Source organism: Chelatococcus sp. YT9 (genome assembly GCF_018398315.1).
GTDB lineage: Bacteria > Pseudomonadota > Alphaproteobacteria > Rhizobiales > Beijerinckiaceae > Chelatococcus.
The window spans coordinates 513,408-569,793 of sequence record NZ_JAHBRW010000002.1; the positions used below are offsets into that span (position 1 = coordinate 513,408).

The window sequence follows — 56,386 nt, forward strand, 5'->3', positions numbered from 1 at the left end:
TATGGCGCCGCCGCGCTGTGGCTTGCCGCCCTGTGGATCAGGGAAAGCGGCAGGGCGCAGCCCGACCCGCCCCACGGAGATACCTATGCGCTCCGCGTCCGCTAGAGTCCTGCCATGGGCGGGCTGTGCCGGAGCCTTTCTTGGCGGATTTGCGCTTGGCGTGATTGGCCGATGGTTGGTGGGGCGATGGCGATCACGACCGGCAAGCCGGCGAGCTCTCACAACAGTCGAGACCGCCCGAGCGCTTGTGCTTTCTAGAGAACGCCTCCTGCCGGCGGCGATCGTGCCGGTTCCCAGCGCCACTTCTCTCAGGCGCGCCCTACTGGTTGCAGCCATGGCGATTGTTGTCGCCGCCGCTCTCATGGCCGGCGCCTGGGCCTATCGCGATAGCGAAAGGCGGCACGCAATCGACGTGGCGACTGGCGGTGTCGGTGGGCGCGCCATTCCCATCATGCGCGCCAACGGCTGCGCAGCGTGCCACACCATTGCCGGCGTACCAGGTGCGAGAGGTCTGGTCGGGCCACGGCTCGACGCGACGCTCTCGTCCCGGATCTATCTCGCCGGGGTGCTGCCGAACAACACGGAGAACATGGTGCGCTGGCTGCGTTCCGCCCGCGCCATTGCTCCCCATACGGCCATGCCGTCCACAGGGATTTCCGAACAGGAGGCGCGGGACGTGGCAGCCTATCTCTACGCCTTGCGATAGGGGCATGCCAGGCGCCAAAAAAAACGGCCTGGGGGTAGGGACCTGCAAGTTAGACATCGCCGCGCCGCGCCCATAAGCCGCGGCCAGGATCATAGCCGTAGACCGCAGCCGCGAAGAAAAGGACGAGACAGCCGACTACCACCACGGATGCTGTGAAATCGAGGCGAAGGTAAAGGGCGAAGCGGATGAGTTCGACCGCGTGGCTGAAGGGGTTTACCGCAGCAATCGTCGAAAGCACGGGACTTGCCTCGGCCAGCCGCCATAGCGGATACAACGCGGTGGACGCGAAGAACATCGGAAAAATAACGAAGTTCATGACGCCCGCGAAATTCTCCATCTGCGTCGAAACCGAAGAGATGAGAAGGCCGAAGGCGCCGAGCATCAGGCCCGCCAAAAGCAACGCCGGCAGGACCGCGACATAGCCCAGGAGCGGCGGACGCACGTCCCAGTAGCGGCACGCGAGCAGGAAGACATAAACCAGCGGCAAACCCACCAGCACACTCGCGAACAGGCGCGCGCCCAGCAGGAACCAGCGGGGCAGCGGCGCGGTCAGCAAGAGCCGCATGCTCCCCATTTCGCGGTCATAGACCATGGCAAGCGAGCTCTGCATGGCGTGGAAGAGCAACATCATCCCCGCCAACCCCGGCACAATGTAGACCTCGTAGAGGATGTAGGTCTGATAAGGCGGGGTGATCGACAGGCCGAGCACCGAGCGGAAACCGGCGGCAAAAATCGCGATCCAGACGAGTGGGCGCACCAGCGCTGACAGGAAGCGGCCGCGCTGCCTAAGGGTACGCATCAGTTCGCGACGCAGAATGGCGCCCATGGCGCGCAGCGCGTGACTTCCCCTCATGGTCTCTCCGTCAGCGCGGCGAAAGCTGCCGGCAAATCGGACGCGCCAAGTTTGAGCGACATATCCGCCGCCGGGCCCGCCCAGCGCACGCGCCCCGCATCAAGCACGATGAGCTGATCATGATCCTCCACTTCTTCCAGAAGATGCGTCGCCCAGAGCACAGCGAGGCCGTGCTCGCTGCAAAGATGACGCACGTGGGACAAGAGCGATCTCCGGCCGGGGATGTCGAGCCCAGTCGTCGGCTCATCCAACAAGAGGAGGCGTGGCTCATGCATGAGCGCGCGCGCGATCTCCACCCGCCGACGCTGACCGCCGGACAATGTGCGCACAAGATCCCGCGCGCGCTCCCGCAGGCCGATACGATCCAGTTCCCTACAGGCGCGGTCTTCGGCAGCTCGTGATGGCAAGCCGTGCAGACCGCCATGGTAGCGCAGGTTTTCAAGAGCCGTGAGGTCGAGATCAAGCGTCGGCTGCTGGAACACCACGCCCATTTCCGCCAGTCCCGCGGCGGGAGTGAGCCGCATGTCGTATCCAAACACTCGGATGCTGCCCTGACGGGCGTGATAGAGGCCCGTGACGAGCGAGAAGAGTGTCGTCTTGCCGGCCCCGTTCCGGCCGAGCAGAATGGTAAAGCCGCCTTCCCCGATGGCGAGCGACACTTGGTGCAGTGCCTCGCGTTTGCCGAAGCTGTGGGAAAGACCTTCGATCAGCAGGGCGGTCATGGGCCAACGACCACACCCCAGGGCCCCCGCCCGACGGGCAGCGACTTGACGACCTCCTGACGATCCAGATCGATGACGGAGATGTCGCCGGAATTGCCGTTGGCGCTGAACAGCCGCTTTTCATCGGCGGACAGTGCGATATGCCAAGGGCGCTGGCCGACGAGATAGAGCTTTGTCACCGCGAGCGACTGGGTGTCGACCTCGGCGACGCGGTTGGCGGGCCCCATGGCAACGTAGAGCTTGCGACCATCTCGGGTCATGGCGAAGCCGACCGCCTGCACGCCCTCGCGGCGGATGCCGGGAACGGCGAACGCGATCTTGCCCGCCTCTTCACTTGTGCTGGTATCGATGACGGTGATGGTTCCACGGATTTCCGAGGACACCCAAAGCCGCGAGCCGTCCGGGGAAAAGACGGCTGCGCGCGGCCGCGTGTCGACGAGCACATTGCCTGTCAATTCGAGGGAGGCCGCATCGATGATATGGGCCATGCTGGTGGTTTCGGACGTGCAGGCGACCAGCCGACCGTCCGCGCTGACGGCCATGCCCTCCGGCTCGACGCCGACATCGACGGTACCGATGACCCGGGCGGCTGAGATATCGACCACCGAGACTAGATTGTCGTCCTCATTGGCCACGAAAAGGCGCTTGCCGTCAGGATGGACCACAAAGAATTCGGGGTCGGGGCCGGAGGGCAACTGTCGCGTGACACGGCGGCTCGCCAGGTCGACCACATCGATGCGGTCGTCGTCCCCCACGGCGACAAACAGTGATGTCCTGTCGACCGACAGCGCAAGACCCCGGGGCCGACGGCCAACCTCGATCGTTGCGACGAGCTCCAAGCTGCCGGCGTCCACCACGGTGATGGTATTGTCCTGCTCGTTCGAAATATAGATCGTCTCGGCACGTGCACCCCGCACTGTGGTGAACACCAGTGCCAGAACGAGCATTCTCAAAAGTGGCATTCGCTTTCCTCCTGATCGACGCCCAGCGTGTCGAGAGGTGTGCGCTGGTGCAGGAAGCCGGCCTGCGGCGACGACGAGACGAGAAGCCGCGTGCCCGCAACGAGGATCGGCTGTCGAAGCTGTCCATCCCATGGGCGATAGCTCAGGCCTTGGCCCTTGAAGCCGGCGAGAAGGAAATCGCCGCTTCTGATGAAGGCCGCGATGGTGGCCGGATCTGTGGATTTCGTTCGTGTAGCGCCTTCGCCGATACTGCGCACGGCGGCCCAGGCCGCATAATCGAAAGCCGTCATCCGTCGGCCGGCCTGCTTATCAAACCGGCTCTGCAGTTGCGTCGCGCCCCATTGCTCGCTCACCGCGCTCCAGCCCGTCGCAACCAAGCCTTGCGTGCCCGCAACGGGGCGCGGGCGCGCCGTGCGGCCCTCCAGATAGGCGCCGAATTCATCGCTTTCATCGGCAACGACGAGGACGTCATAGTCGCCGACCTGCGTAGCGGCCGGAATTTCGGTCTGCAGGGTCACATGGCCAGTGTCGGCGCGCCCATGGGCCGGCCGAAAGGTCCAGGCCCGATCTGCAACAATCTCGGCGCCGAAGCGCGTCGCCGCGCGTCGGAAGGCGACGGCAAGGCTCTGGTCCGGCGGATGCTGGCCGACAAGCAGGAACCAATGCGACCATCGCTTCCAGATGAGATACTGGGCAAGCGCATCGGCCAGCATCGTCCTGCTCGGGATGGTATGCAGCACGTTCCTGCGGCAGTTCTTGGCGCGCAGCTCATCGTCCGGCGCCCGGCTGTTGAACAGCACCATCTTGGCCGCGTCGGGCGCATCAGCCGCCTTGAGCAGCAGCGTGGCCTCGAGATCGGCCACAACGAAACCCACACCTCGCTTTTTGAAATCGCGCATGACGGCGGCGGGATCATCCCCGGGCTTCAGCACATGCGTCGCGAGTTCGAAATGCTGACGGAGGAATTTTCCGGTCGTATTGTCGTCTGCGACGCCGAGGCGTGCGCCCTGAAGGCCTTCGTCCCAGGCGGTCTGGTCAAGGGGTCCGAGCGGCGACACCGGCGGCCGCTCAACGCCGAGATAGCCGATCACGATACGATCCCCCTGCGCAAGAGAAGGTCCCGCAAATAGCAGCGCAGTGAAGAGTACGATAACCCTCATGCTCGGCTCCCTAGTCAGCCAGGATCCGCCCTGAACGCGATGACGTCTCGCCACCTGCGGTCGCGGCTGTGCAGCGGCCTCCCTTGACGTCGTGCAGAATGCGCGCCGGCGCGCCGTCAAGCAGGATGACGCGGTCGGCAAGTTCCGCCGCCAAGCTGAGCTCATGGGTAACGAGCAGAACCGTCACGCCGCGCGCCGCGATCTCGGTTCGCAGGACGGTTCGCATCACTTCCGCCGTGGCGATATCGAGGGATGCGAAAGGCTCGTCCAGCAAAAGCAATGCCGGATGGATCGCAAGCGCTCTGGCAAGCCCTACCCGCCGCGCCATCCCGAGCGACAATCTTTCGGGGTAGGCCGCCTCGTGGCCGGCAAGCCCGACGGCCGCGATCCAGCGCGACGCTTCTACTTCTCGGCCGGGGATGGCGAGCTCGACATTGCGGCGCACCGACGCCCAAGGCAGCAGTCGCGGTGTCTGGAACATGAAGCCGATTGGCCGGGGCCTGTTCGCGATATCCCCCCGGAAGTCAGGGTCGAGGCCCGCGACAATCGACAGAAGCGTCGATTTCCCGATCCCTGACGGACCGGTTATGGCGCAGACCTGCCCTGGAGACACGTCCAGCCTAAGGTCCGCGATCAGCGGCCGCGACGGCGATCCCGGGGCGGCCGGATAGGACTTCTCATCGATTCTGATCGTCATCACCGGCGCCATGACGTGCAGCGCTTCTCGATACGAGCAAGGATGCCATATTCCAGGATCAGGACAGTGCCGGTGAAAGCAATCGTGTAGACGAGGATATGCGCCACGTCGAAATTCTGGAAAAAGACTTGGAGCTGAAAGCCCACCCCGTCAGAACGCCCGAGCAATTCCGCGACCAGGACGATCTTCCACGTCAATGCGAGGCCGTTCCTCACCGCGACGAGAGCGTAGGGGGCAAGTTGCGGCAGAACGAGATGGCGCGCTCGGACCTTCCAGTCGAAGCTGTACAGCGCGGCCATTTCGCTCAGGTCACGGTCGAGGCGGTTCGCGCCCTCGCGAATGGTCACAGCAATGGTGGGGATCTTGTTGAGGGCAACTGCGACGACAAGAGCAACTTCAGTCAATCCCAGCCAGACGTAGACCAGAATGACTGTGATCAGCGCCGGGATATTCAGCGAAACGAGAACCCAGGGTTTCAGCCAGAGGTCGACGCCCGACCAGCGCCCCGCGACATAGCCGATGGCGGAGCCGACGATCAGGGCAATCGCCAGGCTGAAGCCGACCCGCGCTAAGGTGATGCCGAGATGATGGAAGAGCACACCGTGTAGAGCCTCCTCCCAAAGGAGCTGCGAGACCTCCAGTGGCGCGGGGAACAAACGGCTCCCCGCTAGCGACGCGACAAGCTGCCAAGCCAACACCATGGCGGCGAGCGAAGCGAGCCCGCGCCAACGCGCGCCGACATCGAGGCGGGACGAAAGCAGGGCCAATGTCATGGTGGCGCCGTTGTCCAGAATATCGCTGGATCCAGCGAGCGTGCTTGGCCGACCAGATGTTGACCACCTAGCTCCGCCAGGATCGAGAACAGCTTTGCGGCATCGCCGCGCTCCCGCGCCGTCCAGGAGCCGGGGATGCCGGCTCGGTAGCCGTCCCGCAGACGGGTCTGGATATCGGGATTATCCGTTCCAAGCCGTGGCCCCAGCGCCCGCCATGCATCGTCGGACTGCGCCAATACCGCCTTCGCTGCGCCGAGGCAGGCAGCGAAACGGCCGACCAGGTCGGCATTAGCTTGTGCCCACTCCGCCCGGAAAGCGTAGCCGAGCAACGGCACATCCGGCGAAATGCCGAGCCGCGCCAGCATTTCGGAAACGGTCAGCAGCGGCCGCGCACCCTCCGCCTCGAGACGCGCCGCGAAATTCCAGAAGGTCAGCGCCGCGTCGAGCCGACCGGCCTGGAGTTCATTGGATATGAGCGGTGCTGCGCCGAAGACGGGTTCGGCGAGAAGCCTCATGTCCTGATCGAGCTCCCGTTTCGCGAGCGCCCGCAACAGCAGCCAGTTTTTGTCCAGAGCACCACCGGCTACCCCGAGACGCTTGCCCGCAAGATCAGTGAGTGAACGGATGGGCGATCCGGCCGGAACATCAAGAGTGCCGAGTGCACGCGAATACGGGATTATTGACAGGGCATCGCCCTCGGCCCGTCGGCGCGCCACCCAAACGAGATCGGCCACGATGACGTCGACCGCGCCCGCCAGAAGCGCCACTTTCGCCGCCTCGCCACTCGCGAAGGGTACGACATCCATCGCAAAGCCAAACTCGCGGTCGAGCCTCTGACGACGCGTGATATCCACTTCCCAGCCGGCGGTTCCGAAGCCGAGTACCCCGAACCTCACCCGGCGGAAGGAATCCGCGGCGGGGGTGGGCCAAGCTTTTGACGGAAGCAGGGCTAGGACGGCAACGCCCATGAGCACCGTCCTACGAGGAACGATGTTCCCTGCGCTGTCGAGGGGATAAAGACCTTCCGGACGCATGGTGCTCCCACCCGTTGCGTGAGCAACCCCGCTGGAAAGCAAGTTGTTCCGGCAAATGCGTGCGGCGATTTATTTCATTTGTCCTCATCTGCCGTCGCAGCAATGATCAAGCGCAAGCTTTGCAAGAACTTTTCAGTGGCACGTGCTGTAATTCGGTACGAAGACGCGTGGGATCCTCATTCACGAAGTCACCCCTCGAGGAACAAAGCTGCGCCTGTTTGATTGAACCGGCATATTCGTCCGCACGGAGGAAGACGTGGTTGCAGGAAAGCTCCGTGTCGCCATTGTCGGTGTCGGCAATTGCGCATCATCGCTGGTGCAGGGATTGGCCTATTATCGCGATGCCGACGGCAACGAACCCGTACCCGGCCTCATGCACGCCTCCCTTGGCGGCTATCATGTCAGGGACATCGAAATATCCGCGGCCTTCGACGTCGCCGCTACCAAGGTGGGCCTCGATGTCTCCGAGGCAATTTTCGCCTCGCCCAATAACACCCGGCGATTTTCGGAAGTTCCCCCCTGGGGCGTCGAGGTGCAGCGCGGCATGACCCTCGACGGGATCGGCCGCTATGTCGCCGATGTGGTGCCGGAATCGCCTCGCGCGCCCGTCGATGTCGCGCAGGCTCTGGTCGACAGCGGCACCGACGTCCTCGTGTCCTATCTGCCTGTTGGCTCTCAGCGTGCCAACGAATGGTATATGGAGCAGGCTCTCGAGGCCGGCTGCGGCGTGGTCAACTGCCTGCCGGTCTTCATCGCCTCGCGGCGCGAATGGGCCGAACGTTTTGCCTCCCGCGGCCTGCCGATCATCGGAGATGACATCAAGAGCCAGGTCGGCGCCACCATCGTTCACCGGGTTCTTGCCAATCTTTTCCGCGAGCGCGGCGTGCGCCTCGACCATACCTACCAGCTCAATTTCGGCGGCAATACCGATTTTCAGAACATGCTAGAGCGCGAGCGCCTCACGTCGAAGAAGATCTCGAAAACGCAAGCCGTTACCAGTCAGCTCGATGTGCCCCTGCCCGCAAACGATGTTCATGTGGGCCCGAGCGACTATGTGCCATGGCTTGAAGACCGGAAATGGGCCTATATCCGGTTGGAGGGCACAACCTTCGGCGGCGTCCCGCTGAATGCAGAGGTAAAGCTCGAGGTCTGGGATTCGCCCAATTCAGCCGGGATCGTCATCGACGCCGTGCGTTGCGCCAAGCTCGCGATGGACCGCGGACAGTCCGGCCCCCTGATCGGCCCCTGCAGCTACTTCATGAAGTCACCGCCACAACAGTTCACCGACGACGAAGCCCGTGAGTTGACGCGCCGCTTCATCGGCGGGAGTGACGGCGCGGCGGCGGGTACGGTCGCGTGATAGCCTTCCTGCTGCTACGGCACGCCGCCCATGACAATGTCGGCGCCTTTCTCGCCGGTCGCCGGCCCGGCGTGGAACTCGGGCCAGATGGTCTAGCTCAGGCCCGTCGGCTTGGCGAACGCCTGCGCGGCGAGCGGATCGAGGCGCTTTTCACAAGCCCGCGCGAGCGTGCCCGCCAAACCGCTGCTGCCATCGCGCAGAGCTGCGCCCTTCAGCCCGCCGAGATCATGGACGGCCTCGACGAGATTGATTTTGGCGGCTGGTCGGGCCGCATCTTCGGCGAACTCAATCATGAGCCAAGCTGGCGCAGGTGGAATGAAGCACGCAGTCTGGCAAGCACCCCCGCCGGCGAACGGATGGTGGATGTGCAGGCCCGCGTGCTCGCGGCCATGGAACTCATGGCGAAGGGACGCGAGAACGCCACGCTGGCGCTCGTCAGCCATGCGGATGTGATCAAAGCTGCGGTGATGTATCACCTTGGGCTGCGTATCGACGACTGGTGGCGCATCGACATCGCGCCCGCCTCCATCACACGTCTCGTCATCGACGCCCAAGGCGCGCGGCTCACGGGACTGAACGAACGCGTCGACTGACTCCAATCAGGGAGGTCTTGGCATGAAACTGACCAGAGCGGAGATCGAGGAGCGCGTCAGTGCGCTGGGACCGTGGTTTCATAATCTCGATCTCGCAGGCGTTGCGACGGCGCCCGACCATTTCCTGGGTGACTACCCCCGCACCAAATGGAAATACTTCGCAGATAGTATTCCGGCGGATCTCACGGGAAAATCCGTTCTGGATATAGGCTGCAACGGCGGCTTCTATTCGCTGGAAATGAAGCGCCGCGGCGCCTCCCGCGTACTCGGCATCGATTATGACGTGGGTTATCTGAATCAGGCGCGCTTTGCCGCCGAGGTGGCTGAGCTCGACATCAGCTTTGAGAGGTTGTCAGTCTATGACGTCGCGGCGCTCGGCGAGCGGTTCGATGTCGTGCTCTTCATGGGCGTGCTTTATCACCTGCGGCACCCCCTCCTGGCACTCGATCTCATCCGGGAGCATGTGATGGGCGAGCTAATGGTGTTTCAGTCCATGCAGCGCGGCAGCCAGGCGGTGGCGGCGGTTGGAGAGAACCACAACTTCTGGAATACCGCACTCTTCGAGGATGCTGGCTTCCCCAAGATGCATTTCATCGAGCAGCGTTACGCAGACGACCCCACCAACTGGTGGCTGCCGAACAGGGCCTGTGTCGAGGCCATGCTGCGATCCTCCGGCTTCGAGATCATCGGCCATCCGGAGGAAGAGGTTTATCTCTGTCGCCCCGCAGGTGCCCCCGCAGGGGAAGGCGCCGTCTATCCCGCCCGAGGTGCCCATGATTGAAGCGGCGATGATTTGGAATGAACCCAACAACAAGTCGCATTGGGATCCCGAGCTTGATCCCGATTGGGCGTTGTTCGCCGACATGGCGATACGGGCAGGCCAGGCTATTGCGGCCGAAAATTCGCATATCCCGCGCGTGCTCGGCGGCATCTCCCCGATTGACCCCGCCTTCATCGCCAATATGAAGGCGCGAGGCGTGCTGTCCCACATGGAAGCAGTCGCCGTCCATGGCTTTCCGCTCGATTGGAACCTCTGGCAGATTCACGAATGGCCGGCCAAGATCGAGGAAATCCGCGGTGTGACTGAGCTGCCGGTCTGGGTGAGCGAGGTAGGGGTCTCGACATTCGGCGCTGACGAGGTTCAGGTCTGGGGCCTCAATCGCACGGCAGAGCTGTTGTTAGGCAAAGCCCCGCGCATCCATTGGTATAGCCTTTACGACCTACCGATGGAATGGGGCGCGACTACCCGGCACAAGGAGGCGGAAGGTTCCTCCTATTATCGCCATTTCCATATGGGGCTCATCCGCGCCGACGGCACGCTCAAGCCGGCCCTGCACGACTTTCCGCGTTACGTCCCCTCGATGGGCGTAGTGCAATGGTTTCACTTCGAAGATCCGCGGCTCGATGACGCGGTCGCGTGGATGAAACGCCTCGGCATCACCTATCTTCGTACGGGGTTGTCATGGGCGGATAGCTTTCGGCCGGATGCCGATCGCTGGTTCGACCGCATGATGACTGCGCTCGATGATTTCGACGTCACGGTCACCTTTTGCTTCACTCCGGAGCATCGAGGTCTTGCCCCTCATCACACCAGTCCGCCGGCGGTGCCGGAGGAATTCGCAGAATTCTGCGCCCGGATGATCCGCCGCTATGGCAGCGGCATCGACCGACGGATGCTCGAAGATCCAGCGGCCGGCGTGTTCTGATCAGCCCACTCCGGCGTCAGGGGGCCGGAAGCCTATTTCCATCAGCGGCCTGCGATTTGCGTGAAGCGGCGTGCAGGGGCAACGTCGCGGCTGCATCGGCCACAGCCCTGAAATGCTCGATCGTATGGATGAGGCCCGTGGCAAGTGGCACAACCGGCTGCCACTTCAGCACTCGCTTCGCGACGGTGATGTCCGGCCGGCGGCGCCGGGGGTCGTCGACCGGCAGCGGCCGGAACGAGATGGTCGATCGCGTGCCCGTCATCCGCGCCACGCGCTCGGCCAGTTCTCGCACTTTGATTTCCTTTGGATTTCCGAGATTGATGGCTCCCCGGTACTCATCCTCATGCATCATCAGCGCGATGAGGCCGCGCACGAGATCGTCGACGTAGCAGAATGAGCGCGTCTGCTCCCCGTCGCCATAGATGGTGATGTCGTCGCCCGACAAGGCCTGGGTAATGACATTCGAGACCACCCGCCCATCATCCGCCCGCATCCGCGGCCCGTAAGTGTTGAAGATCCGCGCGACGCGCGCATCCACCCGCTTGGCGCGCAGAAAATCGAAGGTGAGAGCCTCGGCCGCCCGCTTGCCTTCATCATAGCAGGCCCTTGGCCCGACGGGATTGACGTGGCCCCAGTAGCTTTCGCGCTGAGGATGGACTTCCGGATCGCCGTAGACCTCGCTTGTCGAGGCCTGTACAAAGCGCGCGCCCGTCATCTCAGCGAGATGCAGCAACTGATTTGTCCCCACCACGCTTGTCATGAGCGTATGCTCAGGATTGGCCTGGTAGTGGGGCGGCGATGCAGCGCAGGCGAGATTGAAGACGTAGCGTGGCTTGTTCGAGCCGCGCGTGAGCTTTGCCGGAGGCGCGTCGATCACGTCGGCGTCGATCAGATCAAAGCGCTGCTCGTGCTGCAGATGCGAGAGGTTTTCGAAACGGCCGGTCTGAAAATTATCAATGCCGACCACCCTCAGCTTCCTGGCGAGCAGGGCATCGACCAGATGGGACCCTACAAAACCGGCGGCGCCGGCAACAACGGCAATCGTTTCTTCATTGTGCTTCATGACCTGACCTTTCATAGGACGCTTCCTTGACGTGCCTGGTGGCCGTCGCCCGCTCGTCGTCCCGGGCCGCGTCCCCACGTCGTTCCGCCACATCGTTGAAATAGGCTTCGAGCTCGCTGGCTCGCGTTGCCGCGGTATGAGACGCGAGAACGCGCGCCTGCCCCGCCTGGCCCATGCGCTGGCGCGCGGGCTCGTCCATAGCGAGGAGGCGCAGCATATCTTCGGGCGCCTCGGCCAAGGCGATCTCGGGCCCCAGCTCGAATAGCTCATCAAGCCCCGCCCAGGGATCCGAGATGATCGGCGCCGCGCAAGCCCCCGCTTCGAACAGCCGGACGCTAGGGCTATAGCCCGCGCGTCGCATGTCGGCCCGTGTCACGTTCAGCGTGAAGCGACAGCTATTGTAGAATGCAGGATGATCTGCCGGAGGGACGTGATCGCGCCGTTCCACGTTCGCGGGCCAGTCGATCTCGGGTGGATATTGCGGTCCAGCGACAATGAAACGCCGCTCGGGCGCACGCCGGGCGGGCTCGATGAGAAGCCGCTCGAGGGTTGGCTGACGGTCCGCTGAATAGGTGCCGAGATAGCCAAGATCATAGACCTGACTTGCTTGGGTAGGACGGTAGGACGTTTCGTCGACACAGCAATAAAGGGCCCTCGCATCGGGTGACCCGTAGTGGTCCATCAGGAGATCGAGTGTCGGGCCGCCGGTAAACGACAGATAAAGGTCGTAGCCGGAGATCTGATCCGCGGCGAGATAGGCGCAGTCCCCGCGCTCCAGCGCGGCGAGCGTGACGGGGGTGTCGATATCGTAGAAGGCGGTTGTGCCGCGCGCCGTCTGTCGTACGAGATCGCCAACGACGATCCCGTCCGGAACATAGGACCCGACGATGACCGCATCCGCGTCACGGATCGCTTCACGGTGGCGCATAAGGCTGCTCATCGAGGTATAGAACGTCAGCTCGCAAAAATCAGGCGTCTGCAGGTCGCGGTGGTCCGCATACCAGGACTGCTCCCGCTCGAGGAACATCACCTGATGTCCCCGCGCCGCGAAGGCGCGCAGCAGGGCCCGATAAGTCGTGGCATGGCCGTTCCCCCAGGAAGACGATAGGCTAAGCCCGAGCACTACGACACGCATGCGAGCCTCCTCTCGCGCTTGGCCGCAAAGGTTTCGCGCAAAAGCGCGTCGACCTGCGCGCCCCGATGGGCATAGCTGTGCTCCGCGCGAACCCGCGCGAGCGCAGCCTTGCCGATCGCCTCCGCACGCTCCGTGGAGAGGTCGTCGAGGAGAGCGGCAACATCGAGCCCGTCCCGTGCGACGAGAACCTCACGGCCCGGCTCGAGGAAGAGCTCGATACCTTCCCAGGCATCGGTGATCAGGCAGGCCCCCGCGCCCGCCGCCTCGAAGACGCGGGTGGCAGGCGAATAGCCTGTCTCGGCCATGGAACTGCGCGCGATGTTCAGCACCGCCCGCGGTGTCGCGTTGAAAGCATTGTGGTCGCGTGTATAGACATGACCCATGCGCCGCACGTTCGGCGGCATCGCACGGTCATCCCAGCCATTGCCGCCGATAAGGAAGGTCCGCTCGCGCAGCCGTGCGGCCGGCACGAGAAAAAACTGCGTGACCCTCTCCTCGCGGTCCGGCAGCCTGTTGCCGAGAAAGGCGAGATCGCAGGAAAAACGGGGATCCCGCGCCACCGGGTAATGCGTGTCCGGATCGAGCGCATTGTAGACCGGGACGCAACGCGCCGCGCCAAAAGTCTCATAGGCGCGGACCACGGGCGGACCGCCGCCATAGGTCAATACCAGATCAAGGCCCGGCAGGGCCCGCCGGATGATCTCCGGGGACATGGCCGGGGGCTCGGAGGTAAGTCGGCCGGCACCAAGCAGCTGCCCGTGACCCGCCGCGGACGCAAGGCTTGCCAGCGTCGCCGGCGCGTCGACGTCCCAGAAGATGCGGATGGCATCGGGATGCGCCGCCGCCATCACCCCCTCCAGCAAAGCGTCGTCGTTGATACCGACGCCACTCGCCTTGACCACCACGTCGGCACGCCGCGCATCGGCGATCACCCGGCGCAAGTCCGCTTCATGGGGTTGGTAGACCACGACGTCGGCCCATTCAGGCGGCTCGATGTCCCGGTGCTGCTGGCGGTCGAAAGCGTCCGGCTCGTAGAAGGTGATCTCATAGCCGCGGCCGGCGAGGTCGCGGAGGAGACCGCGATAGTAGGTGGCGGCCCCATTCCAGTAGGATGACAGCAGACTCGAGCCGTAGAACGCCATTTTCATGCGGCAGCCTCCACTTTGGATGACGGGATTCGCGCCGCGATGTCGATGAGCTCACGGGCGCGGTGGGCGCAGCTATGGCGGGCGCGGATGGTCGAGAGGCCCTGGGCCGCGAGTTCCGCGCGCAGCGCAGGCTCCTCGGCGAGGCAGCGCAGATGCCGTGCCATCTCCTCGCCGTCGCGAGCGACGAGATAATCCCGGCCTGGGGTAAAGAGGTGCTCGCTGTCCTCCCATGGCGCGCTCACGAGCGGAATCCCGCAGGCGAGCGCTTCGAAGACGCGGATCGTAGGGATCCCGGGAAGGAGGGAAGAATAGTACCGGCGTGGGACATGCACGGTCGCTAAATGGTGAGCGAAGACGGCGGGCACAGACGCATTCGCCAGCCAGCCCCGGTAGGTCACGCCGAACGCCGCAAGCTTGGTCCGCGCAGCCTCGGGATAGCGTACCCCGAAAATGTCGAGCGGCAGACCTGCCTTGGCAGCGGGGCGGAGGAGAAAGTCCTCAATCTCGGCGCTACGCTCGCCATCGCCCCAATTGCCGATCCAGACCAGCCCCGCCCGCTCCTGCGGTGCGTCAGGCGGGCGAAAATGCCGTGTGTCTGCAGCTTCATGCCAGACGAACACGCGCTCCTCCCATCCCCAGCGACGATAGACGTCGGCTAGGGATTGGCCAAAAGCGAGCACGCCGTCATAGCCCGATAAATCGAAGGTGCGGATTGCATTTGCATCGCTGACGGCGCGATGGTGGGTGTCGTGGAACAAGAGGCGCACATGCGGCTGCTGCTTACGCGCGTCGCCGAGGGCCGCCACGAGAGCGGGATCATTCCATTCATGAACCACGACGAGGTCAGCGCCTTCGATCGCGGCGGCGGCATCGAAATCGGCCTGCATGGGGGTGGAGGCGAGCTCGGGATAAGCCGCGCGGTAGGGTGCAAGCCCGGCATCGCCGTGGTCTCGCAACAGGTTGGCAAGGCTCCAGGCGTTCGCCGGCTCAAAGATCACAACGTCATGGCCGAGCGCGATCAGTTCGCGCAGAACGCCGCGCAGAAAATGCGCGTTGCCATGGTTCCAGCAGGAGAGCAGGGAATGCGCGAAATAAAGGATCCTCATGCGGCAGCCCCTTTCCGGTCGGCCATCACGCCGGAATAAATCTGCTTCATGCGCGCCGCCATGGTCTCCACCGTGTACTGAGCCGCGCGCCGACGGGCCGCGCTGCCGAGGTCATTGCGTAAATCCGGACGGTCGGCGAGGCGATTGACGAGGCTTGCGAAGCCTCCCGCGTCCCGTGGCGGCGCGAATAGGGCAGCACCGTCCCAAAGCTCGCGGAAGGTGGGAATGTCCGACAGCACGAGCGGCGCACCAGCCTGCGCCGCCTCCAGCACCGACAGCCCGAACGGCTCATAGAGCGCGGTTGAGATGAAGATTGGCCGGGAGGCGAGCTGCGCGCGCACCGCCTCGGCATCAAGCGCACCAAGCGGTTCGACTGTCTGCACACCGATGCACGTGCCGTTCGGCCCGACGAGCGGGCCGGCCGCCTTCACGCGCAGTTTCATCAGGCGAGCGGCATCGACCAGGGTCCGCATGTTCTTGCCCTCGTCCCATAAACGTCCAGCGGTAAAGACGAAGGTCGGGCCTGCCGCCAGAGGCATCTCGGTCGCCGCGATCGGATCCGCTGCCACGTGTTGGGAGCCATCGCTGAGCGGGGGCGTGCGCCCGTTATGCACGACGTGGGGCATACGCCCATACAGCGCTCGGACCTGGCTCGCAAAAGCTGCACTCGGACACACCAGAACGTCGGCCTCGCGCAGCCCCTTGGCGGTCAGGGCGGTACGCCAGCGAAAATCGGCCGGCATCGGTCCCCCTTTGACGGCTTCCCACCAGCTTGCGAGGCAGGAATGCAGGGCGACCACAACCGGCACCTCGAAAGGCGCCAGGGCGAGGGTCGGCGTATTGAGATGAACGATTTCAGCCGTGTGGCGCGACGCAAGGTCGGCGATGGTCTCAGCTGCACGGGTCGCCGCATCTTCGTCATCAGCAAGCCAATCGAGCGAGGCGGTCGTCTCGAGAAGCTCAAGGCCGGGTACCACCATGGCACGGCGGCGCTGCGCGGCGCTCGGCGCAGGGCCGAGCAGCGCGAGCGTGGTCCGAACGTCATGTCGCGTCAACGCTTCTGCGAGCTCAATCGCATAGGTGAACACGCCGCCGACAGCATCCGCAGTCATGAACAGCTTGAGCTCCCGCCGCGGCTCGACGATGGGCCGAAGTGCCTCGCCCATCTCACACCCTCGCGACTTGCTGCGGCGCTGCGACTGGCGCGTGCTCCGCGTCAAGCCACGCGGCGAGGCGCTCAAGACCGACGCGCCATGGCCGCGGCGTCGGCAGCGCGAGCTGCTCCGTCAAACGCCGGGTGTCGGCGACGAAATAATGTTGGTCGCCAGCGCGCCAGTCTTGGAAGTTCAGCGTGACGGGTCGCCCGAGCATGGATTCCATGCGGCTTGTGAGCTGAAGCAGGCTCACCGCATTGGCCGGGCCGCCACCGAGATTGAACGCACGTCCTGATATCGGCGAGCCGGGCCGCGACAACGACTGCCAGCTCCGCACATAGGCTTCCACGGCGTCGTCGATGTAGAGTACGTCACGTACCTGGTGGCCATCGCCATAAATGGTAATCGGCGTATCTCGCAGGGCTCGGATCATGAAATGGGCGACCCAACCTTGATCCTCGGTGCCGAGCTGCCGCGGACCATAGATGCAACTCATTCTGAGAACGGCCGTGGGAAGGCCGAAGTTGCGGCTGTAGTCGAGGACGTATTGATCCGCAGCGCCCTTGGAGCAGCCGTAGGGCGTGTGGAAGTCGAGCGGCCGGTTCTCATCGATGCCGTTCGCCCTCAAACCGGTGTCGACCGGTCGATAGGCCCCGCCCTCGTCCGCAAGGCTGACGTCGGCCAGGTCGCCATAAACTTTGTTGGTGCTCGCGAAGACAAGCGGTACGGGCTCCCGTCGCGCGCGCAGGGCCTCCAGTACATTAAGAGTGCCCGCGAGGTTGATCGCGAAGTCCTCGCGGGGATCGACGAGGCTCGAGGTAACCGCGACCTGAGCGGCGAGATGGAACACCGCCCGCGCCTGTGCGAGGGCCGCGGCAACGGCGCGCTCGTCGCGAATGTCCTCTCTCATGAGGCTGACGGCGGGTCCATGGCGTGCCGCAAGCCACGCGACGTTGCGCTCAACCCCAGGCCTCGCCAGCGAGTCGAAGATCAGCACGTGATGGCCGTCTCTAGCGAGGCGATCCGCGAGATTGCTGCCGATGAAGCCGGCGCCGCCGGTGATGACGACTGGCCGGGTCGCGACGCTCATGTTCATGCGACCAGCCCTCTGGCTTCAAGCTCGCGCCTTGCATCCTCGGCGTGATCGACAGCCTGCTGCTGGGCGACCCATTCCGCGAGCTCGGCGAGACCATCGCTGAAATCGCGGCTGGCGCGGAAGCCGAGTTTGGCTTCCGCCTCCGTGATGTCCGCAAAGCAGTGTCGGATATCGCCAGCCCGTGCCTTGCCGGTAATCTCCGGCTCGATCTCGGGCCGCCCCATGGCGGCTGCCAGCACACGCGCCACCTCGGCGATCGTGCGATGATCGCCGCTGCCGATGTTATAGGCTTGGCCGGCAGCCTCCGGATGTTCGAGCGCCAGAACGAACGCCCGAGCCACGTCGGCCACATGGACGAAATCACGCCGTTGCTCGCCATCTTCAAAGACGAGTGGCGCTCGTCCATTGAGAAGGCGCGACGCAAAGATCGCCAAGACGCCCGTATAGGGATTGGAGAGGGCCTGCCCCGGCCCGTAGACGTTGAAGAGCCGCAAGGCAACCCCCTCCATGCCGTAGGCGGCGCAGAGGGTTAGCGTCAGGCGCTCCTGGACATATTTCGAGAGGGCGTAGACTGAGGCGAGCGATGGCCGCTTGCTTTCCGGCGTGGGTAAGGGCGTGAACGCCACGCCATCCGCATCCGTCGGATCCCACTGCCCCGGCGCGCCCTGAACACGCACCGCATCCTCGACGAGGGTTCCGTCCGCGCGGCGGTAGAGACCCTCTCCATAGATGCTCATGGAAGACGCGACGACCACTCGCTTCACGGGCTGCTCAATGAGCTGCTGGAAGAGCACGGCAGTGCCGTAATCGTTCACGGAGACATAGCGGTCGATCGCATACATGCTCTGTCCGACGCCAACCTCAGCGGCCAGATGGACGACCCCGTCGACCCCGCTGAGCGCCTGCGCAACCTTGTCCGCGTCACGAATATCACCCTCGTGAAACGAGACAGCGTCGGGCAGACGCACCGCAGTCTTCGTCTTGTGCACCTGATCGATGAGATTATCGAGGACGCGTACGGCATAGCCCTTGGCAAGCAATGCGGCTGCGAGGTGGCAGCCGATGAAGCCGGCGCCCCCAGTTATCAAAATTGTTTTCATGATGAACTCGGCTTTCAGGATTGCCGACGATGAATCAACTTATTGAACCTACTTTTTCCTTCTTTTTCATAGAGAAGTGCGAGTTCGCTTTCGTCGAATTTCTTGAAGAATTCGTCCCATGAAATCTCTTCAAGGGAATCATCAGGATCACCGAAATCGAACCGGAGAATGCCAGGGTCCTTGCCCTTTCCTGTGGCTGCGACACGCGCCGGCCGGCCGCCACGCTCCTCGACCCACTGACGGATGGTTTTGTGGTCTGTTGTGGTGCTGCTTTCGGACATCGGGTTACTCCCGTGTGGCTCATCAGTCTGAGGCTGAACGGGTAGCTACAAAGATGGTTCCGAATTTATACCTGAAAAACGGAAGTACTTAGATATCCCTTGTATTTCGATAGCTTGTTCTGAAGTATTCGGCGCTCTGCCTCGCTTACGGTTGCTTGAGCATCTAAGTAGAAGCTTCCAGCCTGAAAAGCCGCATAGCAAGGGAGATAAAACCGAAGCAGGGGCTCATGAATGCTGACGCCGCGCGCACCCACGAGCCTTATCAGCTCGGCGAGAGAGTGACCGTCAAGATCAAGTTCGAGACAAGCTCCCGCGACATCCCACGCGATATTCTGGCAGCCAACCAGGTCATGGCTGCTGCAATGATCAAAAGCGTCCGTCTTCAGGATGCGACCATTCGACGTGCGCAGCCACTCCCAAGCATGAAGCCGGTTGTCCGTCTCGACCCGCTCGAAGCTGGGCGGACACTGCGCCTTACGATCGGCAAGCACGCGGCCCGCAGATGTTCGTCCAAAAAGAATCTCACAATTCCGCTCCGCCATGGCCGCCAGCGTCTCGAGACTGGCTCCATCGCCGCAGACAGCGGGCAACTGGCGAGCCCTGAAGGCGAGGTAATCCGCTAGCCGTACAATCAATGCGGGGTGATCCGCCCGGAGATCTATCCCGCGCGCATCATCCACCCATTCTTCAATGAGAAAGCCGTGGCGAAGCCCGAGCACGGCCGGCGCGAATCCCGCGCTTGCCAAGGGCTTGGCACGGCGGAGCACCGCTTCTCCCGTGGCGCCAAGACCAACGAAGCGCAGCAGAAAGGTTCCCCGCTCACAACGCAGGAGAAACTTGCGCCGCTCGCGTATTCCTCCGCCAGGTGGGCGAGGGTCATAGACCCGTAGATCTCGCCAACGACCGCCTCCAATGTCCTGTAGCGGGCCAAGTGGCGGACCGGTGAGGTCCTCGACCCAGCTCGCAAGGGGCATGGCCATAGGCGTCGATGTTGTCTCGGCGCGTGACCTACCGTCCAGGGTCACGAGGTCGTCCAACGTCACCACATGACGCGGGGCTCTGCGCCAGCGCGAACGGCCCTCTTCGCTCGCCTCTGATCCTGGAAGGCCGCCATGGGAGGGAAAGAAGTGAACGCGGTCTGGCTCTGCCCCAAGCGCCTCCAGGGCGGCGGCGCAGCCCGCCATCGAACTCCCCGAAAGGCCGGGGCCTTCATCAACGACCGCGAAGATGCCGTTAGTTCGCCGCGCCAAAGCCGCGCGGAGATCCGGCGCGAGACGGAAGCTCCGCTGGAAAGGATCACCGAACGGGCGCAGGGTGACAAACAAGCCTGCCCCCGCGCGCGCCGCAACCATCGCCCCGAGGCCGGCACCAATGCTGCGCAGGCCGATCACGCTAGTCACGGCACCGGCGAGCGCTTGGGCCGCAAGCCCATAGCTTTCAGGATAAACAGCATAATAGGCGTAGCCCTCGCCCGTCCTGGTGGTGATCGTCCCGGACGATGAGGCCGCGCGCAGAGCCTGCAGAACCTCGCCCACCGCTCTCGCGTGCGGCAGGTCACGGTTCAGCCACGAGCGGAGCACGGACCCTGCCAGCGCCCTCAAGGCTTGCGCACGGGCCCGCGCCTGCGGCACCAGGGCATCGGAGCCCGTTGCCTTGAAGCGGGCATCCTCCAACCCTTGCACAAGTTCAGCAGCGCGGATGAAGAGCGCGACAAGTTGCCCATGACGCATGATCCAGGACGAGCAAGGGTCGGCGTCAAAACGTGCGCGTTCATCGAGTTCATCGAGGATATCGCGTGAATTCTCACACCGGGAGCGATCGCCATAAACGAGCATGTCGTCCCAAGGCCTTGGGGAACATCTTTGTTCCCGCGCACGTTGGCAAAGATCAAGGATCAGGAGGAGGTCAGTTCGTGGACGCGAGGACTGCATCGCGCGCCGGGTCATCGCCCGGCGCGATCCCGAGCATGCGCGCAGCCGTCATCGAAGGCCCTGGCCGCGTCTCGATCCATGCCGTGCCGCGCCCGGAGCCAAAAGCCGGCCAGGTGCGTATTCAGATCGAGGGATGCGGAGTTTGCGCCTCCAATCTGGTGCCCTGGTCCGGCCCGGACTGGATGCGCTTTCCCACCGCGCCGGGCGACCTCGGCCATGAAGGCTGGGGACGCATCGATGCCGTTGGCCCGGATGTCGATGAAGCGATGGTCGGCCTCAGGGTCGCCGCCCTCTCCTATCATGCCTATGCGGAATATGATCTTGCCGATGCCGGGGCTGTCGTGCCGCTCCCGCCGGAACTCGATGATGTCAGCATACCCGGCGAGCCACTCGGCTGCGCCATGAACATCTTCAACCGCGCCGGGATCGAGCCCGGACAGACCGTCGCCATCATCGGCATCGGCTTCCTCGGGGCCATTCTCACCCGCCTCGCCACAGACGCCGGCGCACGTGTGATCGCCATCTCGCGCCGCAGCTTCGCCCGGGATCTCGCGCGCCGGATGGGCGCTACCGAAGCCCTTGCCCTCGCCGATCACCAGGAGGTCGTCGAGGCCGTCGCGCATATGACCGGGGGCGCCCTGTGCGAACGCGTCATCGAGGCAGTCGGCAAACAGGGGCCGCTCGATCTCGCAGGAGAACTGACAGGGGAGCGGGGCCGGCTCGTCGTCGCAGGCTATCACCAGGACGGGCCGCGCCAGGTGAACATGTGGCTGTGGAATTGGCGTGGCATAGACGTGATCAACGCGCATGAACGCGATCCCAAGGTTTATATCGAGGGTATGCGGATGGGCGTGGCGGCAGTCCACGCAGGCCGGCTTGATCCAGCGCTACTATGCACCCATGAATTCCCTCTTGATGCCTTGGGCGCGGCGCTCGATGCAACCGCCGAGCGCCCAGACGGCTTCGTCAAAGCCGTGGTGCGGCCATGACGGCATTCCCTGTCGACGGTCAGCGGCAGAGGCCGCGTCGGCGTCCGCGCGTGGGCTTCGTCGGTGTCGGCTGGATCGGCCGCAACCGCATGGAGGCTATGCTGGCGACAGACGCAATCGAAGTCGCCGGCTTCGTCGAGCCCGCATCCGCCATGGCTGAGGCGGCTTGCGCGCTCGCGCCGCAGGCCGAGCATGTCGATTCATTGGCGGCCTTGCTACGGCACGATCTTGATGGCGTGGTCATCGCGACGCCGAGCGCCTTGCATGCCGAGCAATGTCTCGAAGCCCTGGAAGCCGACGTCGCTGTCTTCTGCCAGAAGCCGCTCGGGCGCCACGCGCGCGAGACCGAAGCCGTTGTCGCGGCAGCCCGGGCGCGCAACCGCCTTCTGGGCGTCGATTTTTCCTACCGCTACACCGAGGGCCTGCGCCGCATCCGCGAATTGGCGAGGTCGGGCGCCCTGGGCCAGGTTTATGCGGCGGACCTTGTCTTTCACAATGCTTATGGGCCCGACAAGCCGTGGTTTTACGACCCCGCTCAATCAGGCGGAGGCGCGGTGATGGATCTCGGCATCCATCTCGTCGATCTCGCCCTTTGGATGTTCGACTTTCCCCAGGTAATCAACGTCTCCTCGCATCTGTTCGCAGGAGGCAGCAGACTTCCCTCGGATGCGGGCATAGTCGAGGATTATGCGGTCGCCACACTTGAACTCGACAATGGGATCCTTGTCCGGCTGGCCTGCTCTTGGCGGCTCCATGCCGGTCAGGACGCGGTGATCGCGGCGGAATTCTACGGCACGCAGGGCGGCGCCGCTTTCCGCAACGTCGATGGCTCCTTCTATGATTTCAGCGCCGAACGCTTCTTGGGTACCAATCGCGAATGCCTGGTCCGCCCTCCAGATGCCTGGGGTGGCCGCGCCGCGGCGGCCTGGGCCCGGGCCCTTGCTGAAGGCGGCGGATATGATTCCGCGGCCGACCATCTCGTCGACGCCGCCCGCATCATCGATCGTCTATATGGGCGCGGCTGACCCGCCGGATTCGCAGCTGTTCGCCGCCGTCCATCGCGCTCGGCCGGCGAGGCGGGCGCATGGGCTGCGGGCCCCATTTGCCGGGAACTCACCGACGCTTGCGCTGTTCCGTTTGGAAGCGCGGGAGTGAACTCGGCGTTCGCCACCAGCCGGCATTGCCACTCAGAAATATGGACGAGCCCCGCCAGGCTCCCGCGCTCCAATCGCTCCACACAGGGGGACCAGATGGCGAGGATCGGAATCCTCACATTCCATCGCTGCATTAATTATGGCTCCTACTGGCAGGCCCGTTGCCTCGTGGAAGGCTTACGGGGGCTGGGATATGACGCGGTCTTGCTCGATCACGATTCTCCACGGATTGCGCGAGCGGAGTATCGCTGCGCATTGTCGCCGCTGCTGCCGGCGCGGCATCACGGAGACTATCCGCGCTATGCTGACAAGACGCGCCAATTCCTCAAGGCGATCGATGCCTTGCCACTCTCCAGGCGGTTTGATCTCGATCATCCCGACGATATGGAAGGCCATGATCTCGTCCTCGTCGGAAGCGACGAGGTATGGAACCTGCACCATCCCTGGTACGGCCAAGAGCGGCTTTTCTTCGGTGACGGATTGCGTGCGGACCGCGTCGCGTCCTATGCGGCGAGCTTCGGCAACTACGATGCTGCGGAAGGCTTGCCGGCTCCATGGCCTGAGCGTTTCCGGCATTTCTCGGCGCTCGCGGTGCGTGATGAAAACTCGCGCGCGATTGTCCGCGCCGCGACAGGTCTAGAACCCGCGTTGACCCTCGACCCCTGCCTGCTTTTTCCGAAAGTCGCGGCCAGGGCGCGGGCTGGCGACGGACGGCCTTATCTAGCCGTGTACGGCCATAGCTTCGCGCCCTGGTTCGCTGCCGCCGTGCGGGCGGCGGCAGACCGCCATAACTGGCGCGTCATGAGCATCGGCTACCGCAACGACTGGGCTGACGAACAACGCCTCAGCGCCGGACCAGAGGAGTTCGCGGCGCTCATGGCCAATGCCCGCGGCATCGCGACGAACTTCTTCCACGGCTGCGTCTTCGCTCTCCTCAACGAAAAGCCGTTCGCCTGCGCGCCGTCGTCTTATCGGTTCAACAAGCTCCGCGACCTCATCGCCCTGCTCAATGCCGAAGCCCATCTGGTGAACGAAGCCACGAGCATCGCCGAGGTCGACCGCCAATTAACCGAGCCACTTGATCCCGCCATCGCGACGCGCATCGCGTTGTTGCGAAACTCGTCCGCAAACTACCTCGCTGGCGTTTTGAACTGAAAGGACCGCTCAATGCCGGTCGCGGATGCAATCAGCCCCGAAACCATCGTCGGCAGTGGCCTCTGCATCGGCTGTGGCGCCTGCGCCGCCCTAAGCGATGACCTCGCCATGGGCTGGGATGCTTTCGGCCAATTAAAGCCCCACTCGTCGCGGCCCGGCATCCGCCCTGACGCCTTCGCGGCGATCTGCCCCTTCTCGCCCCTGGCGGCCAACGAGGATGAAATTGCGCGAGAGCGATTTCCGCATCCCGCTCAGCGGGACGAACTGATCGGCTGCCACGAGGCCGTCTATGTCGGCCACGTCGCGGAAGGAAATTTCCGGCACAACGGCAGCTCGGGTGGACTGGTGACCTGGGTCGCCAGTGAACTGATGCGCGCGGACCTGGTGGATGCCGTCGCGCATGTCGTTGAAACCGGCGGCCACAACGGCGGGCGGTTTTTCGATTACAGCCTGACGCGGGACCCCGACGCGCTACCTGCCGGCGCCAAATCCCGCTACTATCCTGTTGAACTCTCCAGAATTTTGCAAAGGATACGCGACGAGCCGGGCCGCTATGCCGTTGTCGGCGTACCGTGCTTCATCAAAGCTGTTCATCTGCTCAGACGACACGACCCGATGCTGCGCGAGCGGATCGTCTTCACCCTCGGACTGTTCTGCGGCCATATGAAAAGTGCTCGGCTCGCCGAGAGCTTCGCCTGGCAAATGGACGTGCCCTTTGGCGAGGTCGAGCGTCTCGACTTCCGCGTTAAGAACGAAAGCCGCCCCGCAAATTGGTACCGCGCGCACTTCTTGCAGCGCTCTGGTGCTGTTCGCGAGGAAGACTGGTGGAACCTTGTCGATGGCGATTGGGGCGCTGGGTTTTTCCAGAATTCGGCTTGCAATTTCTGCGATGATGTTGTGGCGGAGACCGCTGATATAGCTTTCGGCGACGCCTGGGTCGAGCCCTTCTCGTCTGATGGCCGCGGGACCAATGTCGTCATCATACGCTCCCCCACGCTGCTTGCGCTGGTGCGGCGAGGCCTCAGCGAAAAACGCCTCTCTCTCGAACCCGTGGACGCAGCCTTCGTCAAAGAGACACAGGCGGCCGGTTTTCGGCAGCGGCGGGAGGGGCTCGCGTACCGGCTCTCTTGGCACCGCACCGGATTAAAGCCAAAAAAGCGAGTGTTGCCTGGGATGGTGGGCCTCGCGATCCGCCGGCGCCTGATCTATCGCGCCCGTTATTCCATCAGCCGCTGGAGCCATCGGCTCTTTCATCTGGCGCGGCGTCTCCATACGCGTTGGCTCTACACCGGATGGGCGCGCTGCGCCGGCACGATCTATCAAGGATTGGCCTATTCCACAGGCCCTCTCGGCCGGCTTTTCGACTGGATCGAGCAGCGCTACCGTTAAGCGCCCAGCGCTCGGGCCAGGATCAAAAGCTGGTTTCGGACGTCCACGCGGCCGTTATGCGGCGGCGGCGCGCTACGTCTTGCTCCATTGAGGAGGGGCTCATGCACCGGCAAGTCCGAGAAGCCGAAGTCACGTCAAAATAAACTCATCCGTTTGGAACATGACCGTTTCGCCAATGTTGACTCGATATTCCCGCACCTGCGTACTCGGGCGCCTTGCGGCGGCAGCCTGCTCCTGACGCGAGACTTGCCCGCTCCCAAGGCAGAGCCTGCCTTCCAAGCAAACGCCCGGGATTGCAGCAGTCAAAACGCCCTCACGAAGCTGGATTCAAGCGTCCCATGACAAGTAAGCTCAAACGCCAACGGCGAGCCCACATTAAAGCAACCGGTTCTGTTGTAATCACTTTCGTGGCACTCCTCGGGTTGCCCGCATTCGCTCAAACAAAACCCCAGGAGCCTCCGCAACCGGGCGGCGCTGGCGGCCCCCTTTCCAAGCTCGAATTCGTGACTGCTCAAAAGCAGGGGGAATGGCGCGCGACGGAGCTCGACGGCCTTGAGGTATATGATGTCAATGGTGAAGAAATCGGTGAGATCGAGGACGTATTGGTCAACAGTAGCGGGCAGATGACAACGGTCGTGCTCAAGTTTGGCGGTTTTCTGAACATGGGCACCAGCCTCGTGGGGGTGCCGTTCTCCGCCATTCAATGGAATACGCAAGCTACCTCTGGCGATCAACCGTCCCCTCCCTCAACGACTGGCAGCCCTCCGGGAAGTCCTCAGGGCAGCCAGGCGCGTAGGAACGCGGATGCAATGGTCTCGACGGGGGGCATTCCCCGGCGACCCACCTTGCCGTTTGCGAAGGGCGACCTCACCCATTCCCCGCCGCCCGCGTTCAACTACGCCGGACGCGCTCTTCCGACACCAAGCACGAGTTCCCAGCCGAATTCCAACACCAGCGGAAATCGCCTCGAGCCACAACAAAAGGCACAGTGACAGCCGGTCGGCACTGCCTCGCCGTCGTGTGGGCGGCGGCTTAGCCTTACCCCGGTCACAAAGGATCTTCGAGATTCGATCAAGTGCCGCGGGTGCAAGTTGCCGCCGGGCGCGGAAGTGCGGGCTTGAATATCTAATGGACCTGCGTCAAGCGCAGCCAAATCCAGGTTCGTTCAGCGGCCCGGCTGCCATTCCGGGAAGGATGGGCAGTCGGGGTCGAGCCACGGCACATCATGTGACGTCCATATGTGGTGTTCGGGGCGCACACCCGGATCCTGATCGAGCGTCGCGACACGCAAGATCACGTGTTGCTGTACCGGCCGCTCAGCAAAGAGGTGAGTTCCACATTTGTTACAGAACCGTCGGAGCTTGCCCGGCGACGATTCGTACGCCCGCAAACTTTCTCCGCCGCTCCTGATCCTCAAATGCTCGCGCAATACACCGGCCGTCGTCGTGAACGGGCTTGCATGAGCCTTCCGGCAGGTTATGCAATGACAATGCCCAATCGGCATGTCGATCTGATCAATTTCGTAAGTGACATCCCCGCACAGGCAGCTGCCGCTTAGAGCCATGTGGTCGCCTCCCTCGATATGCTCGGCCATTATAGCCGAGATGCGACGGCGGCGGCGAGGGGTATGGCTGCCTTACGATTGGCCTGATCCGGGCTCGGCCATTCGCCGGTGCTGGGCAGCGAGGGCCGCAGACGGGGTCACATTTGCCACCGCTGCCTGAACCTTGTTTTTCCAGCCACTCACAACGTCGCCCTCACCATCCATCATGGCCTGGAAGCCAATCTCTGCGACATCGGCCGGGTCATCCTTTGCACCTTGACCGACCGAAGTGTCCATCATTCCTGCCCGTTCAAAAAACTCGGTGTCAGTCGGGCCGGGCATCAGACACGTCACGCTGACATTGGCATCTTGCAGCTCGTTTCGAAGCGCGAAGGAAAATGAATTGAGAAATGCCTTCGTGCCATTGTAGACGGCCTGAAAGGATCCTGGCATGAAGCCGGCTATTGATCCAGTAATCAAGATTCGGCCAGCGCCGCGCGCGCGCATCTCCCGGCCAATTTTTTGCGTCAGGTAAAGCGTCCCAGTGATATTGGTATCCACCACCCGGCGCCAATCGGCGATGTCCTGATCCAGGAATGCATGGCCAAGCCCGAGGCCGGCGTTCGCCATGAGCAGCTCCACCGGGCGTTCGGTCCGGCGAACCGCCTCAACAAGCTCGTCGACACCTGCCATCGTCGCAAGATCAGCCTGAACCGATGTAACTGCACCGCCGTAGGTCCGGAGCTGTCGTTCGGCCTCATCGATCCGAGCTTCGTCGGCGGCAATGACAAGGTCATAACCGCGTTCAGCGGCAATACGGGCTAACTCGCGGCCTATCCCGGTCGAGGCACCGGTCACAACGGCGAGCGGGCGTGGAGTGGAAGCCATCGTATATTCTCCGATGCTCTAAGGACGCAGAACGACTTTGATGCAGCCGTCCTGTTTGTCGCGGAAGGTGCTATAAAGATCCGGCCCCTCTTCTAGAGAAGCGCGATGCGTTATGACGAAAGAGGGATCAATATCCCCCGTCTCGATGTGCTTGAGCAGCTTGCCCATATAGGATTGCACGGGGGTCTGGGCCATCCGGAATTTCAAGCCGCGATTGATCGCTGAGCCCATCGGTACTTTGTCGAGGAAGCCCCCGTAAACGCCTACGATAGAGACAGTTCCGAAATTGCGACAGCAATGGATTGCCTGACGCAGCACATGGGGCCTGTCCGTGCCCATGAAGAGCGCGACCTTGACTCGATCAAGCATGGAATCGGCACTTGCCGTCGTCGCCGCTTCGGTACCCACGGCATCGATGCAAGCGTCAGCCCCCCGCCCCTTGGTGAGTTCCATGATGCGATCGTAGATATCCTCCGCCATGAAATCCAAGGTCTCGGCACCGCTTTGCTGAGCGAGGGCCAAGCGCTCCGGGACAGTATCGATCGCAATCACGCGCTCTGCCCCTAAAAGAAAAGCCGAACGGATCGCCATCTGCCCAACCGGGCCACATCCCCAGATCGCGATGGTATCACCCGGCTGAATCTCGCAGAACTCAGCCGCCATATATCCCGTCGGGAAAATATCGGAGAGAAAGAGCACCTGCTCGTCGGACAGACTCGAGGGCACCTTTAGCGGTCCTGCGTCGGCAAAAGGCACGCGCAGGTACTCCGCCTGCCCGCCGGCATATCCCCCCAGAAGGTGTGAATATCCGAAAAGACCGGCGGGGGAGTTTCCCCATAATTTGGTCGCGGCCTCCCGGTTCGGGTTGCTTCGTTCGCAGGCAGAATGAAACCCGCGCTTGCAGAAAAAGCATTCTCCACAGGCGATTGTGAAAGGCACCACGACGCGATCGCCAACTTTCAGCGCCTTGTTGTCTCGGCCGACCTCAACAACCTCCCCCATTGTTTCATGACCGATCACATCGCCACTTTCCATTCCCGGGATAATGCCCCCATAAATGTGCAGGTCCGACCCACAAATGGCACAGGCCGTCACTTTGATGATGGCATCGCGTCCATCCTCGATCTGAGGGTCGGGGACGCTTTCGCAGCGAATGTCGCCTTTTCCGTGCCAGGTGAGCGCTTTCATGGGGGTCTCCGACGGCCTGTTTGACCATCAACGCCTGCTCACCCCACATGTTCCACCGCGGGCTTGAGCGTATAACCGCCGCCTTGCACGCCAAGCGGAACGCCTGAATTGAGTATAATTGGCACATTTATACTTCTGAAGGCCTGAGGTTTACTACTAAATATGGGCATTCTGCACGATGAAATCCGGATAATGCTTAGTTGATGTGCGGCACCTATTACGAATGACAAGCGGAGAACGCGCTCACCGTAGAAGCCGACGCCCACCCGTGCATAGAACTTGCACCCGATACCGCGCTGTCGTGATGACGAGGGAGTCTGGCAGTACCAGGTGGGAGCGGGCTTGGCTTGACCCGGCGCAAAAATGCACACCGCAAACCTGCCCATGGTTGGACGGGGGCTTCTCGGACCACATCGCTGGATTCGGCCGAAGCTTTGTCCAGGAACATCCGGCCGATCCGGAAGTCAGAGATAGCCGGGATAGGGATGATCCCTCAATAATCGGGCAAGGTGCAGAGTATTTCTCGCAACCATCTTGGTCGCATTGGCGACAACGTCAGGCGTCCTGTCGAGGTCTTTGAAGTTGACGTCCTCCATCGCCCTACCGACCCAATAGGTAGGCCCGCCAGCGGCAATGCTGAAGCCCACGTCGGCCAAGGCTTGAAAAAGTTCAGCGGAGACATGGTGAGCGCCGTCTTCATTGCCAACACAGACGACTGCGGCGACCTTCCCATACGCTGGCGTGCGACCCACTTTATCTGTTTCGCCCAGAAACGCGTCCATGCGCTCCAAAATTCGCTTCGCAACGCTGCTGGGCTGGCCGAGCCATACCGGTGAGCCCATCAGGAGAACATCACAGGCGATAATCTTTTCACGGATCTTCGGCCATTCATCTCCGTCGCCCTCATCGGAACTCACCCCCGGCTTGATGTCGAGCGCAGCAACCCGGACCAACTCCGCGTCGACGTCAGCCCTCATTTCAGCAGCGACTTCATTCAACAATTTCTCAGTTGACGACGCGCCCGTTGGCTTCAACGTGCAGTTCAATGCCAAAAGCTTGAGCTTTGGCTCCATGTCTTCACCTCATGGACAAAGATGTTGCTGAAACTAGCCGGAATTAATGTCTTAAGCAGGTGGCAGGCGGCCAAAAGCTGCAACACAAGGACAGCAAGCTACCGCGCAAGTTCATGGGGCGACAGCTTGAGAGCGGACTATTCGTCTGAACACAAAATTTGCCGGGAAATTGACGTGTGGGAGCCGCCCGGCCGGGCGGCTCCCTAGACGTTCATCCTCATGCAACCTGCCGCGGAACTGCTCCGCCATACGGCGTTGCTAGCGCCTCGTTCGATAATCCGAGTGGTCCATTCTCGCACGACACGCCCAGCCGACGATTGCGCCGAACATACCTGCCACTACCAAGCTGCTGAGAGGGCTGGCGGCGACCTGACGTCCCAGCGCCTGCACGCCATCATCATAGTACGCTTGCCCAGCCTCAACGGCTTGATTTGTCATGTCCTTTGCCGCACCGTAGGCTTGGTTCGTCGCTCCCGCGGCCTGCTGCTTCACCCCTTCAACCTTATCGCGCCCCGCGTCCCACATTTCGTTTGCAGCCTCCTTGGCCTTACCTGCCAAATCCTGTCCCGATCCCTTCGCTTGATCGTTGTCCATTGACGCCTCCAGTAAATGTCTCTGGAAAGAACGCCTCAGCCACCATTTCGTTCAAGGCAGAAGGCAGAAGCCCCTCCTCCAGGACCAATGCCGTGAGGGGGGACGGGCCGATCTGCAGATCTTTCGGCGCCTTCCGACGTGATCGAAGGTGACACGCCGGCGGTCAATCGGCAGGTCGGCGTTCCGATGGGCAGGCGGCGGGCTCCTGGATCTATAGCCGCGCCACTAAGTTCTCCTCGACAAGGCTACCGACAATCACCATTGTCTAGGGCCAACGATTCACGGTCCGTTTCCCTTATCCCCGGCGGCGTTGCGTCCCACGATCGGAGCTTTGCGCCCACGGAAGCGGTTGGAATGAAAGGCTTTCTCATAAATGGAGACATCCAGCCGCCCAGTCCCGGAGACGCCCGCTCGCGACCACGCTCTCGTGGTCGTGGGCGGTGGCTTCGCCGGTCTCGCGCTCGTCAAAGCCGTCAAGGCCCCAAATCTGAGCATCACGATCCTCGATCAGCGTAATCACCATCTTTTTCAGCCACTCCTTTATCAGGTGGCCACGACGATCCTCCCGACGTCCGATGTCGCCTGGCCGATCAGACACTTGGTAAGAAGGCGCTGCGACGTCACCACAGTGCTCGGAGAAGTGGTGAGCATCGACAAGGTCAAACGATGCGTTACACTCCGAGGCGAGCTTGACATACCATACGACACGCTCGTGCTCGCCACCGGCGCCCGACACTCCTACTTCGGCCACGACGATTGGGAGCGCGCAGCACCCGGCCTGAAATCGCTGGAGGATGCCACCACAATTCGCCGGAGGGTCCTTACAGCGTTTGAAGAAGCGGAGTTGTCGCAGGATCCGGATGAGCGCGAGGCACTCCTGACCTTCGTTGTGGTTGGCGGCGGCCCAACTGGCGTGGAGCTCGCTGGTATCATTGCCGAGCTAGCGCAGGAAATATTGCCCGGTGAATTCCGCAATATTGACACCCGTCAGACACGCGTCCTCCTCGTCGAGGCGGGGCCCCGCGTATTGCCCGCATTTCCGCCCAGGCTGTCAGCCTATGCTGAAGAAGCCCTGACGCGTCTCGGTGTTACGGTTGTGACGGGTGAATCCGTCTCCGCAATATCGAGCCATGAGGTATCTATCGGAGAACGCCGGGTCGGGGCTCGCACCACGATTTGGGCTGCCGGCGTGAAGGCATCTCCCGCGGCTGTGTGGCTCCACGCCGAGGCTGATCGCAACGGGCGCGTCAAAGTTGAGCCGGACTTGAGCATACCCGGGCATCCCGAGATCTTCGCGATCGGAGATACGGCCTGCGTCACCCTTCACGACGGCAAGCAAGTGCCGGGGCTCGCACCGGCCGCAAAGCAACAAGGTCAATTCGTCGCGCGTGTAATCATGGCGAGACTATCGGGCCGAACGCCCGAACGTCAATTTTCCTATCGCCATCTGGGGAACCTTGCAACAGTTGGAAAGAGGTCCGCAGTGGTGGATTTCGGCCGCCTGCAGTTGAAGGGGGTACTTGCTTGGTGGCTCTGGGGGCTAGCGCATATTTACTTCCTGATCGAGACGCGCAGTCGTGTTGCTGTTGCCCTGAGCTGGCTTTGGTCCTACTTTACAGGCCGCAACAGTGCAAGACTTATCACCCAAAAGGATGTCCACGCCGATAATTAGCAAGGCGCACTTTAGTCATGCCTGGGTGATGGCGCTCCGGAACGGAGAACTAGCTGGTTGCCTATTTTGGCGGTGCAGGAGCGGCGCCAAGGTCGCTCGGGGTCTTAGGTGCATCTGACTGGTCGACGCGCCCGGATTGCCGCTCGCTCAGCGTATCCGCATGATAAAAGTTGAGACCGACAAAAATCGTCACGATGATCAGCCCAATCATTGCCACAACAATGATCGCGGCTTTGCCGGCTGAACGAGGAGGACCGCGGTGTATAAGCATGTCTCGGCTCAGTACTGGCTAATTGCAAAGGCGTAAACGTCGCTGTCGCAAGAAATCTGTCGACGGGCCGTCCTCGCCGCGGCTCGGCTACTCGTTCCGAACCAAAGTCTCAGATTAAGACCGGCTGCCGGAAGACCCCGGAAACTACCAACCCGAAAAAGATCTATCCACCGGAACTAACGCGTTCAACTATTTGTTGTTCCGCGATGTGAGGCCTCGCGCCCTGACCAGCCTCATAGTTGCTCGAGCGGTAAGTTGGAACGCCCGCGCTCACTGCTCGTTATCCCGATGTATCGCAACACACTGGAAGGCCGCGCAAAGTCGAAATGCGCGCGCCCGATTAAAGGAGGATCCTATGGGTCGCGGCATTCTTCTTTGGCTCCTCGGCGTTCCGATCCCCATCATCATCCTGCTCATGCTCTTCATGCGATAGGAGCGGGCCATGCCTTCATCGACATCGCCTCTCGAGGTCTCGACATCTCCGGAATCGAAAGCTTCAGCAGTCAATTGGGGGCCCATCTTCGCGGGAGCGTTTGCTGCCACTGCGCTTACGCTCGTCCTCATGCTGCTAGGCACCGGCCTAGGCCTGACAATCGTATCGCCGTGGTCCGGCGAAAGCGCATCTGTGACAACGGTCGCAGCATCAACAGCGATCTGGATGGTCGTGATGCAGTGGCTTTCATCTGCTCTCGGCGGATATCTCACAGGGCGGCTGCGCACGAAATGGGTTGGGGTGCACACCGACGAAACGTATTTTCGAGACACCGCCCACGGCTTTCTTGCGTGGGCTTTGGCGACCATGGTCGTTGTTCTCGTACTCGGATCCGCCCTGAGCTCTGTCGCCAACACGGGAGCCAAAGCCGTGGCGGCAGCCACCGCTGGCGCGGCGACGGCGGCAACAGGCGCGGCTGCGAATACGGGCGGCGGAAACAGCGGCGAGGTGACATCGTATTTCGTGGATGCGCTGTTTCGTCCCGCCGATGCATCGCGGCTTGGCACACCGGGGCCGGAAGGAGACGCCGCCGCAGCAGCTCAAGCATCGCGCATCCTCATCAGCAGCGTGACCGCTGGCGAGATTACCGAGGCGGATAAGGGTTACTTGGCGCAACTCGTCGCGGCTCGCACGGGGCTCACGGAAGCCGACGCCAAGGCGCGGGTCGACACTGTTCTTGCCCAGGTCAATGAGGCCAAAGTAAAAGCACAACAGGCAGCTGATGCTGCGAGAAAAGCCGGTGCGACAATCGCGCTGTTGGGTGCGTTGTCCCTGATGATTGGTGCCTTTATCGCTAGTGCAGCGGCGGCGCTCGGCGGACGCCAGCGTGATGAGGACGAAGCGAGATTCCTGGACCGAAGATAGGAGGGCGTAGCTGGCTCTCGCATGCTGCTTAAACGACCCATACGCCAGCCTCGCTTCACCCGCCCGGGTCGCCCACCTGTGGCTGCCTTGAGTTCGAGGTGGTCCTCAATACCGAAATGCCATACTCACGGCCTATGCTGGACATCTTGAACCGCCGAGGGCGCCTCGGCATCGTGCCCCGATCCGTTGATCGCGACACGGCCAGCTCCAAGGCGCTGCACGGGATCGTCGCCTTGGTCACATCCGCAAAGACGGGCGGGGGCGAACGAAGTAGCCTCGTTCGAGCCTTTCCGCCCGGCCCTCGCCTCCTATGACGGGGCGGGCTCCGTCAGTTGCCGCTCACTGTACCCGCCCCGTTGAATCGCGCCTGGATCCGGATCAATTCCGCAAGTACAAGCCGCTCGCCGTTACGATTGCACCGTGCGATTACCATCTCAACGAGCTCACGCGCCTCCCGGCGCCGAGCCGTTGCCATCGGCAGCGCTAGCCTTTCCACTCCCTAGCAGTGGCGCACGGCGAGCGCGAAAGCTGTAGCGCCGAGCAGACCACGCCGCTCGCGGTCTACGAAAACCGCCGACTGCTGGTGTAGGCTCGAGCGCCCCTCAAATAGCCTGACTACCTTGCTGTTTGGTTCCACCAGCACAGGTCCCGTCTTGAGCCAACTCGAAGAGAAGCGTTTCCAGAAGAAGGGAAAGCGGCAGTCCAGCGAAGGAGAAAAATCAGGCTCCCCGCTCTTCTCCTTGAAGAAAGACAGGAGTTGCCCAAGAGACCTTGCTTGCTCGTCGCTGGATGAAAAGCGCTTCATCTGAGAAAGGACTTTGCTGACCTTTGCAACGTCGGGATTGAACGCACTCATCAACTCGGCCAACTCAACCCTGCAGGCTTCGAGGGCGGAATCATGGTCCGAAACAAGCCTTGGTCCCTTTTTCATGAGGAGCATCTCCCAGGAGTTCCGCAGGTGGAGAACAACACGGTCATTCAACGCGCTCGCGACGTACCGGTTCCACCGCCACGCCACCGGTTAAGGCTATGTCAACTTTTTGTTTGGCGCAGGCGGAAGAAGACGGTCAGGCTGCGCCCGCAGGACACGGCTTTGGGGACGTGAGGACGATCATCTTGATGGCTCAAGCCCAACGAGAGCTGGTCCTTCAATGCGGCCCTTTACGGAAGTAGACCGGCTTCATCAGCAGCCTTTACCAGGACTTCGCGGGCGGCGACGGGGTCTCCCTCGCCTTCCATCGCTCCCCGGCAAGCCGCAAGAGCCTGGAGGCGCAAGGGAGATAAAGCGAACGCAACCGGCCAGTGCCGAATCAAGAAGATCACGGCCTCGTCGAAGCGCGCGACGGATATGGGTACGCTATCGTACGGAACAAGTCGCAGCGGCTGGAAGCTCCTAATGCGACTTTTCAGTAAGCGGAGCTCCATAGGTTGATCAGGCATTACGCTTTACTTTGTGAGAGGCGCTCCTGTATTTTATCCGACAAAAGGGAATTCGGGTACGCTAAATTCTTGGGGTTTAAGAGCTTGCATTGGATCACGATGTCGATGCGCAACTAGCTCGCAATAGGGAGGAACGGATCACGTCCGCCTCCTATCGGCGAACGCTCCTCCATAGCCCCAGATACAGCTTCGAAAGCGTCTGATGGACAACGCCGCGTCGGCGTCGGAACAGAGAGCCAATCACCCTTTAGGATTTGAGTCAGGCCAAGGCTGAGCGAGGAGCTAGCTGTTTATAAACAGCATCCACCACAACACCGAGGCTCGCCGGCTTGAAAATCCAACGTGCGCCCACTGCCTTCTTGAGAGACGCGGGGGTATCGATCACCCCCGTGAAGAACACGATTGGAACGCCTTGGGCACACAAGCGGTCCACCGCCCTGCAGCAGAATCCGTCCGCAAGCTTGAGATCCACGACCGCAACATCGGGATGATTGTGCGCGAGCCAATGCAAAGCAGCGGTGGAAGTCGGGAAAGGCTCGGGAACGTGCATTCCCCCTGCAGACAGTTCCGCTGCGATGCCCACGGCGATGACCGCTTCGTCTTCGAGGACGATTGCGGTCACTTTAGCCGTGGACCCCGATACAGCTCTTGTGCTCATACCTCGTAGCATAGTTCATTATCGCCGGCTGACTGGGCTAAGTCATTCATTTTCTGAGTTAAAAGGTTGAGTGGCTGGCGCGAGCTTCGCCGTTTAGGCGAGTGGCGCCAGCGACCTCAATAACATGTTTGTTAAAACCGCCATAAATACAGGCGTTGACACAATTTTGGTCGAATGAGTAACTTGAAGCATATGCTACGAGATGGTGGTCATGTCGGAAATGTCTTCCAAGGGTAATGAGTTGGCCCGGGGCGAGCGCCTTCAAATCATGCTCGACGCCGACGAGCTTAGAGCCTTGGACGATTTCCGGTTCGCAGAGCGGATGCCAAGCAGAGCGGCTGCCGTTCGGGAGCTATTGCGGCGAGGCCTCGCTATGCAGGAAGGCCTCACGGGCCACGATGGAGCCCAATCGCGATCATTCGGAGTGCTCTCAACTGCCCCCATTGAGCCCACCCGCGAGGATGGCAACTCCGCCGAATGAGGGAGGCTTCCGTACGTGCTATCGGCGCCACGCCGCGCACACCAGGGCCCTGCGCCCTTCAAGGCGTGCATCAACCAGGATTAGCGGCGTTCAAACATCCGCGCCAACGCAGCAGCTTTCAGGGCGAAACTGTTTTAGTCCCGAGACCACCGTCTTTGCCGAGCGATCGTGGTACACGATGAGGAAGGACACGGCTAACCTGGAGGATCTGTGGCATCTGCGAGGTCGATCCACACAGGCGCGTGATCACTCGCCTTTTCCCACCCGCGGACAGCGCGATCAACATCCGCCGCAATGAGCCGTTCCGCGAGAATGGGGCTCAGAAGGAGATGGTCGAGCCGCAGGCCTGCGTTGCGACCCCATGCATTGCGAAAGTAGTCCCAGAAAGTGTAGATGCGCTCGCCTGGATGAAGCTCGCGAAGCGCGTCAATCCAGCCTTGCGCCAACAGCGCCTGGAAGGCAGTGCGAACCTCAGGTCGGAACAATGCGTCGTCATGCCACCGCTCAGGCTTGTAAACATCCAGCGCGGTCGGCATGACGTTGTAATCACCGGCCAACATCACCGGCACATCCAGATCCAGAAGTTCTGACGCGTAGTCCGCCAAACGTGCGAACCAGCGAAGTTTGTAAACGAATTTCGGACCAGGTGCGGGGTTGCCATTGGGAAGATAGAGGCAGCCAATGAGTATGCCGCGAACGACCGCCTCGATGTAGCGGCTGTGGCTATCATCGGGATCGCCGGGAAGGCCGCGTCGGGTCTCTATCGGATCAACGCCTCTGGCGAGGATCGCTACGCCATTCCAGCTTTTCTGCCCATGCCAGACCGCGCCATAGCCAGCCTTCTCCAGCTCGCGGCGGGGAAAACGCTCATCCGGCGCCTTGAGCTCCTGCAGACAAACCACGTCGGGATGCGACTCTTCCAGCCATCGCAGGAGCACCGAAAGCCGACCGTTCACACCATTGACGTTGAAGGTCGCGACCCGCATCGCAGACCTAACGCTTTCTGTCGCCCTTATCGCCCTCGCCGGACTTCACCTTCGTCTTGGCCGACTTGCGCACGTCTTGTGCTAGCGACCTGCCGACGTCGTCCGACTCCTTGAACCGGCCTTTCTCGTCGCGGCGGACGTACCGCTTATCCGTCCCGGTATCGATGAGTTCGCGTTTGGTCATGCGGATCTCCCTTGCTTGCTCCCTCCCTAACGCGTGAAAGCCGGTTTTGGACGCATCTCGCGCCAGTGCGGGCAGCACGGACCGGACGTTGCTCTTTGACGCGCGACTGAGTTCTCCGTGGCCCGCAGATCAGACCTCGCGCAATCGCCGCGCCCAGGCTGAAACCGAAGCTGCCAAAGTCTTAAGGTGGTCGCCGGCGGAAAATCCGGAAATGCTCTTACGTGGCTTCAGATCATGATCACCATCCTCGAGCCACACTATTTCGATCGCTGGTGAAAGCGTGAAGCGCGAAACCTCTTCTCGCGTACCGAACACGTCGCGCGTGCCTTGCAGCATGAGCGTCGGCGTCTTCAACGCCGCAAGATGATATGTCCGCAGCTGCTTGGGCTTGCCAGGCGGATGAAAGGGATAACCTAGGCAGAGCAGCCCTTGGGCCCTGCGCGACGCCGAAAGCTCGTCCGCCACCATGCTTGCCACGCGGCCGCCCATGGACTTGCCGCCAATGATGAGAGACCCTCTTGCTTCGAGCCGATCGACCGCCGCCACATATTCCGGGATCAGCTTTTCAGCACGCGGGGGTGGTCTGCGGGTCTCCACCTTCCGCCGCGCAGCCATGTAATCAAATTCGAAGCGGGCCACCCGAAAACCCGCGGTCGCCAGCGCCGCCGCCATCGCGCTCAGGGACGGAGAATCCATCGGAGCGCCCGCGCCATGCGCCAGGAGGACCGTCGTGTTGGCCTCTTCAGGCCCATCAAAGAGAAAAGTCGACGCCATCCGCTCCACCTCCACGCCTGACATCCTGGTCGCCAATGCTTATATGCGGGATGAGGGCAAATCAGGAGGTGCTAATCATGACAATGGAACGCGCGGTGCTTGCTGGTGGCTGTTTCTGGGGTATGCAGGATCTGATCCGCCGTCGTGCCGGTGTGATATCCACACGGGTCGGCTATACCGGCGGCGACGTGCCGCACGCCACATACCGCAATCACGGCAGCCACGCCGAGGCCATCGAAATCCTGTTCGATCCCGATGTCATCAGCTATCGCGACCTGCTCGAGTTCTTTTTCCAAATTCATGACCCGACGACCCGCGACCGCCAGGGCAATGATATTGGCGCAAGCTATCGCTCGGCGATCTTCTACACCAGCGACGAGCAGAAGCGCGTCGCCCAGGACACGATCGCCGACGTCGACGCTTCCGGCCTATGGCCAGGCAAGGTTGTGACCGAAGTGACGCCCGCCGGCGATTTCTGGGAAGCCGAGCCCGAGCATCAGGATTATCTGGAACGCTACCCCAATGGTTATACCTGCCATTTCCCGCGGCCTCACTGGAAGCTGCCCAGACGCGAGGATATCAAACGGGCCGGGTAGATGCGAACGCCTGGAGAGTTCGGGACGAAGGGGCCGCCGGCCCGACCGTCTCAGCTAGGCTCGACTGGTACTCTTAGACAGTAGCCGCACTGGCGCGGTGCGCCTGAGCGTGCGGCGGGGCCATGATCTTCGGTAATGTCGGCGTGGCCAAAAGCTTGACATCGCGTTCGCTACTTGTCTGGGCGCCGGTATTCTCCCCCCTCGCGCTGATTGGCAGGTTGGCGGACATACCGCCCGCCCTCCGGAACGGCGATACTGTCGAACTCGCGGGCGAGCCGGTTGAGCGCGGCCCGCATGCTTTCGCCTTTCATTGCTGCCCCGTGCCCGGTGACAACGCGTTCCGGCTCCAGCGCGGCAAGTAGCGCGACGGAGGCGCGAGCAGCGGCCCAGTCAGTGGTATAGTACATAGGCGGTCCGTGCATTTCTGGTTGCTGCAGCAAAACTGCATAAGCCGATTCCTGCCGGGTCGTTATGAATGCATCACCGGCAATCATGGTGCGATCTGCCTCCCGCCACAGGGATATGTGGCCTGGCGTGTGTCCGGGCGTATGAAGCCATCGCCAGCCGGGCATTTGAGGTACGGTGCCATCCAGCGGGAGGGCCTTAAGCCGGCTCCTGACATCAACGGGGCCACGCGGGTAAAGGGGAGCGAGCATCGACATCAGGCCTCCCCCGACCGTCGGGTCAGGAGGAGGATAGGAAGCGCTGCCATCAAGGTACGGATGCTCCAGTCCGTGCGCATAAACTCCGACATCCCATTCGGCAGCAAGCGCCTCCAGAGAGCCGACGTGATCGAAGTGCCCATGTGTCAGGACGATCGCAGCAGGGCGCGATCCCGGTCCGAACCGTTCTTCAGCGGCTTGGACAATCAAAGCTTTCGTGCCCATGACACCAGCGTCGATCAATACCCATTCCCGATCAGAAGCGCCGGCAAGTCCGTAGAATACAACGTTCACAAGGCCAAGCCGCCGGTATGCGAGATCGGGACATAGCTCGTGAGTTCGATCCCCTCGCCTTGCGTCAAATTGGGCGTCATAAGCCCTGTCGTTGGAATGAAGTGGTACTTGATGAGGCATCGTCGAGTCCCCGCGCCGCCGGCTAAACCCAACCGGCTGGGGAATGAAATGTTCCGAATTCGCCTGCCGCCTACAAGCCGCGACTTCCATTGCCCTCTCCCGGATAGACTTTGCGAGGTTTAGACGCGCCTCGAATCAGGGAATACCGGATATATTCATACGCAATATTCACACGGAGTTGATTTTCAATCGCACTTCCGGCCCGAAATAAGACCGTCGTGCCACTTATCTGGAAATTCTATCGTAACGTTTGGACACTTACGTCTTATTGTCAGCCGCGTCAGCGCCTCGCATCCCCATGGGGCGCGGCGCGCCCTTTGTCGTATCGCGGTATGTTTGCCTCTCCGCTTCAGAGTTCAGCTCCGCGCCGACGAGAATGATGGTGGATGACAGCCACATCCATGTCAGCAGGCCAATCACCGCTCCAATCGCACCGTAGGTTTTGTTGTAGTCTCCAAAATTCGCCACGTACCACGAGAAGAGAAGGGACGCTGCGATCCATCCTATGCTGGCAACGAGAGCGCCAGGACTCACCCATCGCCACTGCGCCTCATCCCGGCTCGGTCCGAACCTGTAGAGGATAGCAAGCGCCGCCATCATCCCAAGGAAAAGGATCGGCCAACGCGCGAACCTGAGCAAAGGCTCAGCGAGATCGCCGAGGTAGATATAGTCAAGAATGATTGGCAAAGCCGCAATCAGTCCAAGAGCCACGGCCACGAACACGATAATACCGAGGGTGAAGACGAGAGAAACCGCGGCAAGCTTGAAGAATCCACGCTTCTCCTTTTCACCATAGGCGACATTAAGCGCATCGAAGATCGCCTTCACCCCGGAATTTGCACTCCAGAGCGCAAGCAGGAGGCTCAAGACAAATGCAACGCTAAGCGAGGTATCCGCGCTCGTCGCAATCCGGTCGATCTGGTCATGTAGGAAGGAAAGCGCGGCCTCTGGAACAAAGCCATCGAGCAGCGTCAACTGTTCAGACACTGTTGCCCGATCTGCGACCAGCCCGTAGAGCGAGACGAACGCGCTGATCGCGGGGAAGAGCGCAAGTAAGCCATAGAAAGTCACGCCAGCCGCAACGGCAAGGACGCGATCGCGATCCATCTCCTGGTATGTTCGCCGCAGGATTGCCCACCAGCCGCCGGCAGGGATATCTGTGGGCGCCGCGGCTAGAGCGCCTTCTTCAGACCCGTCCTTCCTGTTGCGATCGAAATCTCGATCTCGGGAATTGCGCTGCTCGGCCCCGATCTGCGCCGCCCAGAGAACGACCCCCAGGAGGGCCGCGATGCCCAAGCCTATTTTTCTGCGCATTTGTTGGCTCACGGAGTTTCTCCCTTGAGCCAGCAACGCGGGGGCGCGAGAAAGGTTGCTTGTGACAGTCCCGTGTTCACGTGGGCCATCTGAGCTATCGCCGCGCTTGACGGACCTTGCCGACCCAGTGGGCACGTGCCTGGTTGGGGTCGTCCATCCCTTGACGCAACCGCCGCATCAGAGGCCCCCGCCGGACCGAAGGTCTGCCCAACCCGCGAGCCTAGGGCGATGCACCAATTTAGCGCTTGTGCGCCCGCGGTTACTAGAGAGCACGCTTTGTTTGGACAAGTCTTTACTGTCACGACGTCTTGCCTGAACCCTCGCCCGATCCTGAGCGTTAAGGGGAACGACGAGGAGAGAGCATGGCCGAATCTGAACAGCCTTTGGTGGACCCGGAGGAGCCTCGAGATCCTTCGGCCGTCCTGATGCGCAACATCCGTGCTTTGCGGCAGCAGGCAGATGCCGAAGACAAGAGATCCGGCTGGGGGGATCGGATCGCCGACGTGATGACTGCTTTCACTGGCAGCATGAGCTTTGCAGTCATCCACCTTTTGATTGTCGCATGCTGGATCGTTGTCAATATCGGACTGGTTCCATGGCTGCCGGCGTTTGACCAGAGCTTTATCATTCTCGCGACGGCCGCTTCCGTCGAGGCGATCTTCTTGTCGACGTTCGTACTCATCAGTCAGAACCGCGCGTCGGTGGTATCACGCCGCCAGGCGGCCCTAGACCTACAGATCAATCTGCTCACCGAGCATGAGCTTACCCGCGTATTGAGGCTCGTGCGCGCAATGGCCGAGCAACTCGGCGTCAAAGAAGCGCAAGACGAAAGCTACACCGCACTGGAGAGACACATCGCTCCAGAGAAAGTCCTCGAACGCATCGCCGAAGATGAGCAGAATCATCAAAGATCGTAAGTACGGACATCACACGTCCCCGTCATAAGCTGCTCCGAGTCGGGACGCACGGAGGGCCTTCCGGGTGGGGCTTGATGGACGCGGCGACCCGAATACGTCCTCGTCGTGTCCTTCTGCGCCGAAAGCCCTGGGGGTACAGAAATGCCTCAGCCGATCAAGACCACGCGTGGGGACGCTCCGCGCCGCAAGGCGTCCAAGCTCGCGCGCTCGCTCTAGCTGAAAACCCCGGCCGCTGCCGGGGTTTTCACCTGTTGGGCGCGTATAGCCCAGTAAAAGCCTTTCGCCGATCCCGGCGCCGCTCGCAGATGGCAAGATGTCTCGACCGTCTCCAATACTTCGGTCAAACCATCCTATATCCAACCTTCTTCACGATGTACTCGTAATCGCTCTTACCGCTTCGGCTTGTCAGATGTCTTGCCACGACGCTACTTCTGTTGATCCAACTTTTGAACGTGTTCCAGATGCATTTGAATCACAGGCGCGGTCTTCTGAGCATGTGCTTTGAGAGCGGCGCTACCGCCTGCCGCGGCAAAGGACTGCATCAATGCCAGAGCTTCTTGGTGGGCGGCTAACTGCGCGGTAACGTAAGCCTTGTCAAACGAAGCTGAAGTTGTTTCATTGAGTGTACGCAACTGAGCGGCATGTTTGTCTGCCATCTGATCCGGTACAGCGACCCCATCTTTCTTTGCGGCCGCCATGAGCTCCTTGGAGGCGGCTGTATGATCTTTGATCATCATCTGCGCGAATTCCTTCACGGCCGCATTTTGCGCCTTTTGCAACGCCGCCTCACTCGAGCGGATTTCGAACAAATCGGAACTGGCCGCCGTTGCAGCGAAATCTTGCGGGCTCGTGACCTGGGCCTGCGCCCAGGCCAAAGAAGCGACGGCACTCACGGCGCCTGCGGCAACAATTAAGCGGATGGCTTTCATAGAATTTCCTCCGTTCGGCCTTGTCGGACCGCCCACATCTTCGCTTTGCCGGCTAGAGCAGTGGGCGCCCTATTGGGCGGAAAGTTAGCGGATACTTCCGGTCATTTGCTCAACTTGGGCGGCGCTGCCCAGACGTGGTGGCGCGAGTGTTGGCTCTTCACCCATTGGCTCCGCCTGGACGCGTGAGAACTGTCCCTTTCCATCGATGGATGGTCCCCGGGTCCACCGGCCCTCGGATGGTTGTACCCCCTCCACGAAGGTGTTGACGAAGGCATAGCTCATCTCGGACTGTTCCTGATCCTGAGGGAAGGAGTTCGGGACGGGGAGAGACGCTGCCATTCCGCCCATATCCTCGATAGCCGCAAGCCACTGCTGCTGATGCATTGTGTCCCGCGCTATTAAAAAGGAAAGCATATCCTTCATACCCGGATCATCCGTCATGTTGTAAAGGCGCACGGCCAAGACGCGGCCACTACCCTCCGCGGTAACGTTCGCCACCATATCCGCAGCTAAATTACCACTGGCGTAGATATGCGAACAATCAAAGGGCACGCCGTTAGAGTCACTGGGTGTCGCTGCGAGGCCGGCTGAAAGGATATGACGAAAATCCATTCCGTTGAGTACAGAACCGCCAATAGCGTCCTTCGCTACATCTTCTTTAATCGAGAGCGGTGCACGCTCTAAGTTCAATGCGACCGCCGTGGCCAACATCTCGATGTGACCGATCTCTTCGGTTGCCGTACTGAGTAGCATATCGCGATACTTCGCCGCGCCTCTGCAGCCCCAGGCTTGGAAAAAATATTGTAAAGCGACGCGAATCTCCCCCTCAACTCCGCCGATAGCTTGCTGGAGTGCACGGGCGAAGACCGGATCTGGCCTGTCGACACGTACGGGAAACTGCAATTTCTTGTCTGTATAGTACATCGGGACCTCCAAATGTCATGGATCGGCTGGTCACTGCATCTATCTCGCGTTCGCTCCGGGTGAGACCACAATGCCGCCGTCCTTGCGGGGATTTCAGCGGTGTTTTACCCTTCGCATCCCCGGCGCAGGGCCAATTTCAAAGGCAACCTGCACCCTCAAGGATCATCGCGCGCTTGGACGACCCTTCCCCCTTCACCACGCCTCTCCAGCGCGCGAATACCCCCTGCCCCGGGCCCGAGACGTCGCGAAATTACTCGGCCTTCCTGGGTTCGACTTGAGCACGAACGCGATCGGCACTTCATGCGGGTCGCAGCTTCCTGCAGGGAACGAGCCAAGCGCCTGAAGTGTGGGGTTAACAAGCACACGATGTCCATGTTCCCGCCCGGGAAATTTTATTGCTGCCGAGCTTTGGCAACTGTCGGGGAGGTCCGCCACACGGCGGAACCCACTCCCGGCCCTGCGGCTGCGCGTTCGTCAATCCTGCGCGGGATTAGTCAAGATCTAGAAGAAGCAGTTTCAAGTCCCAGCTCGATAACAAGCGCCTCATGGCCCCGTAGGCTGACATGCTGGTCGATCATTTCACCTCGCCTGTCTAGCCTTGAGGAGAGAAGGATCCTTCCTCCGGCCGACGCATAAGGCCAGAGGGTTGCGAGGATGGCTTCGGACCCGAAGTTTAAAGCAACCACAACCCGCTCGCCAGCGTATTCACGAGCATACACAAGAATATCCTTCGCTATGGATATTGGACGATAATTGCCGAAGACCAATGCTGAGGTCGAGCGCCGTAGCCGTATCAACGCACGGTAGAGCTGAAGGAGAGCACCCGGATCTCTCTGGGCGCTCTCGACGTTGGTGTCTCGGAAAGAGAGCGAGACTGGAAGCCATGGTTCACCAGAGGTAAATCCAGCATTGCGGCTTGCGTCCCACTGCATAGGAGTTCGACAGCCATCCCTGCCGACGCCTAGGCCCGGAACATTCCTCTCGAACGGATCTTGGATATCCTCCGCTCCGATCGGGACCTGCTGCATGCCGAGCTCTTCACCGTAGTAAATCGTTGGTGTACCACGGAGCGTCAGCAGCAACGTTGCCGCTAGCGGGGCCTGGTCTTCGCCGACACGTGTCGCGACTCGAGGGCGGTCGTGATTCCCAAGGACCCAATTGGGCCAACCACCCGGCGGAATCGCTGCCTCATAGGTGTCGATCAATCGCGCGATATGTTCCGCATCCCAAGGCGTGTTGAGGAGAGCAAAATTGAATGGTAAATGCACACCGCTGAGGTCGTGCCCGTAGTATGCAACCAAGCGTTCAATGGGCAGGTATATCTCTCCGATGAGGAGCCGTCCGGGAAATGGGTCCACAACTCGGCGCATCTCGCTGATTACATCGTGGATCTCGGGACGATCTGTCGTATAGAGCGGTATGACGGCTTCGTGCGGTGGACGACCAGGACCGAAATCAGGATTGGGGGGATTGTCACGGAACTGGTCGTCTTTAATGAGATGCCAGATCACGTCGATGCGAAAGCCGTCGACACCTCGACGCAGCCAATAACGCATGACGTCGTAGATGGCTTCGCGTACATGTACATTGCGCCAGTTCAGGTCGGGCTGGCTTGGAAGGAACGCGTGATAGTAATATTGGCCAGTCAGTTGGTCGAATTCCCACGCCGGGCCACCGAATTCCGATTGCCAATTATTGGGGACACCCCCATCAGCTGACGGATCTCGCCAGATGTACCAATCTCTTTTCTGATTCACGCGCGACGAGCGGCTTTGCTTAAACCAGGCATGCTGATCTGACGTGTGGTTTGGAACGAGATCAAGGATGACCTTCAGACCGAGATCATGGGCGGCAGCGAGGAGCTGATCCAGATCTGATAAAGAACCGAAGATCGGGTCGATGGCGGTGTAGTCGGATATATCATATCCGAAGTCATTCATCGGGGAGGAGAATATCGGTGAAAGCCAGATCGCATCGATTCCAAGCTCCACCAAATATGGCAAACGGCTAGTGATGCCGCGGAGATCTCCTATCCCGTCACCGTCGCTGTCCTGAAACGAGCGGGGATAGATCTGGTAAATGACTGCGCGTTGCCACCATTCCAACTTCATGAGGTGCCTATTTGAGCGCGATGATCACGCCCTCGTTTGGCCTCAATAGGAGAGGTCCGATCACCGTGTCCAGGTCTCTGTCGAGACCCGTCGAGAGAAGGAGAACTCCGCTGCCATTCCATTCGAGCAAGCGTGGTTCATCAATGAGGTTGAGTGCCACCATGATGGAAGCGTCGGCATCCACACGCTCATAGGTGATGATGTCGTTACGACTACGACGTGGACGGAAGTCGCCTGCGATCAGAGTCGAATGCTCCTTGCGCAGCTTGATCAATGCGCGGTACAGCGCCAGCAGAGACAATGGATCTGCTTGGGCATCCTGGACGTTAGGGGCCCGGTCAGCGTCGCTCATCGGGAGCCACGGCTCTCCCGACGTAAAGCCTCCCGTCTCGCTGCAGTCCCAGCGCATCGGAGCTCGCTGCGGGTCGCGGTTGAGCCCGTGACCCGGAACGAGCTTTTCAAACGGATCCCGAATGCGATCTGACGGAATGTTAACCTGCTCAGCTCCAAGTTCGTCGCCGGCGAACAGAAACGGCGTCCCTCGCAAGGTCAACAGCAGAACCGCGAGGTTGCGCGCCTGGGCTTGTCCAATCTTACTCGCGATCCGCCTTTTATCATGACCGCCTATTACCCACGTTGGCCAAGCACCAGCTGGGATAGCGTTGAAATAGGCATCAATACTGGCTTGGAGAGATAAGGCATCCCATGGGCTATCCAGTAGCGCGAAATTCAGCGGAAGGTGAAGTCTTGGCCTCTCCCCGCCATAGAAGTGTCCGATCCGATCTGTCTTTCCTTGCACCTCCCCTGCCAGCACGCGCTCTTCAAAGGTATCGATGACGCTGCGAAGCTCCTCGATATATGTCATGGACTCAGGACGGTCGTCCGTGAAAACTCGCTTGAGGTGTTCAGGCGGCGGTGTGTTTTCATCCGCCGTGGGATTGGGTGGATCATCGCGCATCAACTCGTCTTCCGCCAGGACGGCAGAAGCGTCCATCCGAAAGCCATCGACGCCCCGCGCCATCCAAAATCGCAAGATGCCTGCCATTTCCTCGCGCACTTCCGGATTGCGCCAATTGAGATCCGGCTGTTGAACCAGAAATGCGTGGTAATAATATTGGTTGGTATTTGGCTCATATTGCCAGGCACTTCCGCCAAAACGGCTGGTCCAATTGTTCGGCGGACCTCCGTTCGGTGCGGGGTCTGCCCACACATACCAGTTCCGCTTGCAATTCTGTTTGGACGATCGACTTTCGACGAACCAAGGATGCTGATCCGACGTATGGTTGGGCACGAAGTCCAGAATGACGCGCATGCCGTGGCTATGAATATCGTCCACGAGGCGATCGAAGTCTTCCATGCTGCCGAACCGCGGATCGGTGTTGCGGAAATCGCTTATGTCATAACCGAGATCCAGCATTGGCGACCGGTAGATCGGCGTAAGCCAGATAGCGTCGACGCCGAGCCAGCGCAGATAGTCCAGGCGTCTACGCAAGCCAGGCAGATCCCCGATACCGTCGCCATTGCTATCTTGAAAAGATATGGCCGCGATCTCATAGATGACAGCGCGCTGCCACCACGGCTGATCAGTTTGAGGCTCTGTTTTCGACGCACCAACGCTGGCGCTTCTCCCAATGTAGTCGATTTCTTGGCGCACACGCGGGACTCCGCTCATCGTCCAAACCAACGTTCCATTACGTCGACGGTTCCGAAATCGGCGCGTTCAGCTCGGGATGGGGAGTTTTACCTCGTGGGCAAGGGTGGCGCTTGGCGAGGCGGCAGCGAAGGTCGACGTGCCTCGCAACGCCAAGCTCGCGTTCCAGGCCGTTTCTGCTCGATCTTGATCAACGCAGTAAAATGGAGGCCCCAAGGATAACGCTGCGCATAAGCCGCAACGCTTCATTCCGGCTTCTTCAGTCTTACCACATAACGCTAATGGCTGGCGGTGCCTCGAAGCAATGTTCGCCTGGATCCAAGCTCCCGCGGCCCAACGTAGGACCAAGCCTCCTCCGCCACGGAAAGCCTACGCTTCGTGTGTCGTTGCAATTCCTCAAATTCACCGCCATTCGGCAAACGCAGCTATGAAATTGTTCTGCCTTACCGGAATGAACCGGTCCAGTCAGGCCGCAGGCGCATCGCGCGCCGTTTAGGCCGAGGAAGGGGGAGTGAAAGGAACGCTCGCGCTAGGAGGCCACATTCGGACAGACGGGATTCTACGGTTCGCCATCCTCTGGCATCAGAGCGTCAATATGGCAAACGACGCCCGTCGGTTCGTAGGTAATTTCAACTTTGCCGCCGAGCTTGGACGTGAGCACACCTTCGATCATTCGGGATCCGAAGCCCCTCCGTGTGGGTGGCTCAACACGCGGCCCGCCGTATTCGCGCCAAGTTAGCAACAACCGACGCCGCGCATCGTCAAGAACCGTCCATTTGATCTGGACTCGGCCTGAGCTAACCGACAAGGCACCGTACTTGGCGGCATTTGTCGCAAGTTCATGAAGCGCCAAAGAAAACGCGAGCACGACCTCCGGTGATAACCGCAGCTCGGGTCCTTCGACGTCGAAGTTTTCCAAGACGAAAGGAGTGAGCACATCAGCGATGAGCACTGACATTTCTGCTCCGCTCCAGCCCTCTGCCGTCAGAAGGTCGTGGGCACGCGCAAGGGAAAGAAGGCGAGATTCGAACAGATCGCGCGCCGTCTTGCTTGTTCCGTCGCGAAAGGTCTGCATTGCGATGGCGCGAACCGTTGCCAGAACGTTCTTCACGCGATGCTGCAACTCGCCGTTGAGAACGCGTTGTATTTTCTCCGCCTCTTTGCGCGCGCTGATGTCGCGGGCAATCTTCGAGGCACCGACGATTTTGCCTGAAGCGTCGCGAACCGGGGAAACGGTCAAGGAGACGTCGACGATTGAGCCATCTTTGCGGAGACGTTTGGTCTCATAAGGCTCGACGCGCTCCCCGGCACGGATCCGCCGCAAAATCGCCCGCTCTTCGTCGGCCCGATCTTGTGGCAGGAGGATCGTGACCGGCTTTCCAATGACCTCCTCGGCGAGGAAGCCGTACAACTGCGTAGCGCCCTCGTTCCAGTCGGTGATTGTCGTATCGAGGTCGATACCAAGGATCGCATCGTGGGAAGAAGCCACGATCGCCGCAACGCGTCCTAACGTCGCCTCAGCCTGCTTCCGTTCGGTGATATCGACGACAGCACCGGGAAAACGGTCAGGAAGGCCCTCGGCATCGTAGAGGCATTCGCCACGGGCTTCGACCCAGCGGACCGAGCCGTCGCTACCGAGAAGACGATATTCCTCAATGTATCGGGTGCCGGAGGTAATCGTCCGCTGGATTGCCGACCAAACTCGTTCGCGGTCGTCCGGGTGAATGACGTGCAGGTACTCTGACAGCTTGGCGCCGCCGTCGGCGCTCTTGGCAGGGACACCGAACATCGCCGCGAAGCGAAGATCGGAATACAAGATGTCGGTCTTGATGTGCCAGTCGAACGTCCCGAGCGTCCCCGAGGCCTCCAGCGCGAAGGCAAGGCGCTCCTGCGACTGCTGTAACGCCTGCTGAGCCAAAACCCGATCGGTGGTCTCGCTCACGATGCAGATGACACCACGCACCGTCCCCGCCTCATCGCGGATTGGCGAGTACGAAATGTCGAAGAACACGTTCTCGAGGAAGCCATGACGCTCGATTTGAAAAGGGCGATCTTTTGCAGAGACCGTCTCGCCCCCCTTCAGGACGCGTTGGAGTAGGGGCTCGAGATCGTTCCAGAGCTCAGCCCAATGCTCTCGTGCAGGTCTGCCCAAGGCCGAGGGATGCTTGTTGCCGATCGTCGGTGCATAAGCGTCGTTGTAGACGGCAATGAAATCCTCGCCGAGGAACAAGACGATTTGAGACGCCGAAGGCAGCATCAGATCGACAGCAAAACTGAGACACCTCGGCCATGTAGCCCTCGGGCCCAAACTGGTGCTGGCCCAGTCATAGGAGGCGATAAGTTCCGCAGTCGTTACGCCGCTCCACGCACTTACATCCACTCGGTTTAACTCACGCTTGAGGTCGCGCTGTCACACGCTGCTGCTGTGATGACCATACAGGAGAGCAGCCGGACTGCCATCCCCTTCTCAAGCTCCGTGGAATCAATCGTGAACGGAACCGATCCCCTCCGGACGCGCAAGGTTTCGCTCGCAGGCGCTTTAGGGCGCGGCAGATGAGATCTGCAGCCGCGCCAGCCTACCCGTCATTGGTGAGGTCCGAGCCATGGTTCGGGGGATACCTCGGCTGTTCTGACGCTTCCGCTGCGCGAAAGATCAGAACCGACGGATTGACCTCCCGCCCGCGCAGGCGCCGAAATCCCACGAAGCCTTTTGGTCATCGCGGACGTTAACGGTTGAACAGGACGATTGGAACTCTCCGCCAGCCACCACCGCGTTTCCCGACCGAGGACAGGCCTCGGAGTGATTGCCGCACAGGCAGGGCATATGCAAAATCGACCGAGCGGCTCAACGGCCACTTCCGAACAGACGTGGCCGCATACCTGGCAATTGAATCTCAGTTCATGCATCATAACGGCTCCTCCGCACAGGGCAAAATGCGCAAGAACAGTCTGAGCGCATTGTACCGGATCTTGACCGCACCGTCGATGACGCATGATGAGAACGCCGAAGTCACGAGCCGCGGACATTCTATTCAGCTTGAACTGAGCAGGCCGGGCCCGTATGCCTTGGACCGTGCCGGCCCCAGCCTGGTCAACACAGGCGCCTGGTGAGGCTCACCGGAGGAAAAACGGCATCGGTGCCAAGGAGCTGCCGAAGTGCCCACAGTCGCCTGTGTGGTTACACTACCGTGGCTCAAGACTTAGCTTTGGGATCGAGAACATCGCGAAGCACGTCCCCTACTACGTTGAGCGCTAACACCGCGAGGAAGATTGCGACCCCGGGGAAAAAGCTGATCCACCACTCGCTGAGATAGCTCATACCGGTGGCGATCATAATGCCCCAGCTCAGGTTCGGCGGCTGCACGCCAAGACCGAGAAAGCTCAAAGCCGCTTCGGTGATAAGGGCATGCGAGGCGGACACAGAGGCGAAGACGATGACGCTGCTGGCGACATTGGGCCAGACATGCATGACGAGAATACGCGCATCGCCATAACGGACGCTCCTCTGGAGCAGCATCGGGCTCTGGCTGGGGCCATTGAGGCTCGCGATGTGGAAACCGGTGTAGAGCTCATGAAATCTCACATTGGTCACGTCGAGAGATACTCTCAAGCCTTCATCCAAGTGAAGGGCGACGCCATCCGATATCCGAGTGGCGAGAAGTCGTGACGCGGGCACGTTGGACGTGCTGCAAGAACCCAGTGCCCTCGTGGGAATGAGGACAGCTTAATTTCTTATGCGCGCACCCAGCCCGCCAGCTCCAGATGAGCGGGAATGAATGCCGCAGGCTCACTTGCTAACCGATCGCCAGCGCGCTGCCGATGCCAGCGGCCGACAAACGTGGACGCCCGCCTCTCCCGGAGCAGGTCAGCGCAACAAGGCAGCGATGCGGCACGCGATCCGACCGTCGGTCGCGCGCGGTTCTCGTCTTCCTGAAACACAGCCCTCGTGTCGATAGGTCGACGCGGGCTGGGCTCGTTCGAGCTCGTAAGACCCGCATCAGCCAGTCCTCATCGACTGGCGACGGCGTGGGACCATCGACAATCGCGCGCTAGAGCACCACCACCTTCGCCCCGGTCGGCACGCGTCGATAGAGGTCGATCACGTCCTGATTCATCATGCGGATGCATCCCGAGGAGACGGCCTGGCCGATTGTCTCCGGCTCATTGGTGCCGTGGATCCGAAACAGGGTGTCCCGGCCGTCCTTGTAAAGGTAGAGTGCGCGGGCGCCGAGCGGGTTGTCAGCGCCGCCCTCCATACCTTTGGCCCATTGCGCATACCGTTCGGGCTCGCGCCGGATCATATTCGGAGTGGGTGTCCATCGTGGCCATTCGCGCTTCGCGCCCACAGCCGCCGAGCCGCTGAACTCCAGCCCTTCCCGTCCGACGCCGACGCCGTAACGCAGGGCCTTGCCCCCTTCCTTAACGAGATAGACGAAGCGGTTCCGCGTATCCACGACCAGGGTGCCGGGCTGTTCGTGCGTGCGATAATCGACGAGCTGCCGGACATTCTCTGGCCTGGTCCGGGCGGGATCGCGCGGCGGAACGGGGAATTTCTCGCCACTGTAGGCGTCGGCATCCTCCATCGGAATGCCGGGCCGTTGCGCGGGCGCCAGTTGCGGCGCGGTCGTGACGCAGCCGGCAAGCAGGAGGCTCACGGCAAGCGATGACAGGGCTGGACTTCTGGCGAGCCAAAGCAAGGGGATCTGCGGTAGCATGGGGATCAGTCAATCGGGGTTACGAGGACGGGAAGTTAGGCAGCGTGCATCGGGACGCGGAGGTCATCGCGCGGTTTCGGCCTTCGCCGCGGCGGCTTGAAGGGTGGCTGTGGTGATCTCCCCGATGAGCCGCGTTCCCGCGGCCTCCCGACCCTCAGGATCGGTGAAGATCATCGTAGGCGGGCCGACGACCTGAAGCGCCTGCATCATGTCCTGCTGCGCGGCCGTATTGTCCGTGACGTCTAGCTTGATCAGATTGAAGCGGGCGAGTTGCGTGCGGATGCCGGGATCGCGCAACGCGCCGCGATCGATAACGGCGCAGGTGATGCACCAGTCGGCGGTGACATAGACGAGGCTTGGCTTGCCATCATTCGCCGCCATATGCTCCCGTAGTTCATCCGGGCGGGCCGCGGTGTCGAAGGCAAGTGCGGTGCGTTCAGGCGTGTCGCCCCCATTGCGCTGGGTCATGAGCCTGTCGAGCGGGCGTAGCGGATCGCCCGCACCGCTCGCGGCGCCGATCGCCAGCAAGATGCCATAGAGCGCGGCCGCGAGGCCGGTCGTCTTGCCCGCCCGGCGGCGGCCGCTCGCATCGGCGCCGAGCGTGTCGAAGGCGCCGAGCCAAGCGGCGAGCCCGAGCGCAAGCAGGGCCCAGAGCGCCAGCGTCGCCTCGGCCGGAACAAGCCGGGATGCCATCCAGATGGCGGTGGCGAGAAAGACGAAGCCGAAGGCCTGTCGGACGGTGTTCATCCATGCCCCGGCGCGCGGCAAGGCGCTCTGGCCGAGCGTTCCGAACAGGATAAGCGGGATGCCTTTACCGATGCCGAGCGCGAAGAGCGCGGCGGCGCCGAGGACGACGTCACCGCTCTGGGCGATATAGATGAGGGCGCCGGCGAGGGGCGCGGTGACGCAGGGACCGACGATCAGGGCGGAGGTGAAGCCGAGAGCGGCGGTCGAGGCAAGCGATCCACGCTTGCCGGTGCCGGCGCGGCTGAGCGCATTGATCCACGCCGACGGCAGCTGCAGCGCGAAAAGATCGAACATCGAGAGCGCGAGGACGACGAAAAGCCCCGCGACGATGCCGACGGCGACGGGCGATTGCAGCGCCATCTGCAGGTTCTGACCGGACCATGCGGCGGCGATCCCCAGGAGGCCGAAGGCCGCCGCCATCGCGACGACATAGACAGCCGACAGGGATAGTCCCTGCCGCCATGTCGCCGCCTCGTCCTGCCGGGCGATGGCCCCGGCGAGGATCGGATACATCGGGAAGACGCAGGGCGTGAAGGCGAGTGCCATCCCGAACAGGAGGAAACTCGCCAGCACCATGAGGGCGCCGCCGTCGCCAAGGAGAGAGGCGACCATGCCACTGGTGTCGCCGGAGAGGGAAATGCCACTCCGCGCTGCTGCGCGCGATGCCGCGGGGGCGGTCCACGCACCTGCCAAGGGGGCGGTGTTTGCAAGCGGTGTCGCGTCAGCGGTGCTCGTGGCCGCCGGCCGCGCCGGGCCGCTGATCGCAAGTGTCGCCGGATCGATGTTGCGGGTCGCAGGCGGATAGCAGATGCCGCCGTCCTGGCAACCCTGGTATGTCACCGCAATGGCATCCGGGGCTGTCGCGGCTGGCGGCCGCAACAGGATGGCGACCCTCGTCTCGAAGATGTCAGTGACGCCGAAAGTCGGGTCTTCCTTGGATTGGCTCTCGCCGAGAATCGCCTGCGGCTGCAGCTCCGTATCGCCCGTCTTGAAGTCGAATTGGTCGCGATAGAGATAGTAGCCCTTGGCGATCGACCAGGTGAGGCGCAGCCCGCCATCGGCTTCGCGGGACGCCGACAGCCGGAAGGCCTGGTCGGCCGGGAGCGGGCGGGCTCCTACCGGGCCGTTCTGCGCCGATGCCGGAGCCATCATGGCATGGGCCAGCGCCAGGGCGGCAACGAGAACGGACAAGAGGGCTCTTGCGATCACAAGCGGGTTCCTATGGCGGGCAGCACGGACAAGGGAGGCGAGCGATCGGCCGCGCAGCTTAAGGCAGGCTTAAGCCCCAAGGCCCGGGCGGCAGGGAGGCGCATCAGCGCGCCTGTTTGGCTTGGCTAACGTGGCTCGGCCCGATGGGCGCGGGCATCCTTGATGACCTGCTTGAAGCCCTGGGCATCGAGCGTCGATGTGCGGAAGGGCCCAACGAGGAATGTCGGGGTGCCGGTGAGGTCGAGGGCATCGCCCTGCGCCATGTTGCGCTTGATCAGCGCATCGATTTCGCCGGCGCGGGCAGCCATGTCGGCATCGAGCCGGGACATGTCGATGCCTGCGGCTTGCAGGGCCTTGCTCATGGCGTCCCTGGAGACATTGCTCCCGGGGATACTCATGAGCGCGTGATGGGCGGCCTCATATTTGCCCTGGAAATTTGCGGCGATGGCCAAGGTCGCGCCGTCGATCGACGTCGGCCGGATAACCGGCCAGTCCTTGTAGACGAGCCGGATCCGCCCGTCTTCCTTGACGATGCGATCGAGGATCGGCGCGGTTTTCTTGCAATAGGGACAGTTGTAGTCGAGATAGGCGACGATCGTCAGATCGCCCTTGGGATTGCCACCGACAGGGACGGCGGGATCGTTGAGGATCATCTCCCTCGTGACCTCGCTGTCCTGGCCGCGCGCGCCATGGCCGAGGAGCGCGCTGGCAAGGGGGACGGCGCTCACGGCGAGAAGGGTGCGGCGGGAGAATGCGGGCATTTTGGATCTCCTGGTCTCAGCTTCGGTCGGCTGGGCGACGCGTGTAGGCAGGACGTGATCCATGACCGCCACCTTAAGGCTGGCTTAAGCTCCCCGCGCGATCGCAGTGCTACCGGGTACGTCACGTGTTGGTGGAATGAGAATACTGGTCGTTGAAGATGATGCCGTTCTGATGAATGGGCTGCAGGTCGGACTTGGGCAGGTGGGGTTCACCGTGGATGCGGTCGCCACCCGCGCCGATGCATCCGCAGCGCTGCATGGATCGACGTTCGACGCGGTCGTTCTCGACCTCATGCTGCCGGATGGTTCCGGCCTCGAGGTCCTGGGCGAGATGCGTGCCCGGCGCGTCGATACGCCGGTGCTCCTCCTGACCGCGCGCGACGGGGTGCCTGACCGGATTGCCGGGCTCGATGCCGGTGCCGACGACTATCTGGGCAAGCCGTTCGACCTCGACGAGGTGGCAGCCCGGCTCAGGGCATTGACACGTCGGGCCACGGGCCGCGCGACGGCCAGCCTGAGCTGGAACGATTTGCACCTGGAGCCCGCGGCGATGGCCCTGCACAAGGCGGGCGCGCCGGTTCGCCTGTCGCGCCGGGAGTTCTCGATCTTGCATGCCTTGATGGAGCGGCCCGGGCAGATCCTCTCTAAGCTGCAGCTCGAGGACCGGCTTTACGGCTGGCAGGAGGATGTCGAGAGCAATACCATAGAGGTCCATATCCACAACCTGCGCGCCAAGCTGGGCGCGGGCGTCATCGAGACCGTGCGTGGCGTCGGCTACCGGCTGGCGGAGCATGATGCATGAGCTCGATCCGGGGCCGCCTCTTCCTCATCCTGGTGGTCACCTCCGGCCTTGTCTGGCTGTCGGCGGCGGCCTGGATCTACGTGAGCACGCGGACGGAGGTGGAGCGGGTGCTCGATGCCCGCCTGATCGAAGCGGCGCGGATGGTGAATTCGCTGATCGCCAACCAGGAGATCGATCCGCGTCGCGTGGCGCAGATCCCGTCCTCGGCTCTCACCCTGCACGCCGCTTATGATCGGCAGCTCTCCTGCCAGATCTGGG

55 protein-coding genes (2 of these 55 only partly in view) are annotated in these 56,386 nt (G+C 61.8%); 17 read left to right on the forward strand and 38 right to left on the reverse strand.

What is annotated here, in order from left to right; genetic code table 11:
- A protein-coding gene (locus KIO76_RS22415) for a cytochrome c oxidase assembly protein (RefSeq protein ID WP_213325812.1) crosses the window boundary here: on the forward strand, nt 1-105 show its final stretch. The gene continues 804 nt to the left of window position 1, outside the view; only the last 105 of its 909 coding nucleotides appear in the window; its start codon lies off the left edge, out of view; its stop codon occupies nt 103-105.
- Nucleotides 106-334: 229 nt separating this feature from the next.
- Nucleotides 335-706: a c-type cytochrome gene (locus KIO76_RS22420; RefSeq protein ID WP_213325813.1), complete on the forward strand. Its 372-nt coding sequence runs from the start codon at nt 335-337 to the stop codon at nt 704-706.
- Between the two features lie 49 nt (nt 707-755).
- On the opposite strand, the gene KIO76_RS22425 is transcribed toward KIO76_RS22420, so the two are convergent.
- From KIO76_RS22425 to KIO76_RS22455, 7 genes are read right to left on the reverse strand one after another with little or no spacing between them, the layout of a single operon-like run.
- Complete coding sequence (locus tag KIO76_RS22425) at nt 756-1,559, reverse strand: lanthanide ABC transporter permease protein PedC (RefSeq protein ID WP_213325814.1); 804 nt, start codon at nt 1,557-1,559, stop codon at nt 756-758.
- Nucleotides 1,556-2,281, reverse strand: a complete 726-nt coding sequence (locus KIO76_RS22430; protein WP_213325815.1) for a lanthanide ABC transporter ATP-binding protein PedB/LutE — start codon at nt 2,279-2,281, stop codon at nt 1,556-1,558. The genes KIO76_RS22425 and KIO76_RS22430 overlap by 4 nt, the downstream gene beginning before the upstream one ends.
- Nucleotides 2,278-3,243, reverse strand: a complete 966-nt coding sequence (locus KIO76_RS22435) for a PQQ-dependent catabolism-associated beta-propeller protein (protein WP_213325816.1) — start codon at nt 3,241-3,243, stop codon at nt 2,278-2,280. The genes KIO76_RS22430 and KIO76_RS22435 overlap by 4 nt, the downstream gene beginning before the upstream one ends.
- Nucleotides 3,231-4,403 carry a lanthanide ABC transporter ABC transporter substrate-binding protein PedA1 gene (locus KIO76_RS22440; RefSeq protein WP_213325817.1) on the reverse strand — a complete coding sequence of 391 codons (1,173 nt, stop codon included), beginning with the start codon at nt 4,401-4,403 and terminating at the stop codon, nt 3,231-3,233. Before KIO76_RS22440 ends, KIO76_RS22435 begins: the two co-directional genes overlap by 13 nt.
- A 10-nt stretch (nt 4,404-4,413) precedes the next feature.
- Nucleotides 4,414-5,100, reverse strand: coding sequence for an ABC transporter ATP-binding protein (locus KIO76_RS22445; protein ID WP_213325818.1), 687 nt, complete (start codon nt 5,098-5,100; stop codon nt 4,414-4,416).
- Nucleotides 5,100-5,873: an ABC transporter permease gene (locus KIO76_RS22450; protein WP_213325819.1), complete on the reverse strand. Its 774-nt coding sequence runs from the start codon at nt 5,871-5,873 to the stop codon at nt 5,100-5,102. The genes KIO76_RS22445 and KIO76_RS22450 overlap by 1 nt, the downstream gene beginning before the upstream one ends.
- Nucleotides 5,870-6,841, reverse strand: coding sequence for an ABC transporter substrate-binding protein (locus KIO76_RS22455; RefSeq protein WP_213325820.1), 972 nt, complete (start codon nt 6,839-6,841; stop codon nt 5,870-5,872). Before KIO76_RS22455 ends, KIO76_RS22450 begins: the two co-directional genes overlap by 4 nt.
- Nucleotides 6,842-7,163: 322 nt before the next feature.
- Here KIO76_RS22455 and KIO76_RS22460 point away from each other — a divergent pair, with 322 nt between their 5' ends.
- The 4 genes from KIO76_RS22460 to KIO76_RS22475 are packed head-to-tail and all read left to right on the forward strand — an operon-like array spanning nt 7,164 to nt 10,566.
- On the forward strand, nt 7,164-8,267 hold the full coding sequence (locus KIO76_RS22460; protein WP_213325821.1) for an inositol-3-phosphate synthase: 1,104 nt from the start codon (nt 7,164-7,166) through the stop codon (nt 8,265-8,267).
- Complete coding sequence (locus tag KIO76_RS22465; protein ID WP_213325822.1) at nt 8,264-8,860, forward strand: histidine phosphatase family protein; 597 nt, start codon at nt 8,264-8,266, stop codon at nt 8,858-8,860. The genes KIO76_RS22460 and KIO76_RS22465 overlap by 4 nt, the downstream gene beginning before the upstream one ends.
- 22 nt (nt 8,861-8,882) lie before the next feature.
- A complete protein-coding gene (locus KIO76_RS22470) occupies nt 8,883-9,641 on the forward strand; it encodes a TIGR04290 family methyltransferase (protein ID WP_213325823.1) in 759 nt (252 codons plus the stop codon).
- Nucleotides 9,634-10,566: a beta-xylosidase gene (locus KIO76_RS22475; protein WP_213325824.1), complete on the forward strand. Its 933-nt coding sequence runs from the start codon at nt 9,634-9,636 to the stop codon at nt 10,564-10,566. Before KIO76_RS22470 ends, KIO76_RS22475 begins: the two co-directional genes overlap by 8 nt.
- A 16-nt stretch (nt 10,567-10,582) precedes the next feature.
- Here the strand turns inward: KIO76_RS22475 and KIO76_RS22480 are convergent, their stop codons facing one another.
- From KIO76_RS22480 to KIO76_RS22520, 9 genes are all read right to left on the reverse strand, one after another.
- Complete coding sequence (locus KIO76_RS22480) at nt 10,583-11,644, reverse strand: UDP-glucuronic acid decarboxylase family protein (protein WP_502761904.1); 1,062 nt, start codon at nt 11,642-11,644, stop codon at nt 10,583-10,585.
- Nucleotides 11,616-12,764 (reverse strand): CgeB family protein, encoded by a 1,149-nt coding sequence (locus tag KIO76_RS22485; RefSeq protein WP_213325825.1) that lies wholly within the window; start codon nt 12,762-12,764, stop codon nt 11,616-11,618. The genes KIO76_RS22480 and KIO76_RS22485 overlap by 29 nt, the downstream gene beginning before the upstream one ends.
- Nucleotides 12,752-13,912 (reverse strand): CgeB family protein, encoded by a 1,161-nt coding sequence (locus tag KIO76_RS22490; RefSeq protein WP_213325826.1) that lies wholly within the window; start codon nt 13,910-13,912, stop codon nt 12,752-12,754. The genes KIO76_RS22485 and KIO76_RS22490 overlap by 13 nt, the downstream gene beginning before the upstream one ends.
- Entirely contained in the window at nt 13,909-15,018 is a 1,110-nt protein-coding gene (locus KIO76_RS22495) for a CgeB family protein (RefSeq protein WP_213325827.1), read from the reverse strand. Before KIO76_RS22495 ends, KIO76_RS22490 begins: the two co-directional genes overlap by 4 nt.
- Nucleotides 15,015-16,184 (reverse strand): glycosyltransferase family 4 protein, encoded by a 1,170-nt coding sequence (locus tag KIO76_RS22500; RefSeq protein ID WP_213325828.1) that lies wholly within the window; start codon nt 16,182-16,184, stop codon nt 15,015-15,017. The genes KIO76_RS22495 and KIO76_RS22500 overlap by 4 nt, the downstream gene beginning before the upstream one ends.
- 1 nt (nt 16,185) lies before the next feature.
- Entirely contained in the window at nt 16,186-17,268 is a 1,083-nt protein-coding gene (locus KIO76_RS22505; protein WP_213325829.1) for an SDR family NAD(P)-dependent oxidoreductase, read from the reverse strand.
- On the reverse strand, nt 17,265-18,371 hold the full coding sequence (locus KIO76_RS22510; protein ID WP_213327070.1) for an NAD-dependent epimerase/dehydratase family protein: 1,107 nt from the start codon (nt 18,369-18,371) through the stop codon (nt 17,265-17,267). Before KIO76_RS22510 ends, KIO76_RS22505 begins: the two co-directional genes overlap by 4 nt.
- Nucleotides 18,372-18,382: 11 nt before the next feature.
- Entirely contained in the window at nt 18,383-18,649 is a 267-nt protein-coding gene (locus tag KIO76_RS22515; protein ID WP_213325830.1) for a hypothetical protein, read from the reverse strand.
- Nucleotides 18,650-18,714: 65 nt separating this feature from the next.
- Entirely contained in the window at nt 18,715-20,484 is a 1,770-nt protein-coding gene (locus KIO76_RS22520; RefSeq protein ID WP_213325831.1) for a hypothetical protein, read from the reverse strand.
- A 131-nt stretch (nt 20,485-20,615) separates the two neighbouring features.
- Here KIO76_RS22520 and KIO76_RS22525 point away from each other — a divergent pair, with 131 nt between their 5' ends.
- The 5 genes from KIO76_RS22525 (at nt 20,616) to KIO76_RS22545 (ending at nt 26,259) form a co-directional block, all read left to right on the forward strand.
- Nucleotides 20,616-21,569 carry an MDR/zinc-dependent alcohol dehydrogenase-like family protein gene (locus KIO76_RS22525; RefSeq protein ID WP_213327071.1) on the forward strand — a complete coding sequence of 318 codons (954 nt, stop codon included), beginning with the start codon at nt 20,616-20,618 and terminating at the stop codon, nt 21,567-21,569.
- A complete protein-coding gene (locus tag KIO76_RS22530; protein WP_213325832.1) occupies nt 21,566-22,594 on the forward strand; it encodes a Gfo/Idh/MocA family protein in 1,029 nt (342 codons plus the stop codon). Before KIO76_RS22525 ends, KIO76_RS22530 begins: the two co-directional genes overlap by 4 nt.
- A gap of 225 nt (nt 22,595-22,819) precedes the next feature.
- Nucleotides 22,820-23,878: a polysaccharide pyruvyl transferase family protein gene (locus KIO76_RS22535; RefSeq protein WP_213325833.1), complete on the forward strand. Its 1,059-nt coding sequence runs from the start codon at nt 22,820-22,822 to the stop codon at nt 23,876-23,878.
- 12 nt (nt 23,879-23,890) lie between these two features.
- Complete coding sequence (locus KIO76_RS22540) at nt 23,891-25,267, forward strand: Coenzyme F420 hydrogenase/dehydrogenase, beta subunit C-terminal domain (protein ID WP_249730003.1); 1,377 nt, start codon at nt 23,891-23,893, stop codon at nt 25,265-25,267.
- Between the two features lie 338 nt (nt 25,268-25,605).
- Nucleotides 25,606-26,259 (forward strand): PRC-barrel domain-containing protein, encoded by a 654-nt coding sequence (locus KIO76_RS22545; protein ID WP_213325834.1) that lies wholly within the window; start codon nt 25,606-25,608, stop codon nt 26,257-26,259.
- 173 nt (nt 26,260-26,432) lie between these two features.
- On the opposite strand, the gene KIO76_RS31800 is transcribed toward KIO76_RS22545, so the two are convergent.
- The 5 genes from KIO76_RS31800 to KIO76_RS22570 all read right to left on the reverse strand — a co-directional run bounded on the left by KIO76_RS31800 (nt 26,433) and on the right by KIO76_RS22570 (nt 30,553).
- On the reverse strand, nt 26,433-26,861 hold the full coding sequence (locus KIO76_RS31800) for a GFA family protein (RefSeq protein ID WP_363316842.1): 429 nt from the start codon (nt 26,859-26,861) through the stop codon (nt 26,433-26,435).
- Nucleotides 26,862-26,903: 42 nt separating this feature from the next.
- The gene (locus KIO76_RS22555) at nt 26,904-27,698 is read right to left on the reverse strand and encodes an SDR family NAD(P)-dependent oxidoreductase (protein WP_213325836.1); all 795 of its coding nucleotides are present in this window, start codon (nt 27,696-27,698) and stop codon (nt 26,904-26,906) included.
- An 18-nt stretch (nt 27,699-27,716) separates the two neighbouring features.
- On the reverse strand, nt 27,717-28,886 hold the full coding sequence (locus tag KIO76_RS22560) for a zinc-dependent alcohol dehydrogenase (protein WP_213325837.1): 1,170 nt from the start codon (nt 28,884-28,886) through the stop codon (nt 27,717-27,719).
- A 464-nt stretch (nt 28,887-29,350) separates the two neighbouring features.
- Nucleotides 29,351-29,959, reverse strand: a complete 609-nt coding sequence (locus tag KIO76_RS22565) for a flavodoxin family protein (RefSeq protein ID WP_213325838.1) — start codon at nt 29,957-29,959, stop codon at nt 29,351-29,353.
- Between the two features lie 258 nt (nt 29,960-30,217).
- Nucleotides 30,218-30,553, reverse strand: a complete 336-nt coding sequence (locus tag KIO76_RS22570) for a CsbD family protein (RefSeq protein ID WP_213325839.1) — start codon at nt 30,551-30,553, stop codon at nt 30,218-30,220.
- A gap of 373 nt (nt 30,554-30,926) precedes the next feature.
- On the opposite strand from KIO76_RS22570, the gene KIO76_RS22575 reads away from it, so the two are divergent.
- Nucleotides 30,927-32,225, forward strand: coding sequence for an NAD(P)/FAD-dependent oxidoreductase (locus tag KIO76_RS22575; protein ID WP_213325840.1), 1,299 nt, complete (start codon nt 30,927-30,929; stop codon nt 32,223-32,225).
- Between the two features lie 713 nt (nt 32,226-32,938).
- On the forward strand, nt 32,939-33,853 hold the full coding sequence (locus KIO76_RS22580) for a hypothetical protein (RefSeq protein WP_213325841.1): 915 nt from the start codon (nt 32,939-32,941) through the stop codon (nt 33,851-33,853).
- A 499-nt stretch (nt 33,854-34,352) separates the two neighbouring features.
- Here the strand turns inward: KIO76_RS22580 and KIO76_RS22585 are convergent, their stop codons facing one another.
- From KIO76_RS22585 to KIO76_RS22610, 6 genes are all read right to left on the reverse strand, one after another.
- A complete protein-coding gene (locus KIO76_RS22585) occupies nt 34,353-34,784 on the reverse strand; it encodes a hypothetical protein (RefSeq protein ID WP_213325842.1) in 432 nt (143 codons plus the stop codon).
- A 230-nt stretch (nt 34,785-35,014) separates the two neighbouring features.
- Complete coding sequence (locus KIO76_RS31805) at nt 35,015-35,293, reverse strand: DUF982 domain-containing protein (protein ID WP_363316843.1); 279 nt, start codon at nt 35,291-35,293, stop codon at nt 35,015-35,017.
- 259 nt (nt 35,294-35,552) lie between these two features.
- Nucleotides 35,553-35,915: a response regulator gene (locus tag KIO76_RS22595; RefSeq protein WP_213325844.1), complete on the reverse strand. Its 363-nt coding sequence runs from the start codon at nt 35,913-35,915 to the stop codon at nt 35,553-35,555.
- 711 nt (nt 35,916-36,626) lie between these two features.
- On the reverse strand, nt 36,627-37,418 hold the full coding sequence (xth, locus tag KIO76_RS22600) for an exodeoxyribonuclease III (protein WP_213325845.1): 792 nt from the start codon (nt 37,416-37,418) through the stop codon (nt 36,627-36,629).
- Nucleotides 37,419-37,425: 7 nt separating this feature from the next.
- A complete protein-coding gene (locus KIO76_RS22605) occupies nt 37,426-37,602 on the reverse strand; it encodes a hypothetical protein (RefSeq protein ID WP_213325846.1) in 177 nt (58 codons plus the stop codon).
- 129 nt (nt 37,603-37,731) lie between these two features.
- A complete protein-coding gene (locus KIO76_RS22610) occupies nt 37,732-38,376 on the reverse strand; it encodes an alpha/beta hydrolase family protein (RefSeq protein WP_213325847.1) in 645 nt (214 codons plus the stop codon).
- Between the two features lie 77 nt (nt 38,377-38,453).
- Here KIO76_RS22610 and msrA point away from each other — a divergent pair, with 77 nt between their 5' ends.
- Nucleotides 38,454-38,972, forward strand: a complete 519-nt coding sequence (gene msrA, locus KIO76_RS22615) for a peptide-methionine (S)-S-oxide reductase MsrA (protein WP_213325848.1) — start codon at nt 38,454-38,456, stop codon at nt 38,970-38,972.
- Between the two features lie 170 nt (nt 38,973-39,142).
- On the opposite strand, the gene KIO76_RS22620 is transcribed toward msrA, so the two are convergent.
- Together KIO76_RS22620 and KIO76_RS22625 are read right to left on the reverse strand one after the other, a co-directional pair.
- Complete coding sequence (locus tag KIO76_RS22620) at nt 39,143-40,048, reverse strand: MBL fold metallo-hydrolase (protein WP_213325849.1); 906 nt, start codon at nt 40,046-40,048, stop codon at nt 39,143-39,145.
- Nucleotides 40,049-40,306: 258 nt separating this feature from the next.
- Nucleotides 40,307-41,374 carry a YihY/virulence factor BrkB family protein gene (locus KIO76_RS22625; RefSeq protein ID WP_291976152.1) on the reverse strand — a complete coding sequence of 356 codons (1,068 nt, stop codon included), beginning with the start codon at nt 41,372-41,374 and terminating at the stop codon, nt 40,307-40,309.
- 350 nt (nt 41,375-41,724) lie between these two features.
- Between KIO76_RS22625 and KIO76_RS22630 the strand changes: the two genes are divergently transcribed.
- Entirely contained in the window at nt 41,725-42,279 is a 555-nt protein-coding gene (locus KIO76_RS22630) for a DUF1003 domain-containing protein (RefSeq protein ID WP_213325850.1), read from the forward strand.
- 425 nt (nt 42,280-42,704) lie between these two features.
- Here the strand turns inward: KIO76_RS22630 and KIO76_RS22635 are convergent, their stop codons facing one another.
- The 9 genes from KIO76_RS22635 to KIO76_RS22675 all read right to left on the reverse strand — a co-directional run bounded on the left by KIO76_RS22635 (nt 42,705) and on the right by KIO76_RS22675 (nt 55,326).
- On the reverse strand, nt 42,705-43,208 hold the full coding sequence (locus KIO76_RS22635) for a DUF4142 domain-containing protein (protein WP_249730004.1): 504 nt from the start codon (nt 43,206-43,208) through the stop codon (nt 42,705-42,707).
- Between the two features lie 84 nt (nt 43,209-43,292).
- A complete protein-coding gene (locus KIO76_RS22640) occupies nt 43,293-44,132 on the reverse strand; it encodes a manganese catalase family protein (protein WP_213325851.1) in 840 nt (279 codons plus the stop codon).
- 494 nt (nt 44,133-44,626) lie between these two features.
- Entirely contained in the window at nt 44,627-46,243 is a 1,617-nt protein-coding gene (locus KIO76_RS22645; protein WP_213325852.1) for an alpha-amylase family glycosyl hydrolase, read from the reverse strand.
- A gap of 7 nt (nt 46,244-46,250) precedes the next feature.
- Nucleotides 46,251-47,876 carry an alpha-amylase family glycosyl hydrolase gene (locus tag KIO76_RS22650; protein WP_291976169.1) on the reverse strand — a complete coding sequence of 542 codons (1,626 nt, stop codon included), beginning with the start codon at nt 47,874-47,876 and terminating at the stop codon, nt 46,251-46,253.
- Nucleotides 47,877-48,453: 577 nt separating this feature from the next.
- Nucleotides 48,454-50,151, reverse strand: a complete 1,698-nt coding sequence (locus KIO76_RS22655; protein WP_213325854.1) for a PAS domain-containing HWE histidine kinase family protein — start codon at nt 50,149-50,151, stop codon at nt 48,454-48,456.
- A gap of 936 nt (nt 50,152-51,087) precedes the next feature.
- Nucleotides 51,088-51,504 (reverse strand): ABC transporter permease, encoded by a 417-nt coding sequence (locus KIO76_RS22660; RefSeq protein WP_213325855.1) that lies wholly within the window; start codon nt 51,502-51,504, stop codon nt 51,088-51,090.
- Nucleotides 51,505-51,943: 439 nt separating this feature from the next.
- Nucleotides 51,944-52,609: a L,D-transpeptidase gene (locus KIO76_RS22665; protein WP_213325856.1), complete on the reverse strand. Its 666-nt coding sequence runs from the start codon at nt 52,607-52,609 to the stop codon at nt 51,944-51,946.
- Nucleotides 52,610-52,672: 63 nt separating this feature from the next.
- Complete coding sequence (gene dsbD / locus KIO76_RS22670; RefSeq protein ID WP_291976154.1) at nt 52,673-54,565, reverse strand: protein-disulfide reductase DsbD; 1,893 nt, start codon at nt 54,563-54,565, stop codon at nt 52,673-52,675.
- Nucleotides 54,566-54,690: 125 nt separating this feature from the next.
- A complete protein-coding gene (locus KIO76_RS22675; protein ID WP_213325857.1) occupies nt 54,691-55,326 on the reverse strand; it encodes a DsbA family protein in 636 nt (211 codons plus the stop codon).
- A 136-nt stretch (nt 55,327-55,462) separates the two neighbouring features.
- Here KIO76_RS22675 and KIO76_RS22680 point away from each other — a divergent pair, with 136 nt between their 5' ends.
- Together KIO76_RS22680 and KIO76_RS22685 are read left to right on the forward strand one after the other, a co-directional pair.
- Nucleotides 55,463-56,128, forward strand: coding sequence for a response regulator (locus KIO76_RS22680; protein ID WP_213325858.1), 666 nt, complete (start codon nt 55,463-55,465; stop codon nt 56,126-56,128).
- On the forward strand, nt 56,125-56,386 hold the start of the coding sequence (locus KIO76_RS22685) for an ATP-binding protein (RefSeq protein WP_213325859.1). 1,076 nt of this gene lie beyond the right edge of the window; only the first 262 of its 1,338 coding nucleotides appear in the window; its start codon is at nt 56,125-56,127; the stop codon falls past the right edge of the window. The genes KIO76_RS22680 and KIO76_RS22685 overlap by 4 nt, the downstream gene beginning before the upstream one ends.

Coding starts and splice junctions, on each gene's coding strand:
- KIO76_RS22420 (WP_213325813.1), top strand. CDS start 335: ATGGCGATTGTTGTCGCCGCCGCTCTCATGGCCGGCGCCTGGGCCTAT.
- KIO76_RS22425 (WP_213325814.1), bottom strand. CDS start 1,559: ATGAGGGGAAGTCACGCGCTGCGCGCCATGGGCGCCATTCTGCGTCGC.
- KIO76_RS22430 (WP_213325815.1), bottom strand. CDS start 2,281: ATGACCGCCCTGCTGATCGAAGGTCTTTCCCACAGCTTCGGCAAACGC.
- KIO76_RS22435 (WP_213325816.1), bottom strand. CDS start 3,243: ATGCCACTTTTGAGAATGCTCGTTCTGGCACTGGTGTTCACCACAGTG.
- KIO76_RS22440 (WP_213325817.1), bottom strand. CDS start 4,403: ATGAGGGTTATCGTACTCTTCACTGCGCTGCTATTTGCGGGACCTTCT.
- KIO76_RS22445 (WP_213325818.1), bottom strand. CDS start 5,100: ATGACGATCAGAATCGATGAGAAGTCCTATCCGGCCGCCCCGGGATCG.
- KIO76_RS22450 (WP_213325819.1), bottom strand. CDS start 5,873: ATGACATTGGCCCTGCTTTCGTCCCGCCTCGATGTCGGCGCGCGTTGG.
- KIO76_RS22455 (WP_213325820.1), bottom strand. CDS start 6,841: ATGGGCGTTGCCGTCCTAGCCCTGCTTCCGTCAAAAGCTTGGCCCACC.
- KIO76_RS22470 (WP_213325823.1), top strand. CDS start 8,883: ATGAAACTGACCAGAGCGGAGATCGAGGAGCGCGTCAGTGCGCTGGGA.
- KIO76_RS22475 (WP_213325824.1), top strand. CDS start 9,634: ATGATTGAAGCGGCGATGATTTGGAATGAACCCAACAACAAGTCGCAT.
- KIO76_RS22480 (WP_502761904.1), bottom strand. CDS start 11,644: ATGAAAGGTCAGGTCATGAAGCACAATGAAGAAACGATTGCCGTTGTT.
- KIO76_RS22485 (WP_213325825.1), bottom strand. CDS start 12,764: ATGCGTGTCGTAGTGCTCGGGCTTAGCCTATCGTCTTCCTGGGGGAAC.
- KIO76_RS22490 (WP_213325826.1), bottom strand. CDS start 13,912: ATGAAAATGGCGTTCTACGGCTCGAGTCTGCTGTCATCCTACTGGAAT.
- KIO76_RS22495 (WP_213325827.1), bottom strand. CDS start 15,018: ATGAGGATCCTTTATTTCGCGCATTCCCTGCTCTCCTGCTGGAACCAT.
- KIO76_RS22500 (WP_213325828.1), bottom strand. CDS start 16,184: ATGGGCGAGGCACTTCGGCCCATCGTCGAGCCGCGGCGGGAGCTCAAG.
- KIO76_RS22505 (WP_213325829.1), bottom strand. CDS start 17,268: ATGAACATGAGCGTCGCGACCCGGCCAGTCGTCATCACCGGCGGCGCC.
- KIO76_RS22515 (WP_213325830.1), bottom strand. CDS start 18,649: ATGTCCGAAAGCAGCACCACAACAGACCACAAAACCATCCGTCAGTGG.
- KIO76_RS22520 (WP_213325831.1), bottom strand. CDS start 20,484: ATGCTCGTTTATGGCGATCGCTCCCGGTGTGAGAATTCACGCGATATC.
- KIO76_RS22525 (WP_213327071.1), top strand. CDS start 20,616: ATGCGCGCAGCCGTCATCGAAGGCCCTGGCCGCGTCTCGATCCATGCC.
- KIO76_RS22530 (WP_213325832.1), top strand. CDS start 21,566: ATGACGGCATTCCCTGTCGACGGTCAGCGGCAGAGGCCGCGTCGGCGT.
- KIO76_RS22535 (WP_213325833.1), top strand. CDS start 22,820: ATGGCGAGGATCGGAATCCTCACATTCCATCGCTGCATTAATTATGGC.
- KIO76_RS22540 (WP_249730003.1), top strand. CDS start 23,891: ATGCCGGTCGCGGATGCAATCAGCCCCGAAACCATCGTCGGCAGTGGC.
- KIO76_RS22545 (WP_213325834.1), top strand. CDS start 25,606: ATGACAAGTAAGCTCAAACGCCAACGGCGAGCCCACATTAAAGCAACC.
- KIO76_RS31800 (WP_363316842.1), bottom strand. CDS start 26,861: ATGGCCGAGCATATCGAGGGAGGCGACCACATGGCTCTAAGCGGCAGC.
- KIO76_RS22555 (WP_213325836.1), bottom strand. CDS start 27,698: ATGGCTTCCACTCCACGCCCGCTCGCCGTTGTGACCGGTGCCTCGACC.
- KIO76_RS22560 (WP_213325837.1), bottom strand. CDS start 28,886: ATGAAAGCGCTCACCTGGCACGGAAAAGGCGACATTCGCTGCGAAAGC.
- KIO76_RS22565 (WP_213325838.1), bottom strand. CDS start 29,959: ATGGAGCCAAAGCTCAAGCTTTTGGCATTGAACTGCACGTTGAAGCCA.
- KIO76_RS22570 (WP_213325839.1), bottom strand. CDS start 30,553: ATGGACAACGATCAAGCGAAGGGATCGGGACAGGATTTGGCAGGTAAG.
- KIO76_RS22575 (WP_213325840.1), top strand. CDS start 30,927: ATGGAGACATCCAGCCGCCCAGTCCCGGAGACGCCCGCTCGCGACCAC.
- KIO76_RS22580 (WP_213325841.1), top strand. CDS start 32,939: ATGCCTTCATCGACATCGCCTCTCGAGGTCTCGACATCTCCGGAATCG.
- KIO76_RS22585 (WP_213325842.1), bottom strand. CDS start 34,784: ATGAAAAAGGGACCAAGGCTTGTTTCGGACCATGATTCCGCCCTCGAA.
- KIO76_RS31805 (WP_363316843.1), bottom strand. CDS start 35,293: ATGCCTGATCAACCTATGGAGCTCCGCTTACTGAAAAGTCGCATTAGG.
- xth (WP_213325845.1), bottom strand. CDS start 37,418: ATGCGGGTCGCGACCTTCAACGTCAATGGTGTGAACGGTCGGCTTTCG.
- KIO76_RS22605 (WP_213325846.1), bottom strand. CDS start 37,602: ATGACCAAACGCGAACTCATCGATACCGGGACGGATAAGCGGTACGTC.
- KIO76_RS22610 (WP_213325847.1), bottom strand. CDS start 38,376: ATGGCGTCGACTTTTCTCTTTGATGGGCCTGAAGAGGCCAACACGACG.
- msrA (WP_213325848.1), top strand. CDS start 38,454: ATGACAATGGAACGCGCGGTGCTTGCTGGTGGCTGTTTCTGGGGTATG.
- KIO76_RS22620 (WP_213325849.1), bottom strand. CDS start 40,048: ATGCCTCATCAAGTACCACTTCATTCCAACGACAGGGCTTATGACGCC.
- KIO76_RS22630 (WP_213325850.1), top strand. CDS start 41,725: ATGGCCGAATCTGAACAGCCTTTGGTGGACCCGGAGGAGCCTCGAGAT.
- KIO76_RS22635 (WP_249730004.1), bottom strand. CDS start 43,208: ATGAAAGCCATCCGCTTAATTGTTGCCGCAGGCGCCGTGAGTGCCGTC.
- KIO76_RS22640 (WP_213325851.1), bottom strand. CDS start 44,132: ATGTACTATACAGACAAGAAATTGCAGTTTCCCGTACGTGTCGACAGG.
- KIO76_RS22645 (WP_213325852.1), bottom strand. CDS start 46,243: ATGAAGTTGGAATGGTGGCAACGCGCAGTCATTTACCAGATCTATCCC.
- KIO76_RS22655 (WP_213325854.1), bottom strand. CDS start 50,151: ATGCTGCCTTCGGCGTCTCAAATCGTCTTGTTCCTCGGCGAGGATTTC.
- KIO76_RS22665 (WP_213325856.1), bottom strand. CDS start 52,609: ATGCTACCGCAGATCCCCTTGCTTTGGCTCGCCAGAAGTCCAGCCCTG.
- KIO76_RS22675 (WP_213325857.1), bottom strand. CDS start 55,326: ATGCCCGCATTCTCCCGCCGCACCCTTCTCGCCGTGAGCGCCGTCCCC.
- KIO76_RS22680 (WP_213325858.1), top strand. CDS start 55,463: ATGAGAATACTGGTCGTTGAAGATGATGCCGTTCTGATGAATGGGCTG.